The 57671-nt window shown below is 37.9% G+C and carries 48 protein-coding genes and 2 riboswitches; of the genes, 10 read left to right on the top strand and 38 right to left on the bottom strand.

Features of this window, described 5'->3' with window-relative positions; genetic code table 11:
* Positions 1-40: 40 nt before the first annotated feature.
* Positions 41-147: riboswitch (SAM riboswitch) on the bottom strand.
* A gap of 127 nt (positions 148-274) precedes the next feature.
* A riboswitch (SAM riboswitch) is annotated at positions 275-381 on the top strand.
* Between the two features lie 381 nt (positions 382-762).
* Together ssuE and D1B32_RS15955 are read left to right on the top strand one after the other, a co-directional pair.
* Positions 763-1314 (top strand): NADPH-dependent FMN reductase, encoded by a 552-nt coding sequence (gene ssuE / locus D1B32_RS15960; protein ID WP_118889881.1) that lies wholly within the window; start codon positions 763-765, stop codon positions 1312-1314.
* A 34-nt stretch (positions 1315-1348) separates the two neighbouring features.
* Positions 1349-2722: an LLM class flavin-dependent oxidoreductase gene (locus D1B32_RS15955; RefSeq protein WP_118889880.1), complete on the top strand. Its 1374-nt coding sequence runs from the start codon at positions 1349-1351 to the stop codon at positions 2720-2722.
* 66 nt (positions 2723-2788) lie between these two features.
* Here the strand turns inward: D1B32_RS15955 and D1B32_RS15950 are convergent, their stop codons facing one another.
* The 10 genes from D1B32_RS15950 to mbcS all read right to left on the bottom strand — a co-directional run bounded on the left by D1B32_RS15950 (position 2789) and on the right by mbcS (position 16122).
* On the bottom strand, positions 2789-3115 hold the full coding sequence (locus tag D1B32_RS15950; RefSeq protein WP_095310780.1) for a hypothetical protein: 327 nt from the start codon (positions 3113-3115) through the stop codon (positions 2789-2791).
* Positions 3116-3286: 171 nt separating this feature from the next.
* Positions 3287-4804: a PASTA domain-containing protein gene (locus tag D1B32_RS15945; RefSeq protein WP_118889879.1), complete on the bottom strand. Its 1518-nt coding sequence runs from the start codon at positions 4802-4804 to the stop codon at positions 3287-3289.
* Complete coding sequence (locus D1B32_RS15940) at positions 4797-5468, bottom strand: ABC transporter ATP-binding protein (RefSeq protein WP_095310783.1); 672 nt, start codon at positions 5466-5468, stop codon at positions 4797-4799. The genes D1B32_RS15945 and D1B32_RS15940 overlap by 8 nt, the downstream gene beginning before the upstream one ends.
* A gap of 36 nt (positions 5469-5504) precedes the next feature.
* On the bottom strand, positions 5505-6971 hold the full coding sequence (locus D1B32_RS15935) for an ABC transporter permease (RefSeq protein ID WP_095310787.1): 1467 nt from the start codon (positions 6969-6971) through the stop codon (positions 5505-5507).
* 405 nt (positions 6972-7376) lie between these two features.
* Positions 7377-9050, bottom strand: a complete 1674-nt coding sequence (locus D1B32_RS15930; RefSeq protein ID WP_095310789.1) for an SLC13 family permease — start codon at positions 9048-9050, stop codon at positions 7377-7379.
* Between the two features lie 80 nt (positions 9051-9130).
* Positions 9131-9829 carry a response regulator gene (locus D1B32_RS15925; protein ID WP_095310791.1) on the bottom strand — a complete coding sequence of 233 codons (699 nt, stop codon included), beginning with the start codon at positions 9827-9829 and terminating at the stop codon, positions 9131-9133.
* 4 nt (positions 9830-9833) lie between these two features.
* Positions 9834-11429 carry an ATP-binding protein gene (locus D1B32_RS15920; RefSeq protein WP_095310793.1) on the bottom strand — a complete coding sequence of 532 codons (1596 nt, stop codon included), beginning with the start codon at positions 11427-11429 and terminating at the stop codon, positions 9834-9836.
* Between the two features lie 373 nt (positions 11430-11802).
* A complete protein-coding gene (locus D1B32_RS15915) occupies positions 11803-13407 on the bottom strand; it encodes a glutathione ABC transporter substrate-binding protein (RefSeq protein WP_118889878.1) in 1605 nt (534 codons plus the stop codon).
* An 82-nt stretch (positions 13408-13489) separates the two neighbouring features.
* Positions 13490-14455, bottom strand: coding sequence for a dipeptidase (locus tag D1B32_RS15910; protein WP_095310797.1), 966 nt, complete (start codon positions 14453-14455; stop codon positions 13490-13492).
* A gap of 89 nt (positions 14456-14544) precedes the next feature.
* The gene (mbcS, locus tag D1B32_RS15905; protein ID WP_118889877.1) at positions 14545-16122 is read right to left on the bottom strand and encodes an acyl-CoA synthetase MbcS; all 1578 of its coding nucleotides are present in this window, start codon (positions 16120-16122) and stop codon (positions 14545-14547) included.
* A 128-nt stretch (positions 16123-16250) separates the two neighbouring features.
* Here mbcS and D1B32_RS15900 point away from each other — a divergent pair, with 128 nt between their 5' ends.
* Positions 16251-17621 (top strand): tetratricopeptide repeat protein, encoded by a 1371-nt coding sequence (locus D1B32_RS15900; RefSeq protein WP_095310801.1) that lies wholly within the window; start codon positions 16251-16253, stop codon positions 17619-17621.
* An 82-nt stretch (positions 17622-17703) separates the two neighbouring features.
* On the opposite strand, the gene larE is transcribed toward D1B32_RS15900, so the two are convergent.
* A complete protein-coding gene (larE, locus tag D1B32_RS15895) occupies positions 17704-18537 on the bottom strand; it encodes an ATP-dependent sacrificial sulfur transferase LarE (RefSeq protein WP_095310803.1) in 834 nt (277 codons plus the stop codon).
* A gap of 194 nt (positions 18538-18731) precedes the next feature.
* On the opposite strand from larE, the gene D1B32_RS15890 reads away from it, so the two are divergent.
* The 4 genes from D1B32_RS15890 to D1B32_RS15875 all read left to right on the top strand — a co-directional run bounded on the left by D1B32_RS15890 (position 18732) and on the right by D1B32_RS15875 (position 22866).
* The gene (locus D1B32_RS15890) at positions 18732-19574 is read left to right on the top strand and encodes an ABC transporter ATP-binding protein (protein WP_118889876.1); all 843 of its coding nucleotides are present in this window, start codon (positions 18732-18734) and stop codon (positions 19572-19574) included.
* Positions 19507-20262, top strand: coding sequence for an ABC transporter permease (locus D1B32_RS15885; RefSeq protein WP_118889875.1), 756 nt, complete (start codon positions 19507-19509; stop codon positions 20260-20262). Before D1B32_RS15890 ends, D1B32_RS15885 begins: the two co-directional genes overlap by 68 nt.
* 87 nt (positions 20263-20349) lie before the next feature.
* Positions 20350-21306, top strand: coding sequence for an ABC transporter substrate-binding protein (locus tag D1B32_RS15880; RefSeq protein ID WP_095310841.1), 957 nt, complete (start codon positions 20350-20352; stop codon positions 21304-21306).
* A gap of 561 nt (positions 21307-21867) precedes the next feature.
* On the top strand, positions 21868-22866 hold the full coding sequence (locus D1B32_RS15875) for a GTPase (RefSeq protein ID WP_118889873.1): 999 nt from the start codon (positions 21868-21870) through the stop codon (positions 22864-22866).
* 171 nt (positions 22867-23037) lie between these two features.
* Here the strand turns inward: D1B32_RS15875 and D1B32_RS24610 are convergent, their stop codons facing one another.
* Together D1B32_RS24610 and D1B32_RS15865 are read right to left on the bottom strand one after the other, a co-directional pair.
* Complete coding sequence (locus D1B32_RS24610; protein WP_392391114.1) at positions 23038-23490, bottom strand: CBO0543 family protein; 453 nt, start codon at positions 23488-23490, stop codon at positions 23038-23040.
* Positions 23408-24538 (bottom strand): DUF2515 family protein, encoded by a 1131-nt coding sequence (locus D1B32_RS15865; protein WP_240033812.1) that lies wholly within the window; start codon positions 24536-24538, stop codon positions 23408-23410. The genes D1B32_RS24610 and D1B32_RS15865 overlap by 83 nt, the downstream gene beginning before the upstream one ends.
* Positions 24539-24709: 171 nt before the next feature.
* Here D1B32_RS15865 and shc point away from each other — a divergent pair, with 171 nt between their 5' ends.
* On the top strand, positions 24710-26599 hold the full coding sequence (gene shc, locus D1B32_RS15860; protein WP_118889870.1) for a squalene--hopene cyclase: 1890 nt from the start codon (positions 24710-24712) through the stop codon (positions 26597-26599).
* A gap of 405 nt (positions 26600-27004) precedes the next feature.
* Positions 27005-27643, top strand: coding sequence for a 2OG-Fe(II) oxygenase (locus D1B32_RS15855; protein ID WP_240033811.1), 639 nt, complete (start codon positions 27005-27007; stop codon positions 27641-27643).
* Positions 27644-27747: 104 nt separating this feature from the next.
* On the opposite strand, the gene D1B32_RS15850 is transcribed toward D1B32_RS15855, so the two are convergent.
* On the bottom strand, positions 27748-29154 hold the full coding sequence (locus tag D1B32_RS15850; RefSeq protein ID WP_392391113.1) for a SpoVR family protein: 1407 nt from the start codon (positions 29152-29154) through the stop codon (positions 27748-27750).
* A gap of 575 nt (positions 29155-29729) precedes the next feature.
* On the opposite strand from D1B32_RS15850, the gene D1B32_RS15845 reads away from it, so the two are divergent.
* Entirely contained in the window at positions 29730-30929 is a 1200-nt protein-coding gene (locus tag D1B32_RS15845) for an MFS transporter (RefSeq protein WP_240033810.1), read from the top strand.
* Between the two features lie 109 nt (positions 30930-31038).
* Here the strand turns inward: D1B32_RS15845 and yhbH are convergent, their stop codons facing one another.
* From yhbH to D1B32_RS15735, 24 genes are all read right to left on the bottom strand, one after another.
* On the bottom strand, positions 31039-32211 hold the full coding sequence (gene yhbH, locus D1B32_RS15840) for a sporulation protein YhbH (RefSeq protein WP_095310825.1): 1173 nt from the start codon (positions 32209-32211) through the stop codon (positions 31039-31041).
* Positions 32212-32466: 255 nt separating this feature from the next.
* A complete protein-coding gene (locus D1B32_RS15835; protein WP_095310827.1) occupies positions 32467-34362 on the bottom strand; it encodes an ATP-dependent protease PrkA in 1896 nt (631 codons plus the stop codon).
* Positions 34363-35089: 727 nt separating this feature from the next.
* Entirely contained in the window at positions 35090-36130 is a 1041-nt protein-coding gene (locus D1B32_RS15830; RefSeq protein ID WP_118889867.1) for a hypothetical protein, read from the bottom strand.
* A gap of 307 nt (positions 36131-36437) precedes the next feature.
* Positions 36438-36797, bottom strand: a complete 360-nt coding sequence (locus D1B32_RS15825) for a DUF779 domain-containing protein (protein WP_095310846.1) — start codon at positions 36795-36797, stop codon at positions 36438-36440.
* A gap of 28 nt (positions 36798-36825) precedes the next feature.
* Positions 36826-38346, bottom strand: coding sequence for an acetaldehyde dehydrogenase ExaC (gene exaC / locus D1B32_RS15820; protein ID WP_118889866.1), 1521 nt, complete (start codon positions 38344-38346; stop codon positions 36826-36828).
* Between the two features lie 264 nt (positions 38347-38610).
* On the bottom strand, positions 38611-38913 hold the full coding sequence (locus D1B32_RS15815) for a heme biosynthesis protein HemY (RefSeq protein WP_095310851.1): 303 nt from the start codon (positions 38911-38913) through the stop codon (positions 38611-38613).
* 284 nt (positions 38914-39197) lie between these two features.
* A complete protein-coding gene (locus D1B32_RS15810; RefSeq protein ID WP_118889865.1) occupies positions 39198-40388 on the bottom strand; it encodes an iron-containing alcohol dehydrogenase in 1191 nt (396 codons plus the stop codon).
* Positions 40389-40486: 98 nt separating this feature from the next.
* Entirely contained in the window at positions 40487-40885 is a 399-nt protein-coding gene (locus tag D1B32_RS24455) for a TRAP transporter large permease subunit (RefSeq protein ID WP_262366401.1), read from the bottom strand.
* Between the two features lie 35 nt (positions 40886-40920).
* Positions 40921-42396, bottom strand: coding sequence for a TRAP transporter large permease (locus D1B32_RS15805; protein ID WP_262366400.1), 1476 nt, complete (start codon positions 42394-42396; stop codon positions 40921-40923).
* A gap of 52 nt (positions 42397-42448) precedes the next feature.
* A complete protein-coding gene (locus D1B32_RS15800; protein ID WP_095310859.1) occupies positions 42449-43507 on the bottom strand; it encodes a TRAP transporter substrate-binding protein in 1059 nt (352 codons plus the stop codon).
* Between the two features lie 33 nt (positions 43508-43540).
* Positions 43541-44263, bottom strand: a complete 723-nt coding sequence (locus D1B32_RS15795) for a GntR family transcriptional regulator (RefSeq protein WP_118889864.1) — start codon at positions 44261-44263, stop codon at positions 43541-43543.
* A gap of 277 nt (positions 44264-44540) precedes the next feature.
* Complete coding sequence (locus D1B32_RS15790) at positions 44541-44981, bottom strand: hypothetical protein (RefSeq protein ID WP_095310863.1); 441 nt, start codon at positions 44979-44981, stop codon at positions 44541-44543.
* A gap of 218 nt (positions 44982-45199) precedes the next feature.
* Positions 45200-45352 carry a hypothetical protein gene (locus D1B32_RS23830; RefSeq protein ID WP_158586274.1) on the bottom strand — a complete coding sequence of 51 codons (153 nt, stop codon included), beginning with the start codon at positions 45350-45352 and terminating at the stop codon, positions 45200-45202.
* A 118-nt stretch (positions 45353-45470) separates the two neighbouring features.
* Positions 45471-46301, bottom strand: a complete 831-nt coding sequence (locus D1B32_RS15785) for an aldo/keto reductase (RefSeq protein WP_118889863.1) — start codon at positions 46299-46301, stop codon at positions 45471-45473.
* Between the two features lie 133 nt (positions 46302-46434).
* Positions 46435-47373 carry an MBL fold metallo-hydrolase gene (locus tag D1B32_RS15780; protein WP_118889862.1) on the bottom strand — a complete coding sequence of 313 codons (939 nt, stop codon included), beginning with the start codon at positions 47371-47373 and terminating at the stop codon, positions 46435-46437.
* 57 nt (positions 47374-47430) lie between these two features.
* Positions 47431-49023, bottom strand: coding sequence for a long-chain-fatty-acid--CoA ligase (locus tag D1B32_RS15775; protein ID WP_118889861.1), 1593 nt, complete (start codon positions 49021-49023; stop codon positions 47431-47433).
* Positions 49024-49050: 27 nt separating this feature from the next.
* A complete protein-coding gene (locus D1B32_RS15770) occupies positions 49051-50208 on the bottom strand; it encodes an acyl-CoA dehydrogenase family protein (RefSeq protein ID WP_118889860.1) in 1158 nt (385 codons plus the stop codon).
* 29 nt (positions 50209-50237) lie between these two features.
* Positions 50238-51014, bottom strand: coding sequence for an enoyl-CoA hydratase/isomerase family protein (locus D1B32_RS15765; protein WP_118889859.1), 777 nt, complete (start codon positions 51012-51014; stop codon positions 50238-50240).
* A 12-nt stretch (positions 51015-51026) separates the two neighbouring features.
* Positions 51027-52004: an NAD(P)H-dependent flavin oxidoreductase gene (locus D1B32_RS15760; protein ID WP_118889858.1), complete on the bottom strand. Its 978-nt coding sequence runs from the start codon at positions 52002-52004 to the stop codon at positions 51027-51029.
* A 47-nt stretch (positions 52005-52051) separates the two neighbouring features.
* On the bottom strand, positions 52052-53668 hold the full coding sequence (locus D1B32_RS15755; RefSeq protein ID WP_118889857.1) for a long-chain fatty acid--CoA ligase: 1617 nt from the start codon (positions 53666-53668) through the stop codon (positions 52052-52054).
* Between the two features lie 39 nt (positions 53669-53707).
* Positions 53708-54841: a CaiB/BaiF CoA transferase family protein gene (locus D1B32_RS15750; protein ID WP_118889856.1), complete on the bottom strand. Its 1134-nt coding sequence runs from the start codon at positions 54839-54841 to the stop codon at positions 53708-53710.
* Between the two features lie 20 nt (positions 54842-54861).
* Positions 54862-56013, bottom strand: coding sequence for a thiolase family protein (locus D1B32_RS15745; RefSeq protein ID WP_095310883.1), 1152 nt, complete (start codon positions 56011-56013; stop codon positions 54862-54864).
* An 18-nt stretch (positions 56014-56031) separates the two neighbouring features.
* Positions 56032-56799 (bottom strand): 3-hydroxyacyl-CoA dehydrogenase, encoded by a 768-nt coding sequence (locus tag D1B32_RS15740; protein WP_095310885.1) that lies wholly within the window; start codon positions 56797-56799, stop codon positions 56032-56034.
* 21 nt (positions 56800-56820) lie between these two features.
* The gene (locus D1B32_RS15735; protein ID WP_095310888.1) at positions 56821-57414 is read right to left on the bottom strand and encodes a TetR/AcrR family transcriptional regulator; all 594 of its coding nucleotides are present in this window, start codon (positions 57412-57414) and stop codon (positions 56821-56823) included.
* Between the last annotated feature and the right edge of the window lie 257 nt (positions 57415-57671).

The raw sequence follows: 57671 nt of genomic DNA, 5'->3' as shown, positions 1-57671 counted from the left end.
GGATAAGAATAGAGGTTTTACATATTATGTATGTATGCTCTTCTTATCTTCCAAGCAGTCTGCTTGATGGAATTAGCACAGTATTCTTAAATGAACCTGTTGCCGAGGATTCTTTGGGCCATGTCCCTCCACCTCTCGTGATAAGATAAATCAAATAATGAAGTTGTTGGTTGAATAATAATATAAAACTTAAGAAATGTCAATCAATTAATTCTTATAATTCTTAGTTGACTTATATGATTTGATATATTAGAATATATCCAACAATTGAAAATTCTTATCAAGAGAAGCTGAGGGAACTGGCCCTATGACGCTTCAGCAACCACTAATTATTTTAGAAAGGTGCTACTTCCAGCAAGATTTTTTCTTGAGAGATAAGAGCTGATAAATGATGTAGTGTACCCTCTTTTCTCTTTTTAGAAGAAAAGGGGGTTTTTTACTCGTATTAAATATTTAGTACCTGTCAACTAAATTTAAACTGTGAACTAACTGCTGTGGTATGAGGAATTCCGCTAAATATACACAATGATCTAGCACTAGCGGTGGAAACAAACAGTGACTTCTGCCGGGGGACGGAGCCATAGTGAGACTTCAAAAACGACAGTTCAAAAAGGTTCACGGGTCCCCCGAATAAAGCGTAGTGTGTTTCCGTAGCGAGTATACGTACCAATCCATCATTACAGATTAGTGCAGTTTCTCAAAAGTCTAATATTAATCAGTGTTTCGTAGAGTACAAATAAAAAGCTAAAGGAGAATGTTTACATGAGCGAGATTGTAATTCTATCCGGAAGTCCTTCTGAGTTTTCAAGATCTGAGCAGGTGCTTAAATATTTGGGTACTTTATTAGAAGGTGAGCAATTCTCAGTAACGCATATTTCTGTAAAAGATGTACCATATGAAGATTTATTTCAAGGAAATTTCAATAGTACTGCTGTTAAAGAAATTGCAGTCAAAATCCAACATGCCAAAGGACTAATCGTCGGATCACCAGTATATAAAGGAGCATATTCCGGTGTGCTAAAAGCTTTGATTGATATATTGCCACAGGATATTTTGAAACATAAGCCAGTACTACCGCTTATGACAGGTGGAAGTCCCTCCCATTTACTTGCTGTCGAATATACGTTAAAGCCGGTTCTTGCTACATTAAAAGCACATAATTTAAAAGGTCTTTACCTATTGGATAGACAGATTGATAAGCAAAATTCCCTTCCAATTATTGATGAAGATATTTTACAACGAACAAAAAAACAACTCTTTTACTTTGTTCAGCTTATAAATAATCCAGTTGCTAGAGAAGTTGTTACGTACTAAAGATGCTATTCAATAATAAAAAGGGAGAAATAATATGACAAAAAAGCGTATTTTTTTAAATGCTTTCGATATGAATACTCCGGGACATCAATCACCTGGACTATGGACACATCCAGATGATCAGTCGCATCGATACAAAGATAGTGCCTATTGGACTGAGCTTGCAAAAACATTAGAAAATGGAAGATTCGATGCAGTCTTTATTGCAGATGTATTAGGGACCTATGATGTATATGGTGAATCCCGTGATGCAGCAGTAAGAAATGGTGTGCAATCACCAGTTAATGATCCATTTCTAATTGTTCCATACATGGCAGCAGTGACAAAGCATCTCGGTTTTGGAATTACTGCTTCTGTGACACATGAGCATCCATACACATTTGCTCGTAAAATCAGTACGTTAGATCATTTAACAAATGGACGTATTGGCTGGAACATCGTTACCTCTTATTTAAAAAGCGCAGCTGTTAATATGGGATTAGAAGATCAGATTAATCATGATGAACGCTATAATATTGCGGAGGAATATTTGGAAGTTTGCTATAAGCTTTGGGAAGAAAGCTGGGAAGATGATGCGGTAAAGCTTGACAAAGAAAATCGCGTTTTTACAGATCCAAGTAAAGTTCATGATATTAACCATCAAGGAAAATATTACCGGGTCCCTGGTGCTCATCTATGTGAGCCTTCTCCCCAACGGACCCCTGTTCTTTATCAGGCGGGCGCATCCAAAAAGGGGCGTGCTTTTGCTGCTAATAATGCGGAGCTTGTTTTCATTGGCGCACCAACGATTGCAACAGCAAAAGCAACCGTGGATAAACTGCAAGAAGATATCGAACGGGCAGGAAGATCCAAAGAAGAAATAAAAATTCTTACGATGTTTGTACCGATTGTTGGCAAAACAGAAGCAGAGGCTAAAGAAAAATATAAAGACTATCAACAATATATAAGTGCAGAAGGTGCACTAGCACTATTCGGTGGGTGGACTGGAGTCGATTTATCCCAGTACGCAAAGGATCAAGAAATCAGTTATATCGAAAATGATTCGATTCGGTCCGCACTTGAAAATTTCACAAAAATCCATCCTGATCGACCATCAACAGTAGAGGATGTTATCCAAACAATTGGTATTGGTGGAATGGGAGCAACGGCAATTGGCGCTCCCGAACAGATTGCAGATGAGATGGAGCGATGGGTCAACGAAGCTGGTATAGACGGATTTAACATCGCATATGCCATTACTCCAGGGTCTTTTAAAGATTTCGTTGAGCTCGTTATACCTGTTTTACAAGAAAGAGGACTTGTTCAAACCGAATATGAAGGAAGTACTTTAAGAGATAACTTATTTGGAAAAGGCGATAAGCTCCTTGACACGCATCCTGGAAGGAAAAAACACTTGCTTGTAAAGTAGTAATAACTAAAAAGGAAAGCATGCCATTTCATTATAGGCATGCTTTTTTACTGGTGAGTTTACCATTCAATGTCTGTGCTCCTCACTATGTATTACTTCTTCCAAAAATGTTTCAGATTTCGTATGATCATGTTCATCACAGTAATAAACAACTGTTTTTATTTTATGAGAAATATCACATACATATGAATATCTAAGGAGGTTTTTCATATACGAACCCTCATGAGAACCTACTTCCAATACAGTTGTATCCGTACTATATTCTACCCAATTATGATGTGATGATTCCTTATCATTACTCTCATGCTCTATTACTTCTGCATTCACTGTATTATATGACACTGCTAGGACAATTACTTGGAGAAGAACCACTGCAAAAATCAATTTTTTCATCAATTCACCCACTAATTTAAAGTCATTAAATAATTTCTGCCGTTTTTTATGAAAATATACATTTAGATTCAATTCTCTTGTATGGAAATTAAAAACAGGAGCACTATCCCTATAAATGATAGTACTCCCATTATAACTTTAAAGGCTTCTCAGTCTAAAATAATATTGCTTTTATTTCTCATAAACCTCATCGCTCTCATCACTTTCCACAGATTGTTCCGGTCCGCCACCGACTACATAATCTTCCGGTGCATCCTCAAAGTAATCGGACGGATTCGGTGCTGCCGAAGCATTATTGCTTATACGGATTTCAACCGTATAAGTCATCCGAACAAATTCATTAAATACACCCATGTCCACGACGGTACCTTTCACTTCAGGGGAATCAACATATTTCACAATATAGTTAATATCGGCACCTTTCGAGTGATATTCTTCATAAAACAATCTTGGCAGATCGCCTTCTAACTGACCTCGAAAATCACGTAAATAAGGACTTCCTTCTGAATAAGTAACGGTAATATTCTTATTATCTTTATCTGTCAGCTTTGTTCCTGCCTCAACGGACTGTGAAATAAGTGTTCCGTATGAAACATCTGTGCTAAATTTATGTTTTACTGTCACGAGTAGATCAGGATAATTTGCCACAGCTTCTTCTGGAGTCAGCTCCCCAAAGTTCGGAACTTCAGTAGCTTCTCCCAATGAGACAACAACTTTCATTTTATCCCTTTTAGCAATTTTTTCATCTGGTGCTTCACTCTGACTAATAATATTCCCGGCTTCAATCGTGTCGGAATCCGATTCTTCATATGTCATTTCAATTTCATTGGTTTCTGCCCATTTTTCTACTTCTTCTTTGGCTACCCCAGCAAAATCAGGTATGTTGATATTCTTCTCGAAAACTTCTTTTCCTTTTGAATAATAGACAGCAGCACTATCTTTACGCTTGTATTCTGATTCATCAATGTTGCTATCCCTGATGGAAAACTGAATAAAGCCACCTTCTTCGATATCATCGCTATATTCTGTGACCATCTGCAAATTTTCTGCTTTATTTTCATCAATCCAGGTTTGCGCTTCCTCATGTGTCATCTCCGAAAAATCAACAAGCGGAATAACCTCTTCTGGGTCAGCTCCTAAGCTGCTAGTTAATTGAAGCGTTTTTCCTTTTCTAATCTTTTCTCCAGGAGATACACTTTGCGAAATAATCTGGTTTGCATCATACTCCATACTATATTCCTGCGCTAATTCAACCTCTACATCATTTTCACTTGCCCAAGAACGTGCTTCTGAAACAGGCTTGTCCACAAAATTTTCAACTTTCACATGAACAAGCATATAGTAAATGAAGAATATCAAAACACAAGCTAAGACAGTTCCAGAAATAATCAGCCACATCCGGCGTCTTTTTTTCTTTCGATAATCCTGATCAATTTCTACTTCTTCTTCTGCGTCTTGACGGCGACTGCTTCTGGAAGAATTAGACTCTGACTTAAGCGGGGTATCACGCTCAGGTACTGTTTCTTCACTTTCCGCAGCAGAAGCTTGTTCTTCCTGCTTCCGCTGCGTTTCTATTTTTTCCTGCTTAACACTTTTCTCTTCTTTCTTATCTTTTATTTCTTTGTCTTCTTTTTCATTTACCAGATCATCATACTTGTCTTTATTAAACTTTGATAAAAAATCACTCATAGGAAGACAGTGCACCCTTCCTCAAATGGAAAGCCTGATCAGACTGTAAAGCAATTTCATTGGAGTGCGTTACCACAATGACACATTTCCCGTGTTCATGTGCCAATTTTTTAAAAATATCAATAATTTCCTGTTCCATCTCTTCATCAAGGTTTCCTGTAGGCTCATCAGCAAGAATTAATTCCACATTGGTCGCGAGAGCTCGGGCAATAGCCACACGTTGCTGCTCCCCCCCAGAAAGCTTATTAACGAAACGATCTGCTTTACTTTTTACAATACCAATATAATCTAGTAAATTATAAGCTACTGTCTTTGCATCTTCTGGAATTTCATTTTCCGTAATCGTCATAGGAACCAGTACATTTTCCACAGCTGTAAAGGTCGGTATTAAATTATAGCTTTGAAAAATAATCCCGACATTATTACGACGGTACTTTTCATAGCCAATTTTCTTAATGTCTTCTTCATTAAATAATACTTCTCCGCTATGGGGCGAATCCAAGGCACTGAGTAATGATAACAAGGTGGTTTTCCCTGAACCGGACTGCCCTAAAATCGTATAAAACTTCCCTTTTTCAAAAGAGACAGATGTATCCTTTAAGATATAACGACGCTGTTCGCCATCTTGATAATAATAATTTAAATCTTTCGCTTCTAATATCATATTCTCACCTCTCTATTAATGAGCGTAACCCCTCTATTACATCAGTATTTTCTTCGGATTTAGCCTTACAATATAAATTAGCGGGATAACCGTTGAAATTAAAATAGTTAACAGACCAATTCCATAGAAGCCCAGAACATAGCTTGAGTTAAGATTTACCTCATAAGAGTCTATGACATCCTCTGTTGTCAAATCTATTTGTGTATCACCAAAATAAATATACTCTTCATAATACTCATCTTGATTCTCATTAGCTTTCATCATCATATCAGATACCTGTCCAGCTAAGAGATTCCCGCTAAACAAGGATAATGTGATACCAATTACTGCAACCACCATCACTTCAATTAGAATTTGCCCTACCACACGGATCCGTCGTTCTCCTAAGGATAAGTAAATGCCCAGTTCGCGTTTCCGGTCCCGGAGGAATAGTAAAACTACTAATCCAGTTATCAGCACCGTTGCAATTACTGCAACAAGCAAAACATATTTTGCTAGTTTGGACATCGACTCCATTGGTCCTGCGATGCTATCGTATTGATCCGTAGCATTGATTACAGTATAAAATTCGGGCAGCAATGGAGCTACCTCTTCTTCAAATGCTTCACTATCTTCAGGGCTGTTTAAATAAAACATCGGTGTGTAATATTCGAAAGAGTCCCCTTCTTCTTCCATCATTTTTGCAAATTCTTCATCCTCTTTCATATATTCTTCCATATGATATCTATTTTCGCTGGCGACAATCTCATTTGGAACATATACTGTATTTTGATACTCTATGTCCATCCAATCTATCATACCGGTATCTGAGTCTACTTCTATATCTTCTTTAATTGACTGCGGTTCAAATAAGCCAATTACTTCCAATACGACATCTCGAGAAGTGACTACATCCTCTTCACCTGTTTCTTCATCATACGTATAGACTGCATTCTCTAATGTAAAAGTATCACCTATATTTAGATCATTTTTTTCTGCCAATTTAGTTGAGATGATAGCTACAGAAGTGCCATTGTCCACTTCATCTTGGGTAAAAACGCGACCATCAACTAATTTACCCTTCTGTTCTTCAAAATCAATCACGGGAGCATAGTTAATTCCATTCAGCTTAAAGTCCATGCTGGGGCCCATCATAACTACTTCATCTTCCGTCTCTTCACCCTGATAGCTCTCAATGCTCTCTGACCCTAGATAGGTAGACGTATTATAATCAAAGTATTTCACATAGGAAAGCGCACCAATTTGTTTTATCAAATCAATGTCTATGTTTTCAATCTCTAGCCACTCTTCCTCGCTTAGATCTTCCACTGCTTCATGATCGAGCTCGAGCGTTGCGGCAGTTCCCAGTCTATCTTTAATATTCGTTTCTACATTACCAGTTGCCTGTTGAATAGAAATTGCTCCTGATATTAAATTCCCTAAAATAAAAATAACTGCTAATAAAATTAATGATTTCCCTTTTTTTCTTGTAATACCTAAAAACCCACGTTTAATAAAATTCATTCCAAACCCCCTCACTAAAATAATTCCACTTTTGCCAATAAATCCACTTAATAAATATATGTATGATAGATGTTATTCAAGGCTCCCTTGGAAGCTAACTCTCACCTCATTCTATTTAATTGTATTATTTTTGTAATATAAATGTATTATATTCGTAATACACCAGAAAAACAACTAATATTTTAAAAAAAATCCAAAATTTGTATTTACTTATTGATTGGATAAAATTACCATTTCCATCATAATCAATTTTACAGAAACCTCCCCTAGAAACTAGCAAACTCTGTATTTGATAATATATTGTCCTAAGACAAATGAATGCATAAAAAATCCTTCTAAGATTTCTACTATCTTAGAAGGATTTTCTTAAGTTACACCATGCTTGTATTACTTCTTTGAATACTATTATTTTAATAACCCCTCTGGGAAGGTTGTTAAATCAATATTAAATATAAGCGGCAGCATAAAATAAGCAAATAAAACAATGAGTATCGTTGAGAACACATTTAAAGCAAATCCTGTTTTTACCATTTCGATAATTTTTAGTTTTCCAGTCCCGAATATAATCGCATTTGGCGGCGTTCCAACCGGCAGCATAAATGCACAGTTAGCCGCAATGGCACATGGAGCCATTAAAGCAAGCGGGTGGACATCAATCGCAACTGCTAAAGCACCTAAAATTGGCATAATCATAGTCGCTGTAGCTGTATTAGACGTGATTTCTGTTAACATCATAATTAATAAAGTTGCACCAGCAATAATGATAAAGATATGGAGACCATCGAGTATTGTAAGCTGTTCTCCTAGCCAACTAGATAAGCCACTTGATTGGAAACCTGCTGCAATTGCAAGTCCTCCACCAAATAATAACAACACACCCCAAGGAATGTCTTTCGAATCAGCCCACTCGAGTACACGCGGACTCGCTTTTGCGGGGATTAAAAATAATAGAACAGTTGCCATCATGGCAATCATCCCATCTGAAATTCCTGGTAATTGGTAAATCAGTGCACTTTCTCCACTCCAGAAAAAGTCTTTTGAAATCCACATAAAAGCGGCAAAAACAAAGACGGCTGAAACAACGCCTTCTTCATAGGAAATTTTCCCAAGCTTTTTTCTCTCATCTTGGATCAATTCTTTTCCACCCGGTATGTGTTTAAGATTAATCTTAAAAGCAATTTTTGCTAAATAATACCAAGTACTAAGCAGGACTATGATCATGAGTGGTGTTGCAAACAACATCCATGATGCAAAGGAAATTTCGATGCCAAATAGTTCTCTAACCTGTCCGGCAAGTATTATAGTTGGAGGTGTTCCGATTAAGGTCGCAAAACCGCCAATCGTCCCAGCATAACCAACTCCAAAAAGCATTGACTTTTCAAATTTTGGCAAATCTGATCCATCTTTTTGACCTTTAAGTGTAGCAGCTACTTGTGCAGTTATTGCAAGAGCCATTGGAATCATCATCATTACCGCCGCTGTATTAGAAACCCACATCGATAAAAAGGCAGTAGCCGACATGAATCCGAGTAAAATCCGTTGTGTACTCGTTCCAATAACAGCTATAATGAACAGGGCGATTCTTCTATGTAAATCCCATTTTTCCATCGCCGTCGCAATAAAGAAACCACCTAAAAACAAGAAAATAATATCATTTCCGTAAGCAGAAGCAACCGCTGAACCTTCCATACTTCCTGTCAGTGGCAGTAAAATAAGGGGCATTAAGGACGTCACCGGAATCGGAATCGCTTCTGTAATCCACCACGTAGCAATCCATAGAGTAGAAGCTAATACAAACCTTCCTTCTGTTGATAGACCTTCTGGAAAGAAGAAAATTAGTGTTAGCACAAATAACATCGGTCCTAATATTAATCCAACCTGTTGACCTTTTGAGTAAGGTTTTTTCTCATTTGGTTTATTTGGCTTAGCATCTTTTTGATTCAGTTGTTCATAATCACCTGACTCCTTTTTTAAGGCTTGACTGTCTTTTTTAGCATAAGCAAACACGTTAAGTGCATCTTTTGTTTTCTTATGCTGCTGCCACATTTTGTTCCAAACAAGGGCAAAGTCTTGTTTCATCATATCCACCTCTTTTTCAAATATTTGAAAGCGTTTACTACATTATTCATGAAACCAGAAGCTACGTCTAGTTTATTTAATTAAATGAAACCAGCTTCTAAAAAAAGAGGTGCGTCAATTGTAGCTTTATATTTTTGTAAAGGCCGACCTAAAACTTGGTAAATTAATTGTGTTTCGATTAATTTTTCTTCCTCAAAAAAACGCAGGTATTTACGTAAAGATACGTGTGATATGGAACATTTTTCAGCAAGCTCCGTTGCAGTAAGCCAGTCATCGATTTCAATCAAACATTGCATGATACGAAAGGCAGTTTCTTTCGTAATTCCTTTAGGCAGCGTATAGACTTTATTTTGTCCGCCCTTATGAAATAATCGGTCAACTTCTTGCTGCGAAAAAACTTCACTTTTATCTAGCTTGTTCAAACGGTATCGATTTAAAGCTTTTTGAAAACGTTTAAAAGAAAATGGTTTGATTAAATAATCGACAACACCAAAGCGGTGTCCCGTTTGAACCGTTTTCGCATCATTAGCTGAAGTAATTAGGATCACATCCAAATCTATTCCTTCTGCTCGAATTTTTTTCAGTAGGTCGAGACCATTCGTCGTGCCGATATAAACATCAAGCAGAAGTAGATCAGGTTGATGTTGCTTAAGTTTTTTCAATCCATCTTCGAGCGTATGTGTATCAAATATAAGTTCAAAACCGTCTATTTTATTTAAAAATAGACGGTGAAATCTACTAACATCTACATCATCTTCAATCATTGCAACCTTAATCATTTGCTTAGCTCCTTTCTGTATAAGGAATGTGAACCGTAATAATAGTCCCTTTATCTTTTTCAGATAAAATGTCTAATGTTCCATTAAGCAGCTGAATTTTCTTTTTGATATTGGCTATTCCATATCCATGATCACCTTTTTTTGAACTTATTAAAACTTGTTGCTCGCTTGCCGAAAACCCAATGCCATTATCTTCAATCACATAACGCAGCACTCCACCGACTTGTTTTAATGTGAGTGTCAGGTTTTTATGCTCCTTATGCTTCATCGCTTCCCATGCATTATCACAAGTATTACCGATCACCGTAACCCAAGTATCAATGAACTCCGTATTCATGCTTGGCCAAGGTATTCCACTTTGGACATGAACGTTAACCCCCATTTGTTCCATCCAGCCAATTCTTTTAGCTAGATAATGAGCAATACTCACATCTTCAACTAGCTGGCCGACTTGGCTTGCAGCACTTGCTGTTTTCAGATGGTAACGCTCAGATATATCTGCAATATAATCTTTTAATTCTTCATAGGATTCTGTTTCAACCATCGCCTGAATGATATGAAGTTTATTCATAAATTCATGTGTTTCACTTCTTAAGCTATGTGCATACACTTCTGCTCCAATAAGTTGTCTCATTAAGTCATTGAGTTGGCTTCGTTCATTAAAGGTTGCCAGTGCACCGACACATTGATTATTGACATAGATAGGAACTCGAGTGACGATTGTTTCAACATCGCCTCTTTTGATTAGCTCATGGAGGGCAGTAGATTTTGTCTTTATCGCCTCTTGAAGTTTTAACTCTGGCCAAATAAGATCAATAGGAGTATGTTCGAATTGTCCTTGGTAGCCAGTCCGCCTTAAAAATTGCTGGGCTGTATCGTTGGCTAAAAGAACTTCTCCCGTATTATTTATCGCTAACATCCCATCATTAACAGCCTCAAGCATGGAATTTCTTTCTTGAACAGCTAAAGCGATTTCTTTTGGCTCCATGCCATTCAATGTTTTCTTCATTCGGTTAGCGAGATACCAAGCACCAATAAGACCAAGGATTAAACTTATCGCAGTAATCATAATTAAGATAATTTGATTTTCTAAGACAGCTTCTTGAATCGATTTCGTTGCAATCCCGACAGAAACAGCTCCAATTTGATTGCCTTGTTGATCCCAAACAGGATGAAAAGCCCTCATGGACGGGCCTAATGTGCCTATATCTTCTGATGTATACTTTTCGCCCTCCAAGACTTCTTCAGCATCTGACCCAACAAAGGTTTGTCCAATTTTTTCACGGTCAGGATGGGTAAAACGAATTTTTTGGTTATCCATTACGACAATATATAGAAAGTCATTTTCTTCACGAACCAGCTCAACGTAATCAATTAATTCTTGATTGGTTTCTCCAACAAGTAGTGAATCTTGAATAAGTGTATTATAAGCAATGTGGCTTGCGCTAATTTGAACCTTTTCGGCTAGATTATCCTTTGTATTTTTGGATTGGTTATAAGCCACAAACAAACTCAATATTAGGAGCGATAGTATAACTATAAGACTAGTAAATAACATCACTTGGCCTTTTAATGAAACTTTTCCCCATAGTTGCTTCATCTGTCACGCACTCCTTTAAATACTGTATACAAATTATATGAAATGGTGTTTAAGCTAGAGATAGTGACCCAATTTTGATGTATGTCATAACAAAAAAGCATTCTTCTATGATTTATCAATTTTATTATAATTGGGAAGCTATGCGTATAGGTGCTCTATACGTTTTGTATCTCAAATCAATTGAATTTCTTTTCAGAATAAAGAGCATACGTTTATTAGTATTATACTTTTCAGTATTTGTGTCAACGTTAAGAAAGATTAATGAATCAGGGAATTAAATACCATTTGTTTTGCGTTATTTTTGTTCCATAATAGTACTTTCTCGTAAATAAAAAACTTCCTTCTAAGATATATCACCTTAGAAGGAGTTATGTTATTGTTTCATATATACATCTTTCAGGTTTAAAAGCTGTGTCGGCATTTGCGTTAGACCATTCACGTCTTCATTTACGCCCATTAAATATTCCTGATGATGGATGTAAACCATTGGTGCAATTTCAACTAATAGTTCCTGTACTTGACGATAGAGTTCCAACCGCTCATTGGGATCAACAGTTTGGCGGGCTTGTTCTAATAGTTCATCAAGCTCTTCATCTTCGGTAAACGTACGATTCCCAGCATTACCCAGGTTATCTGAATGGAGTAACGGATATAGTCCATTATCTGCATCACCAGTAACCGTTGTCCAGCCGAAGACAAACATATCGTGTTCGCCATTAGCTGTTTGCTCAAGCATTGCTCCCCACTCCAGGATTTCCACTTCAGCAGTAATTCCAATTTCCCTAAGCTGAGCCTGAATATTTGTTGCAGTATCTATCCGCTGGCGATCATCGTTCGTCCAGATAGTTGTTGAGAAGCCGTCTTCGAACCCAGCTTCAGTTAGCAAATCCCTCGCAGCTTCCACATTATAATCAAGACCCGTAACCTCTTCACTATAACCAAATACATTCGGAGCGATTGGACCTTTTGCAGGTATTCCTATACCATCATAAATCCCCTCAATAATTTGCTCTTTATCAATTGCCATTGAGATTGCTTTTCTTACACGTGCATCATCAAATGGTTCCTTTGCCATATTAAATCCCAAATAAGATAATGCAGAGCTTTCTTGGCGTTGAACGGATAAGCCATCTGTTGCTTCGATTTGGCTAACATCTGATGGACTCAGTGGATTTGTAATATCCGCATCACCAGTTTCAAGTTCTGCGATACGAGTTAAATCTTCCGCAACAACTTTAAATGTTACCGAATCTAGTACTGCAGGCTCACCCCAATAATCTTCATTTTTTAACAAGCGTACAAATTGGCCTGGCTGCCACTCATCATAGACAAATGGCCCTGTTCCTTGTGGGTTTGCACTAATGACAGTTCCAGGATTTTCGCCATTTTCCATCGCAGCATAATCTTCTTCAATTTGTTCTTTTGAAATCATCACTCCACCAGGATGTGCAAGATGTGCTGGAAGTGGTGCGAATGGATACGCTGTTTTAAATTGAACGATATAATTATCGATTACTTCTACTTCCGTAATCATGTTGTACATAATCGCTCTTGGTGATCCAACTTCCGGGTCAAGTGTACGATCGATATTTGCTTTCACTGCCTCCGCGTTAAAATCAGAACCATCATGGAATGTGATTCCCTCGCGAAGCTTAAATACCCATGTTGTATCATCAATTTGCTCCCAGCTTTCGGCAAGCAATGGCTGGTTCTCCATATTTTCATCTTGTGTTACGAGTGTTTCAAAGATATTGCGCTGTACATCACTAGATGGCGTATCATTTGATGCAGCTGGATCAAGTGACACCACATCAGATTGCTTGGCAATAATTAAATCGCCACCTTGTGTTGTTTGTCCATCTGGGTTTCCTTCATCTGCATCATCTACATCATTAGGTTCGCTTGCACAAGCAACAAGCGCGATGCTTAGAAAGCCAATTAAAAAGATTAAAATATAAGATTTCTTCCGCATTCTCATGTGCTGTTTTCTCCTTATTCGTTTATGTAGTTTAACTCATTTAATATATCGAAATTAATCTTTAATTTCAAACTTTTGTCACTTATTGAACTGATTCTTTAACCATATGATGTTCTAAAAAGTTTTGATAACTAAAACCCTTAACCTCATCCTCTGAATAATAATGTAGAAGTTTTTCAATAAGAGTTGGATATGACGAAGCATCCTCTAATCCTGTAACAAAGTTTGATATCCCATCGAAGTCCGATCCAAACCCAATATTCTGTACACCACCAAGTGCGCAAATATGCTCAATATGTTTCAATAAATCATCTATTTGAGCTTCCTCTTTATCTTTATGAATAAAGGGAGGATAAAAGACAACATGAATAAGTCCATTATTGGTAATCAATGCTTTGATTTGTTCATCATCCAAATTCCTAGGGTGATTGCAAATCGCTCTTGCATTGCAATGACTGGCAATTGGATAATCAGCATGCTCAATAATATCCCAAAATCCGTTCACTGTTGAATGTGCAACGTCTGTAAACACCTTTTGAGCATTGTTCAATTGAACGACCTCTTTACCGAACAATGTTAATCCACCGCCACGAGGCTCTTCTGCACCATCCGCGCAAAGATTGGCATTATTCCACGTTAACCCAATAGATAGAACACCAAAGCGATATAGCTGCCGAAGCTTCATTAAATCATTGCCAAATGCATCGGCTCCTTCTAATGTCAAGACTGCACCAATTTCCCCTGGCTTCAGGGAAGCTAGTTCGTTCCATTTTTTAATATGCTTCATCTTCGGGTTTTTATTGATAATCTCCGTATGAAATAGATCAATTTGTTCTAAAGCATGCTGCCACTTTTCATCTGATGGTACATGCGGTGGAATAAAGACAGCAAAAAATTGAAGCATGACATTTCCCTTAGTTAAACGGAATAAATTCGTTTGTAATTCAGGGGCTGTACGAAAATCCAGAGATAACTGGTTTCCATATTGCCCTCTTTTCGAAAGCTGCAACTTTAAAAGCGCGTCACAATGTGTATCAACTATTTTCATTTTTTCACACTCCTTTTTCTATTTTATCATGACTAATTCAATGAAATGAACAAAACGAAGAGATTGATCATCTCTTCGTCTTATTGTTTTTATGCATTATTTTTTTCATATTGTCTCAATTCCACCCGGCGAATTTTTCCGGAAGAAGTTTTGGGAAGTTCCTCAATAAATTCAATTTTCCTTGGATATTTATATGGTGCAGTTGACTGCTTCACATGGTTTTGTAATTCTTTTATTAGATTTGGGTTATTCGCATCTTCACGATCTTGCAAAACAATAAATGCTTTTACTACATTCCCCCGAATTTCATCTGGGCTTGCAACTACTGCACATTCCTTTACCGCTGGATGCTTTGTCAATGCATCTTCTACCTCAAACGGTCCAATTGTATAACCAGAGCTCACGATAATATCGTCGTTTCTACCCTCAAACCAGAAATAGCCTTCCTCATCTATTTTGGCTTGGTCTCCTGTAATGTAAAAATTACCTCGTTGCGATTTTTTGGTACGCTCTGGATCCTTATAATATGATTTAAATAATGCTGGTGTATCTAGCGGAATTGCAATATCTCCAACTTTTCCAACAGAAACTGGATTACAGTCCTCATCAATTAGCTGCACACCATTTCCCGGTGTTGGTTTTCCCATCGATCCAGGCTTTACTTTCATTCCTTTTAAAAATCCAAGGAGCAGTGTATTCTCCGTTTGACCGTAGCCATCACGAACGGTAACGCCAAAATATTTTTCGAACTTGTCAATCACTTCACGATTCAATGGTTCTCCAGCAGAAACTGCACTATGTAATGCTGAAAGGCTGTATTCAGAAAGGTTATCCAACTTCGCCATTAGTCTATATTCTGTCGGTGTACAGCAGAATACGTTGACTTGATTATCCTCTAATAAGGTTAGGTATTTTTTTGGACTAAATTTCCCGTTATAGACAAAGCCTGTCGCACCAGAACCGAGTACAGATAAAAACGGACTCCATACCCATTTTTGCCAACCTGGAGCTGCAGTTGCCCAAACAGTATCACCGTTTTGTATACTCAACCAGTTTGCTGGAGCTGTTTGCATATGTGCATACCCCCAACCATGAGAATGCATAACTGCCTTAGGATTACCTGTTGTTCCAGAAGTGTAAGGTAAAAATGCGATATCATCTCTTGTAGTTGCTACCATTTCTAGCTCATCTGATGCATTTTCTTTTATTTCATCAAGCAGACTCCAATCTTCAGCTTTTTCACCAACAGAAAACTTCATAAGTGTTGGATACTCTTCTATAGCTTTGAATTGATCTACATAATCAGCATAACTTACAATAGCCCGTACTTCTCCGTGCGTAATCCGGTATTGCAAATCTTTTGTCCGCAGCATTTCTGAAGAAGGGATAATTATAATTCCTGCCTTTAATGCAGCAAGATACACTTCATAGGTCTCGATAATCCGGGGCATCATGACCAATAATTTATCACCTTTCTTAAGCCCATGTTCAAGAAAAGTATTTCCAATCCGGTTTGCATTTCGCATAAGTACTTGATATGTAATTTCTTTTCTGTTCCCCTGTTCATCTTCCCATATAATTGCCTTTCGATCTGATTCATTGGCGTATTTTTCTATTTCCATCACAATATTATACATTTCCGGTGCAATTAAATGTTCCTTTTTCATTTTATAACCTCCATTTAGAACCTGATACTAACTCCTAATCATTATATCAGAATAGGATTAGAAATATCAAAATTCGAGGATATCGATTAAGTATGGTAAGATAGAATTAACTAGGAGGAGGTTCTACGATGACGAAAATGCAATTTCAAGTCCAGTTGAACAAGAAAAAAATACACCTAACAGCAACCCAGCTTGTTTTCTACAAACAGAGCAAAGTGTTAGAAGCCACCGATAAAAATAGCAACTATTATTATTTGATTTTTTATAAAAATAATTTTATTAACGGGGCAAAACGTAATCAAATTAAAATTAACTCTCATGTTCATCAAGCATTTAAGAATGGTATTCGCTACCTGGGTGAGCATCCAATTACTAGGACTCTAATCAAAAAACAGAAATCCTTCCACCTCATTTCATTTAATCAGCTTTATAAAAGCATTCAAAAAAAATACACAACGCTTGAAACTGCGCTTATCTTTTCCTATTTCGATTCATTTATAAAATTGGAATCCACCCATAAATTATTTAGACAAACATTTTATGAATATCGCAGAAATGGCCAACATTTCGCTGCCTATAAACTGTTGAATTGCTACAGCCTTGCATATCCAAATAATAAATTTGCTCATGATATGCTGCACAACTTGCAATTTCAAACTTATAAACCAATCTATCAAAACATGACAACCCTTTACGAAAAGGACCCAATTTATTTCGAAGCTTCTTTCGAAAGTTTTAAAGGTAATCAAACCTTCCTAAAATTACTCTTTCAATTATATCGTGAGCAAAACCGCCTTCTTGATGAACTTGCAGTAAGAAGTGAATTGCTCCAATTACATGATTCAGAAGAAAACAACTCCACCGTCATATTTCTATTAGAAAACTTCTCTTTAGACGATCAGCTTTTAATTTTACAACAACTAAAGCAGCACGCTGCCATTCGAGAAAAGAGTATGCAACTGCTTTTATCCACTGGAAAGGCAAATGACTTCGTTCACTTCCTATTTAAGACTGATTTCCAACCAACCCCTGAACAAATGGACGCTATTATCACCCGATTTGAGCAAGCTGATTCCGATGTGCTCTCTTCTCACTATCAATTGTCTAAAACAAGATTGCTTACATTATGCAGCTTCGATGCCCGTATATTAGATAAGTTAGTCACACCATTCGTTACTGCATTTTTTAACCATTATTCTCTTCATGATATTTTAGACTGGACCGAGGCTTTTCGTAAAGCCAATTTCCATTTACCTATCGAACAAAAGCTAAGAAAGATGCAAACAATGACAGAAGACCCCGATCAGCAATTTGCGCTGGGCGAACTCTATGTTCATTTTCAGCAATTAGAAAAATCGATCGACTGCTTCAAATGGGAAATGGAAATGCATCCAAATAATCCAAAGCCAGTGTCGTACTTATCAAAAATTTATAATCAGCTCGGGCAACAAGAAGAAGCTACCGCATACCAACAGTTATTTCTACAGATGAATCGATAATCAGAAACTGGAAATACTCGTATTTGATTAAAAAGAAGAGAACCGTCCGCACCTATTAGGTAACGAACGGCTCTCTTCTTTTTTAACCTACCTCAGTTTCTAATTGCTCTTTCGGCAATACTTCATTCATGCTTCCTGTTCGATAGCCTTTTAAATCAACAGATACATAATCAAAACCTAATGATACAAGTTTTAATTGGATTTGCTCGCGTTGGTTGAGTAAATCTACTATTGAATCTTCTGTAACTTCAATTCTTGCAACATTTTCATGATAACGTACACGTACCATATCAAATCCAAGCTTAATCAGGAAAAGCTCCGCCTCATTAACTTGGTTAATTTTTTGACGATTAATTTCTGTTCCATATGGGAATCGAGATGCTAGACTGCAAGACGCAGGCTTATTCCAAACAGGTACTTCCAATTGCTTTGATAGCTCTCGAATTTCGTTTTTATAAAGGCCAACTTCTTGTAAGACACTGCGTGCGCCTTCTTCCGTTCTCGCTTTCAGGCCTGGCCGAAAATCATCCATATCATCCATTATCATGCCATCCAATACATACGGGTAACCTAGCTCTTCAGCTAATTCATTCAGCCGCACGTAAAGCATTTTTTTACTATGGTACCAGCTGTCTGGTGTATTTGCTACAATTGCTGGATTATCTAATTCTTTCATTTCTGTTTTTAGGACACGTACACCCATTTTTTCAGCAAGCTCTACTGCTCCATCGAATTCCTCTTGTCGGAAAAGCTCAGATGCTACTACTACTGCTAGCACATCGTCACCTAATTCCTGCTGGGCACGCTTTAATAGAAATGAACTGTCCACTCCACCTGAAAACGCAACCATTACACGGCCCATATCAGTAAGGATTTGACCAAGCTGACTGTTTTTTTGATCCATTGAATTACTCATTTGCTTCGCCTCACTTTGTATATAGTTAAAACCATTATAACATAAACAATTCTTTCACTATTAGTTTATCGTCCAAACAAAACACTGTCAATGAAATCGCTTAATAATATTTAGTTGACAAATTTAAGCGTTGGCTACATATTATAAATAAAACCTATAATATTACTATGAATTATATAAAGGCGGTGAATATAGTGTATCTCACTTTAAAGGGTGTTGAAAAAAGTTTTCAACATAATACAAACGATAAATTGAAGGTTTTGGATGATATAAGCTTTGATATTGAAAAAGGCCAGTTTGTTTCGATTGTCGGTCCTTCTGGTTGTGGAAAGTCTACATTACTTTATTTAATTTCCGGTCTGGATAAAGCGACAAAGGGCAAAATTGAAGTGGCTGGAGAACCTGTAAATAATCCAGGTCCAGATCGTGTTGTTGTGTTTCAAGAGGATGGGCTTTTTCCTTGGGCAACCGTGCTGGACAATGTAATGTATGGATTACTTTTGAAAAAAACACCGAAAAAAGAGGCGGAACAAAAGGCAAAAGAAATGCTGAAGCTTGTTCATTTAAGCAACTATGCTGGTGCCTATCCGCATCAACTATCTGGCGGAATGAAGCATCGTGTGTCAATTGCAAGAGCTCTTGTTATGGATCCTGATATTTTATTAATGGATGAACCATTCGCTGCATTGGATGAACAAACAAGAATGACGCTTCATCACGAATTACTTGAGATATGGAGAAGAACGAAAGTGACTGTTTTATTTGTTACGCATAATATACGTGAAGCAGTGCTTTTATCTCAAAAAGTTATTGTAATGGGGACGCGACCGGGAAAAATTAAAACAGCGTTTACTGTTCAAACCACGCAAGACGGAGTAACCCCAGATAGTATTACACTTGATTTGGAACAAAAGATTCTTGCTGCATTAGAAGAAGAAATGGAAAAAGTGCTAAGGGAGGAGCTTGGAGATGATTACAGCTTTAAGACGGGTTCTGTTCATCGGGATTCTAGCGGTGATATGGGAAGTGGCATCTAGACTTTCATCCGTTCCGGACTTTATGTTTCCCGGAGTACTCCAGGTGCTCGAAACACTTTTCACAGGAATTACTGGTGGACAAATCACAGAAGCCATGTTTCGCAGTATTGGGCGACTGCTCTTTGGATTTATTATCGCATCAACGCTTGGACTATTCCTTGGTTATTTAATATGGCGTTTTAAAATTGTTGATGAGACACTAGGATTTCTAGTCGTTGCATTACAGTCCATTCCTAGTATTGTGTGGCTGCCACTTGCAATTGTCTGGTTCGGTCTTGGAGAAACAGCGATCCTGTTTGTTGTCACAATTGGTGCAACGTGGACGATGACCATGAATACGACGAGCGGATTTAAAAATGTACCTACCCTCTATCAACGGGTTGCGAAAACGTTTGGTTCTAGTGGATTTCATTTATTGCGAACTGTGATTATCCCTGCATCCGTCCCACAAATTATTTCTGGCATGCGGTTAGCTTGGGCGTTTTCCTGGCGTGCGTTAATGGCCGGGGAATTACTTGGTGCTGGTGGTGGACTTGGTCATTTACTTGAAACAGGACGTTCGTTAGGTCAAATGGATTTAGTTATATCTGTGATGATTATCATCGCAATTATTGGAACAATTATTGACAATGTTGTTTTCACAAAGCTTGATCGAAGTATTCAGAAAAAATGGGGATTGTCTTCCTAAAACTTCTGAATCTATGAAACTGTGTATTTCATTTGGAGGGGTAAAAAATTGAGTAGATATTCGATTCTGGGCATGGCTTTTACAGCTATGTTGGTATTCTTATCAGCGTGTGGCGGATCTTCAGAAGAAAATGAGACGAATGAAGTAACCATTGGCTACTTCCCGAATTTGACACATATTGCAACAATTGTTGGTTTAGAGAACGGTTATTTTGAAGAAGAATTTGGTGAGGATATTACGTTAAAAACGAAGACAGTAACAAATGGCGGGTTATTTATGGAAGCAATGGCTACAGAAACAATTGATGTTGGTACCGTTGGTCCTGGCCCACTATTAAACATCTATGTAAAGGATCCAAGCTATCACATTATATCTGGTGCTGTAAATGGCGGTGCTGTCTTAGTTGCCGATAACGACAGCGGTGTTACTGAACTTGCTGATTTAGACGGAAAACGCGTTGCAATTCCTGTTATTGGAAGCACACAGGATGTGATGCTCCGTAAAGCACTGCAAGAGGTTGATTTATCACCGACTACAAGTGGTGGAACTGTTGAGTTATATGCAGCTGCCCCCGCAGACACAACCACCCTTTTTTCACAGGATTCCGTACACGCTGCAGCAACACAGGAACCATGGGGGTATGTGCTGGAAACACAAGCGAATGGACAAAAACTGCTTGACTGGGATGAATTCGCATGGGGGAAAGAATCTACGAATACAGTAGTTGCTGCTTCGGAGAATTTTATGGAAAATGACGCATTGACCGAGTCTTATTTAAAAGCTCACCTTCGCGCAGTAGAATTTATCCAGAAAAACCCAGAGGAAAGCCAAGCATTAGTTATTGAGCATTTGAAAGAACTCACAGGACAAGAGCTTAATGCCGATGAAGTAGAAGCAGCATTTAATAACTTGGAAGTTACAACCTCTGTTAATGAGCAAGTGATTCAAGAAATGGCAGACATCAGCTTAGAAGCTGAATATGTTTCAAGCAATAACATTGATGGGATGATTAACCTTTCGATATTAGAAGGACTAAAAGAATAGAGATTTAACATGAAGCTGTTGTGAAGACTTACTATTTACGACAGCTTTTTGTGTTTATTGGAAAGAGAAAGCGAAGTAGCGTGCAATTATGGTTGGAGCTCTGCTAATTGAATTTCCGTAGCTGGGGTTGCCAACTTGACTTTCATCTCTGCCTAAAATGTTTTACTAAGTAGATTTTTCACCGTTTTGGTTTCTAATCAGCCGTGATAAGCCTTATCTCGGTCGATTCTTCTTATTTTTTTATTCTCAAATCGGCCGTGACAGCCTTTCTATCATTGAATTTTTCCTATTTTTTACCCGTTTGCCAGATTGAAACTCCGAAGAACGAGTTCAAGGTGCCTCACTGGTCGCGGAAAGCGACTGCTCGGAACAATCCCGGACGGCGGAAACTGCTCAAACTTAAAAAAACAGAAGTTAGTTCGCATTTTATCTTATCTGCAGCAAACAAAAAATCGCATCGTCAATACAAGAAACTGTTTGAGCCTAATATATTAGCAAGTTTAATTTTTACGTGTCTACACTTCACTAATCTGGTAAAATAATGATTAAGGATGTGATATCTTGACACAATTTAACGATGAAGAATTTGAGAATGCATATAAACAAGAAACAGATCGAATCAATGCCCAGTTGGATAAAGAGATATTATTTGCCATGATTGGGGATGTAAACACTGGAAAATCATCAACGATTAATCAGATAATCGGTGAAGAGGTTGCCTTGGTTGGAGCGAAGCCAGGCGAGACCACAGGAATCGATCGCTATATATATCGTGACAAAATCATTTTCGCAGATACACCTGGTCTGGATGATATTAATCGTCATAACTCGGAAGAAACAATGAAATTTTATAAAAATGCAGATGTCATCCTATTCTTTCTAAATGCAGCCGGAACGGTTTTTTCTGAAGGTGAAAAGAGATCATTTGATATGATTTCAAAGGAAAATAAAAACATCCTTTTTGTTTTAAATAAAATCGATGCAGCAGATGACATACCAAGCCTTATCCAATATGTAAAACAGCACACGAAAAATAAATATAATGTCGTTCCTATTTCTTCTCGAACAGGAGAAAACATTGATAAGCTTCGAAATGAAATAATGGCTATTTTGAAAAAAAAACATAAAGAAATACAATTTGCGAGGCTTGTAAAAGAAAAATCTTCTACGGCTAACAGGTGGATTGTAGCTGCTTCAGGCTCCGCAACTGCTGTTGGGGCTGCTCCAATACCAGGTTCAGACTTTATTCCATTAACCGGAATTCAGGTTGCACTATTGGTTAAGCTAGCAACGCTTTATGAAAAACCACTATCTAAAGAGCGCGCTAAAGAGCTAACGATAGCAACCATCACGGGGAATATCGGAAAAACGCTATTCCGTCAAGTCATTAAATTCATTCCTGGAGCTGGATCTGTGGCAGGCGGAAGCATTGCCGGAGGAATGACGCTCGCTCTCGGATATGCTGTTAAATATGCATATGAGAATGATATTGAATTAGATGCGAATAGCTTAAAATCGTTATACGAGTATTTCCGGAAAAAGGACAAGATTAATTCATAACAAAAGGGCAGCCAGAAAGCTGCCTTTCGTTATGGATGTTTTCCTAATATCCTTTATAATAACTTTGTGCGGTTCGTGGTAGACTTGGTGTCTAAACAATTTTTAATAATTACTCATACCCTTGTATCCTCATTTACCTTTAAAATCAATTAGAAGGACCGGCCCCCTCTGTCAATTTTCTAACCATCTATAAAACCTCCAAATAACGATAAGGAAGAGAAAGTAACCCAAAAGAGAAAATTCATGTTTCCAATATACAGAATGAATAAATAAACCATATTGCTCTGCTGTTTGTTCTGCGATGTATACAAATAAACTGCAAAGGAAAAGAAAAATGTACCTGGGTAATTTATGTAACCTCTTCAATACAAAAATAATGGTAAGGGAAAATAACGGAAGAATACAAAGCGTGAATAAGATATTTATTGTAAATATCTCGGAAAACGGACGCCTTGGAAAAGAATACAGACCTGCCCCCACCAGCATAAGATCTAAATACGTTCCAATAAGTGATGCAAAAATAATAGCAGATAAATAGGCTTTAATTCTGTGATTTCTTCGGTAATAATGCTTCTTTCGCAAGGATTGAAAATTCGATTTTCTCAAGTGTTTTACAATATTCATGATAAATAGCTCCATTTCCTTTAAACATATCCATTTTTAAATAATGAACTACTTTCCAATTCAAATACCAGTCCCCTTTCTCAGCTTCTTTCTGTTCTATATTATTCCATGCGAACTTTAATATGGGACTATACAATTTTGGGGCGTTTGGTTTGATGCAGCAGCTTTTTATTCTTCGCTGGTAAGATCCCCCAGGTACGGATTCATCAAGATCATTAAATAAATGAGGCCAAAAATCTTTTCTTGATCCAGTGTGGGGGTGTTGAATCGCCCACTTATAAATAGATAGATAGTTTTCTTTATCAAAAAGTAATTGATACAAACGTTTTCCCAACAAAATTCGGTTATGTAAAGAGGCAAATTGGTGAATGGTTTGACCAATAATTCTTATCTCCTTTTCATCGATTGATGGAAAAATGATTTGGTTTAAATCCAATAACTCATGCAGTTTATATTCCAGTGTTTCCAGTACAGTGGATTGATAATAAGGATTTTGGATGACTCTTTTCTCCAAATAGCTTTGTTCATTGACAATAAGTGCGGCGGTCAAAAGATATCGATCTTTGATTTGGTAGAAATAATCCCAAACTACTCTCATGAAAAAGGAGACATGAAACAATGGTAAAAGGTAAAAAAGATTGGTGTTTCTTTTTACACTTTCTTCATAGAGCAGTAATTGCGGATAAATGTCCTGAAAGATTAACCAATTGCCTCGCTCTAAAAAAGTAAAAAAATCCTCCTTTTCCTCCTCAGATAATAGCCTGGATAATAGACTTCCTTTTAAATCGGTCATGTTCCATCCACCATTTCGAGAAACCATATGTCCTAGAAAGGCCCAGTGGATTTCAGGGAACCTCATATAAAATTCTAAGTAGGCATTCGTTCTGGTCACATTATTTACATTTCGTTTTTTCGTTTCACGATGAATGTATTCGAATAATTCATGTTCCACAGCATTTAATTTATTTTCATGAATCGTGGGTCTCGACTTCTTCGTTAATTCCTTTTTTATTGCTGCTAGTTCAGGAGTAATTGGTTGACTGGCCAATTTCTTTGTTAAAAATCCAATGATGGAGCATCACTCCTTTACTAACTATGTTATGGATGTGGATAAGAATAAATGATGAAAAGTTAAAAAAGCAACAAGCTGTGTTCTAGGATTTTGGAATTTTTACAATAGGGATGGAATAAAATGATATAGCTGTTTGGAGGTGTCATTGTGAAAAGCCAAATAACAGATGAAATCAATCGAATCATCGAGGTATTAAAAAATGATCAATCCTCTGATGGATCCTGGGATTATCCTTTTGAAACAGGCGTCTCTACGGATGCCTATATGATTATTTTGCTGCGCACCTTGGAAATAAATGATGAAAAGCTCATCCAGGCTTTAGTCGAAAGAATACTTAGCAGACAGGAGAAAAACGGATCCTGGAAACTTTTTTATGATGAAAAAAACGGAAATTTAACTGCTACCGTTGAAGCCTATTATGCACTTTTATATTCTGGTTACCGAAATAAGAATGATAAAGAATTGGAAGATGCAAGAAGGTGTATTTTGGCATGGGGCGGTATTGAAAAAAGTCATATGCTTGCCAAAATCATGCTCGCTCTAACCGGCCAATATAAATGGCCTAGTTTCTTTCCCATGCCGGTTGAATTTATTCTTTTGCCATTGTCATTCCCTATTAACTTTTTCGATTTTTCCGTTTATGGAAGAACCAACATTGCTCCGATATTAATCTTAGCCGATCAAAAATTTGTGATGAAAACGAATAGAAGCCCCGATCTTTCTGACTTATTCCTTTCAAGGGGAAATGCAGAAAATGATGAATTCTTCCTAAATCGATCTGGGGATTGGCGCTCCTTTTATTCCTTTATTGAACAAGGTATTAAAAATATCCTTGGGTTCCCCGAATACATCCATAACATGGCCATACAACAGACGAAAAAATATATGCTAGACCGAATCGAATCGGATGGGACCTTTTACAATTATTTTAGTTCTACCTTTCTGATGATCTTTTCGTTATTAGCTCTCAGATTTCCCAAAAACGACCCAATCATAAAAAAAGCAGTAGAAGGATTGAAAGGCATGGCCTGTCAAATTGACGGCAAAACGCATATGCAATACACAACGGCAAACGTCTGGAACACATCCTTAATCAGTTATGCATTACAAGGCGCTGGTATTGCCTGGGACGATCCAATGATCGGGCAAGCAAATAACTACTTACTTTCCCATCAACAGTATCGTTACGGTGACTGGGCGATTCATAATCCAACGAAAACCCCGGGCGGATGGGGATTTTCTGATAAGAACACCTTGAACCCAGATATAGACGATACAACGGCTTCATTACGATCTATCACTGATTTAGTACAACATGAAGTCGTTTACCGACAGGCTTGGGACAGAGGAATCAACTGGATTTTTTCCATGCAGAATTATGATGGCGGCTGGGCTGCTTTCGAAAAAAATGTGGATAAAAAGATTGTAAAGCTTATTCCAATTGAAGGGGCTGAATATTTATTAACAGATCCCTCTTCCGCAGATTTAACAGGTAGGACCCTGGAGTTTTTCGGCAACTTCACCAATTTGTCTAAAAATCATAACGCGATAAAAAATGGAGTGAATTGGCTAAGGAACAATCAAGAAAAAAATGGTTCTTGGTATGGAAGATGGGGAATTTGTTATATTTATGGAACATGGGCAGCCATAACCGGGTTGATTTCAACTGGAGTTGATACCGAGAATTCTTCCGTTCAAAGATCGTTAAAATGGCTGATAAGCATTCAAAATCAAGATGGAGGATGGGGAGAATCTTGTTATAGTGATATCAATCAATCCTATACACCACTTGGGGTCAGCACATTAATACATACTGCCTGGGCATTAGATACGCTTATTGCGGCATCTGATAATGTCACACCAGAAATATTGGCGGGAGTAAAGTTTTTGCTGGACACTTCAAATAAAAAGGGTTGGACCTTATCCTATCCAGCAGGGCAAGGAATGGCAGGAGGATTTTACATTCATTATCATAGTTACCAATATATTTTTCCTTTGTTAGCATTGAGTCATTACAGAAATAAATTTTTAGAATGACGGGGACAGAGGGTTAGGCCCTTTGATCTCTCCGTCCCGTTTTCTCAATTGCGCTAGCTGCTAGAGATTACTATATAGATTTAGATTTTAGAGGCCAATGTAAAACAAGTAGTAAGAGAAAAACCTCTTATCAGGAATTACGATTATATTTTTGTCATAGTTCTAAACTATCCCTCAATTACCCTCATGTTTTAAAAAAACTCCTAGCTCAATAAATTCATTACCGTTATTTTCCCTATTAAATTTCCTCTTATAATCAATTTACTTTCTTCTTGAACTGACCATTACCGATAATTAGAGAAGGTAATTTACAAAAGAAACAGATATTTATAGTATAATAATATTGGAGCACTAATCTAGAAAACTCTGTTCCGAAATTAAGCTCATTTGAGGAGTCGATGCACGTTGACAAAGGTACACGAACAAACTATTTTTCATCATATTGGAAATCGGTTTCAAACAGAAGATCGAGAGATTCATATCGTAGCTCGTCTAGAAGAACCGCTCGTGGTAGTACTAGGGAATGTTTTGAGCGATGAAGAGTGCGACGAACTCATTCGATTATCAAAAGATAACATGCATCGTTCAAAAATCGGCTATTCACGGGAAGTAAATGACATTCGGACAAGCAGCGGTATGTTTTTCGAAGGCACTGAACACAGCATTCTGTCTACTATTGAAAAAAGAGTATCCAATATTATGAACGTCCCCGTAGAACATGCTGAAGGGCTTCAAATTCTAAATTATACGCCTGGACAAGAGTATAAAGCTCATTTTGATTACTTTTCAGCTACAAGCAAAGCATCCGAAAACAACCGAATCAGTACAATGGTCATGTATTTAAATGAGGTCGAACAAGGTGGAGAAACCTACTTTCCGGAGTTGAATTTTACTGTTTCTCCAAAAAAGGGAATGGCAGTGTACTTTGAATATTTCTATACCAATCACACCTTAAATGAACAGACCTTACATGGTGGAGCGCCCGTAATTGCAGGGGAAAAATGGATAGCCACACAATGGATGAGAAGACAAAGAGTGAGATAATCAATAATGAAATATACAGTAAAAGAGACTTAAACAGTCAAGTCTCTTTTACCTTGCATTAGCTCGCCCAACCTTTAATAATTTTTTAAGCCAATCTATCAATTCTATTTCCCTCGTTTTGATACTTCTCTTCCGTCATAGGTAAACACCGTTTCCCTTCCTTCAATTACTGTCTCCATATGAACTGGTCTTCCCCATAGCTGATAAACATATGGCATTACATGCTCTAAATAACGAATATCTAATTCTGTTCCTTCATACCCATGAACGAGATATAATTCACCGTTACGCAGATAATCTCCATCCTCCACGACGATATATGGAAAACCACCATTTACCCGAATCGATATGAGCTGATCCCTTACCTGTTCATAATCCTTCTGCGTTATTCGGTAATCTCTTCCCTTTTTCTCAAATAAATACATATCCTCCCGTTCGACAAGTTCCTTCGTTAAATAATTGCGGATAAATGAAATATCTGATTCAATCTCCCGAACCTCAAAAATTTTCTCCCTGCCGGCATTCGGCTTGTAACCTCGGTATTGCATTTCCTCAGTCGGATTATTATAACGTTCTTCAATATCTTCGAATATTTTTATTCCTAGATAATAGGGATTAATCGAAGTACGTGATGGCTGAACGACCCCAGCATTTAACTTGGAAAATTCAATCGTCTCATCGGTTGTTAAATCCATTTCTCTTAAAATTCTCTGATGCCAATAGGATGCCCAACCTTCGTTCATGATTTTCGTTTCGAGCTGTGGCCAGAAATAGAGCATTTCTTCACGCATCATTGTTAAAATATCACGTTGCCAATCCTCCAATTCACGACTGTGCTCTTCAATAAATAGTAATAGGTCCTTTTCAGGCTTAGGCGGCAGTTTTTTTAGTCGTTTTCTAACTTTCGGTTTTGTGTCGATTCGTTTCTCGTCTAAACTCCATAAATCGTCATATGGACTTTTTGTTCGTTGCTCTTCTTCCACTTCATCCTCGTCTACTATAGGTAGTTTCGAACGAATAATCGATGGATCGATGTGTTCTTGAATCGACAGAATTGCATCTAAGAAACTCTCCACCTCATCTTTCCCATACAGCATCTCGTAATCAGCAATTCGTTCTGCAGTAGCTGTCATGCTCTCAACCATATCTCTCCTCGTATTTGAGAAGCGCACATTGTTTTTGAAAAAATCACAATGAGCTAGTACGTGTGCGATAATTAGTTTATTTTGTATCAAGCTGTTTGTATCGAGCAGAAAGGCATAACATGGGTCAGAATTGATTACTAGCTCATATATTTGACTTAGCCCAAGATCGTATTGAAGCTTCATTTTATGAAATTGCTTTCCAAAGCTCCAATGCGTAAACCGTGTTGGCATTCCATATGCACCAAATGTATAAATAATATCTGCTGGACAAATTTCATAACGCATCGGGTAAAAATCAAGCCCAAAACCAGTTGCAATTTCTGTAATTTCTTCAATTGCAAACTTTAGCTCTTTTGATTGTGTCAACTTCATCCCTCCACAAGTGCTTTATATAGTTTATGATATGTCAGAAGAAAAATGTCCAACAAATCGTAAGCCCCGATAAACAGTTTATACGATTAAGCAAGAATCTAAAGAAGTTTTATATGTGACAGCATATACATTTATCACTTTCAATCGAAAAAATAGTAATAAATTTTAAAGGATCAATCATTTGATTTTTGTTCCTTTAATAATTCTTTTTTTATTCGGTCAATTATAGTAAAATAACTCTATATTAAAAGGCAATGAAGAGAAGAGTAAATGTGTTCAAGCATAACAGAGAACTCCAGTAGCTGGAAATGGAGGATGTAATAGCACATTGAACCAAAACTTAGAGCTGCACATAGGATTATTCTTATCGATTATGATGATGTGTCGGGTTCTCCCGTTATAGAGATAGAGTATATTTCGTACTCGAAAAGGTTTCTGTGGAGATACAGAAATAAACTGGGGTGGCACCACGAACTTCTAAATTCAAAGAGTCTCACCCCCAAGGTTATTAACCTTGGGGGTGAGACTTTTTTGTTCGCAAAATAATTCTAGATTTAGGAGTTGATCTCGTGAAGTGGAAATACCCTCTTTTACTTTTGTTAGGAATCGGTGTTTCAAATTTAGGTGCATGGGTTTATTTAATCTCATTGAACTTAATTGTATTGGACATGACAAGATCTCCCTTAGCCATATCATTTCTTTATATCCTCATTCCAGTTGCAACTTTATGTACTAATTTTTGGGCTGGAAGTTTTATTGATCGAATAAACCAAAGAAGTTTAATGATATTCTTAGATTTAATTCGAGCAATATTTATATTTACATTAGCTTATATCGATTCACTAGTTCTCATTTATACTTTTGCTTTTGCCATTAATATAGCAAGCTCCATGTTTGCGCCAGCTTCTATGATTTATATGACAAGGGTGATCCCCAAAGACGATAGGCAAAGGTTTAATGCACTGAGAAACTTTATAAATTCTTGTGGTTTTATACTAGGCCCTTCCATTGCAGGGTTCCTCTTTATACTTGGGACTCCAAATTTAGCCATTCAATTAAATGCTATAGCATTATGTTTATCTGCAATCATTATTCTTTTACTTCCAAATCTAGAACGAAGAAAACAGGATGACCTTTCAGAAAAAGTTACCATTACTTTAATTGTAAATGACTGGAAAAAAGTTCTTCGTTTTAGCAAATCAAATAGTTATGTGACTTTGATTTATGTTTTCTTTAGTGGAATTACAGTACTTATGACTGCTTTAGATTCTTTAGAAGCCGCATTCGCAACCGAAATACTTTCTTTATCTGAAAGCTCCTATGGATTCCTTGTAACTGTTGCAGGAATGGGAATTATTGTAGGATCATTCATAAACACTTTATTCACTAAACAATTAAAGCTAAATATTCTAATTGGTTTTGGTTCCCTTTTTACACCAGCTGGTTATTTAATCTTTGATTTTTCACATAATTTCATCTGGGCCGCTATAGGATTTTTTACTTTAACATTTGCACTGTCATTTGCAAACACTGGCTTTTTAACTTTTTATCAAAATAATGTATCAGTAGATATTATGGGAAGATTTTCAAGTGTGTTAGGAATTTTAGAGGCTTTCTTAATCATTCTGTTTACAGCAACTATTGGGATAGCTGCTGAACTATTTGAAATCCGACTAATTTATATTATAGGTTGTTTTGCATTTTTAGTGCTAGGGTTTGTAATTTATTTGGTTGTATTCAATAAATCAAACAGCAACTACTATCATTAAGTGTTTCGTAATGATAATAGTTAGAAACAGAGGAATTCACACATTGGCTGTGTGAATTCCTCTGTTTGTATATTTTGCAATCGATATAAACAACGAATTTCTTACTTTGTTAAACTGTGGCTGCACCTTTTAGGAAAAAGCTTTTCATCGCATGATAAACATCGCCTTTTTCCTTTAACACGTAATATCGAAATTTTGGATCATCAATATTTTTATATGCATTCATTAATGTGGAGTAACGGTTATACCCATTTACTTCTCCATAGCCAAACATATTGGAAACATCCATAATTTCTTTTACGAGCTTGATGCATGTTGCATTGTCTGAGCTAATATTTTCTCCATCTGAAAAATGAAATGGATAGATATTATAACGGGATGGACTAAATTTGTCTTCTATCAGCTCTAACGCTTTTTTATAAGCAGACGAGCAGATTGTTCCACCGCTCTCTCCCTTCGAAAAGAATGCTTCCTCTGAAACTACTTTTGCTTCCGTATGATGTGCAATAAAAGCAAATTCCACTGTTTCATACTTTGTTCGCAAAAAGCGATTCATCCAAAAGAAAAAGCTTCGCGCCATATACTTTTCGAAATTTCCCATCGATGCACTCGTATCCATCATGGCAATGACAACTGCTTTTGATTCTCGATTAATCACTTCGTTCCATGTCTTAAAACGTAAATCTTCATTATAAATTGGTGTGATTTTCGCTTCTCCATCTCTTGCATTGCGTTTCAGTGCTGTTAAAATGGTTCGTTTTTTATCCACATTTCCCATTAACCCTTTTTTTCGAACATCATTAAATTCAATTTTCTCTGTTGTGATTTCTGCCGATTCCTTCTGCTTTAGGTTTGGAAGTTCTAAATCTGGAAATAGCGCATTTTCTATTTCTGCAATTGAAACCTCTGTTTCGTAATAATCGGTTCCTGGATTTTCTCCTGCCTTCTTTCCATTTCCTGCACCTTTTTGCCCGTTCGCATCCGCATTCGGATCACGAGCAATTACATCTCCTACTTCGGAATCGCCATTTCCTTGCCCTACATGTTTCGATTTTTCATAGTTATAACGTATCTTATATTCATCTAAAGATCGAATCGGAATTTTAATGACGTCTTTCCCATTGGACATAATAATATTCTCTTCACTAATAAGGTCTGGCAAGTTATTTTTGATCGCATCTTTCACTTTATCAATATGACGTTGCTGATCCTGATAACCTTTCCGATGGAGAGACCAGTTTTCCTGGGAGACAACAAAGTTATGCTCATTTTCTTCAGTCATTTGTATCCTCTCCTATTTGAATTTTCAATCTCTTATTATGAAAATATACTTTCTTTATACTATGCAGAGAGAAACAAGTTATTGCCACTAATTCAAGAAATCTAGTATAAAAACAAAAGAATAATCAATATTTCATTTATAGATATGCAGTTTTCATAAAGTTTATCTAAGTGCGGCCTCTCTCATATCAACCCTCCAAAAAGTGAAAACAGGACTAACATTAAGTCAGCCCTGTTCGCATTTTTTCTTCACACATTATCGATTTAGCAAACTACCAACATAGCGTAATAAATCGTTAGCAGACACAGAGTTATAGCCATGTTCATCGATGAGACGTGCAATGACTTCATTTATCTTTTTCAATTGTGACTCATCTGGTGTTTTCGATGATGTCGTAATTTTTACAACATCCTTCAAGTCTGCAAATAGTTTCTTCTGAATTGCTTCACGCAAACGTTCATGTGAATTATAATCAAATCGTTTTCCTTTTCTTGCATAAGCAGAAAGTCGAATAAGAATTTCCTCACGAAATGCTTTTTTCGCATTTTCTGAGATCCCAATTTGTTCCTCAATCGATCGCATCAGCTTTTCGTCTGGACTCATTTCCTCTCCAGTAAGTGGATCACGTAATTTATTTTTATTGCAGTACGCTTCCACGTTATCCAAATAGTTATCCATCAACGTTTTAGCTGATTCTTCATACGAGTAAACAAACGCTTTTTGTACTTCTTTCTTCGCAATCTCATCATATTCTCTTCTTGCTACCGCAATGTAATTCATATATTTTTCCAAGTCATCCTTTGAAATAGACGGATGTTGATCAAGTCCATCCTTTAACGATCGCAATACATCTAATGCATTAATCGATGGCACTTCCTTACGAATTATCGTTGAGGATATCCGGTTAATGACATAACGAGGGTCAATTCCAGACATTCCTTCATCCTGAAATTCCTTCTTTAACTCTTCTGTATCCACTTGATTAAACCCTTCAACACTTTCGCCATCATAAAGCCTCATCTTCTTCACAAGGTCAATTCCTTGTTTCTTCGATTCCTTCAATCTTGTCAGGATTGAAAATATCGCAGCAGCTCGAAGTGCATGTGGTGCCACATGAACATCCGCAATATCACTTTCTTTAATCATTTTCTCGTAGATTCGTTCTTCCTGACTAACTCTTAAATTATATGGAATCGGCATTACAATAATTCGAGAATGCAATGCTTCATTTTTCTTATTTGCTATAAAGGAACGATATTCCGATTCGTTGGTATGCGCCACAATAAGCTCATCAGCGGAAATTAACGCAAATCTCCCAGCCTTGAAATTTCCTTCTTGAGTCAAAGATAATAAATGCCAAAGGAACTTTTCATCACTTTTCAAAATCTCTTGGAACTCCATCATGCCTCGATTTGCCTTGTTTAATTCTCCATCAAAACGATATGCCCGTGGATCGGATTCAGATCCATATTCTGCAATCGTAGAGAAATCAATACTCCCGGTTAAATCAGCGATATCCTGCGACTTCGGATCAGATGGACTGAACGTTCCAATCCCAACACGTTTATCCTCTGAGAAGAATATTCGCTCCACCTTCACATCTTCAATACGGCCACCATACTCCTGATCAAGTCGCATTGTATTTAATGGTGATAAACTCCCTTCAATTCGGATACCATACTCTTCATAAAAATCTTCTCGCAAATGCTGTGGAATTAAATGAAGCGGATCCTCATGCATTGGGCAGCCTTTTATCGCATATACTGCCCCTTCTTCAGTACGTGAATATTGCTCAAGTCCTCGCTTTAACATACTGACGATGGTCGATTTCCCACCACTTACTGGACCCATTAATAATAATATCCGCTTTCTTACATCTAACCTTTTAGCCGCTGGATGAAAATACTCTTCTACTAATCGTTCAATGGCCGTCTCTAATCCAAAAATTCCTTCCCCAAAGAAGTGGAACATCTTCTTATCGTCTTTTTCAGTAACTCCTGAGCTTTTAATCATATGATATACACGAGAATGTGCTGTCTGTGCGACTTCTGGTCTCTCTTTAACAATCTCTAAATATTCTTCAAATGTACCTTCCCATTTTAAACGATTTTCTTCTTCCCTATAGTCTCTCGCCTTATTTAATATATTCATCAGCTACTCCCTCCATCTATGCAGCGGTTTATATATCCTATGCACGGACACATCTTTTCATGCTTTGTATTCAAAAGCGGAAGCGCCCGGGTAGCGACGTACGGACTGCGCCCCGAACTCTGGGGTGGTTCGACGAGTCGAACATTCCTACGCAGGAGATAAAGGAAACATGCCCCTTTAGGGGTATGCCGATGTTAGGCGTAGCCTGATTTTAATCGGCCATCCTTTTACCTAGAGTCGGTGTTGACTTTCACCGCCAGGGTATAAGTGCGACTAAGCCTCTGGCACAGCCAATCGGCAAGTCTTCTTTATCGTGTCATGAGGTGAGGGAAGTCTCGCTAGTCGTTGGGCGCTGGAGCTGGACTTGGCTATTCTACTTTGAAAAATAAATCAAGCTAATTATTATATTTGTTTTCCCTTAAAAAGGCGGGGAATTGTAATTTTCTCTTTAAAAGCAAGTTAATCTATAGGAATCCAGGGTATGATATAATGCAAATAATCTAATAAAGGCTGGTGCACTAGCAGGATAAGAAGTTACTATGCAATCATTAATATCTGTTCCAATACAATGCGTCTCGTTATCTATTCACAAGATAAATCAGGCAGACTGCATGAGGTCGAAAATGTCAAATCAGTTGCCCGTCTTCTTTTTATAACTGACTAAATCCCATTTACATTGAACAAAAAACAACCCAGAGCTGATTGTATCTGGATTGTTTTTCATTTACTATTTAATTATGTCTTGTATAGACTCGACCGCTTTTTCGATAACTCGATCTGTAATGATATAATGTTGTTCCAATTCTTCAAAAGCTTTACCTGCCTCCACTAAATCCTGAATCCCTTTTTTCATATACGATTTGTAATTACGATTCACCGTATCAATTTTCGTTGCAAACCTTTCATCAGTACCTGGAGTAACAGCTTCCACATACAAATCCACTACCTTTTCACCATCACGAGCTGGAAAAAATTCATGTGGATCCGTGCTATCAAATATACAAAATCCAAGCTCAAGGACGAGAACCATATCTAAGCTTTTGGGGTCAAAGCTACAATGATACAACTCCACATCATACCCACGCTCTTCACATGCTTTTGCAATTTTTTTCATAAAGGTTGATTTTCCAGTACCTGCTCTTCCTTTAATATAATAAACATTAGAAAGGTTTTCGATTAAATGCGGGACCTCATTAACAACTCCATTCGGTGTATTCGTACCAAATAAGCGGTGGTATACCTGCGCATCTCTATTCAAGGTTGTGGCTGAAGACAATAAACCTTGAATAAAAGTTTCGGCTAACTTATCCGCTCGTTCGAAGTTCATTTCATTAATATAAATGGCTTCTAAATCATCATGAATTTTTAGACCTGTTGCAAAGTTTTCATAAGCTTTCTCTGTAAAATGATTCACCTTATCTTGTAGTTCCCTCTTTTCAGCTGTTGGTTGATGCTTCCCAGTTATTTGCTCTAAATCAAGTTCTATCCCCTTTGTCTCATTTAATGCAATGCGGTCGGTAACGATTGCTACAGATTTTTCTCGAATGATTATACCATCTAAATAGTTTCTGCCCAGAGGGCTTTTTAAAGCTTCTAGCTTATCCGTTGAATTATAGATGTCAATGAGCTTTTTTAAAATATTTGTTTTATACGTTTCAGAGGGATGCTTTAAATAAATAATTGTCTCTAATTGTTCTATGTTTGTCTGTAAGTAATTCACTAATCCCACTGCAGTATTCCCACTCACATAATAGTTATGAATAGACAAGTTAACACATCCTTTTGGTCGTTTTTCCTAGTTTATGTATTGCCCAAATGAATGTGAATCATGTTCTACGACCATACATTTGCGAGCAGGTAATTTTTGGAGTTTATTGATACAAGAAGAAGCTGAGACAAAAGTATTTTTATGAAATAAAAACCGAACATGATTGGTACAAATAACTCGCTCCGGAAATATACTTCGCGCACCCAGAGACGGCTGGAGTCTACGTATATTTCCTAAGCTAAGCTTATGCATCGTTCGTCTTTAACATTAAACACTTTTGTTATGTCCCAGCTTCTTCCCGTTCTTATTAACTGTTTGCTAACTGACGCATTTCATCTTCTGTAAATACACGAGATCTCGTAATAAATCGTTTCCCTTCCGGACCTTCTAATGAAAACATTCCACCTCTACCATCGATTGCATCAATAATGAGCTGGGTATGCTTCCAGTATTCGTATTGATCTTTTGACATGTAGAAAGGTGTATCGCCTATCTCTCCTAGTAAAACATCTGATTCTCCAGTTCGAAATTCTCCGAGTTGATAGCACATTGGTGAACTGCCATCACAGCACCCTCCTGATTGATGAAACATTAAAGATCCGTGAATGTTGATCAAGGTATTAATCAGACGTAATGCGTCCTCTGTAGCCGTTACACGTTCGACCATGTAAACGCCTCCCTTTATCAGACCCTATTTAGAATAATCCTGCTGGACCTTCACTATAGCTTATTAATAAGTTTTTCGTTTGCTGATAGTGGCCAAGCATCATTAAATGATTTTCCCGTCCGATACCTGATTTCTTATAGCCGCCAAATGCTGCATGTGCTGGGTATTGGTGGTAGCAGTTTGTCCATACACGGCCAGCCTGAATTTCACGGCCAAATCGGTAAGCTATGTTAATATTACGTGTCCAAACACCTGCACCTAATCCATATAATGTGTCATTAGCGATTTCCATAGCTTCCTCTTTATCTTTAAACGTTGTCACGGAAAGAACAGGTCCAAAAATTTCCTCTTGAAAAATACGCATTTTATTATTCCCTTTAAAAATCGTTGGCTCGACATAATAACCATTTTCAAGCTCATCTTCAAGCCTGTTTACATTGCCACCAATCAGGACCTCTGCACCTTCCTGTTTTCCGATATCCAGATAAGATGCGATTTTTTCCAATTGCTCGTGTGAAGCTTGTGCCCCCATCATTGTTTCCGTATCTAGCGGATGACCAATTTTAATTTGTTTTACGCGATCGATCACACGTTCCATAAATTGATCATAGATCGATTCATGGACCAGAGCACGAGACGGACATGTACAAACCTCACCTTGGTTGAGTGCAAACATAACGAAGCCCTCCACCGCTTTATCCAAGAAACCATCATTTGCATCCAGTACATCCTCAAAGAAAATATTTGGTGATTTGCCACCAAGTTCCAGTGTAACAGGGATAATATTTTCAGATGCATATTGCATAATCAATCTTCCGGTAGTTGTTTCCCCTGTAAATGCTACTTTGGAAATACCAGGGTTCGTAGCAAGTGGTTTTCCTGCTTCAACACCAAATCCATTTACAATATTAACAACACCTGGTGGTAACAGATCTTGAATAAGCTCCATGAACACATGGATGGAAGCCGGTGTTTGTTCAGCTGGCTTCAGTACGACACAGTTCCCAGCAGCAAGTGCCGGCGCTAGCTTCCATGTTGCCATCAGCAATGGAAAGTTCCAAGGAATAATTTGTCCGACGACACCAAGTGGCTCATGAAAGTGGTATGCTACTGTATCATCGTCAATCTGACTGATCCCACCTTCTTGTGCTCGGATAACACCTGCAAAATATCGAAAATGATCAATAGCAAGCGGTATGTCTGCAGCTAACGGCTCTCGGACCGCTTTTCCATTATCCCAGGTTTCAGCGACTGCCAGCTTTTCTATATTTTCTTCCATGCGATTGGCAATCTTATTTAATATATTTGAACGTTCTGTAACAGAAGTCTTTCCCCAAGCGTCTTTTGCTGCATTAGCCGCATCAACTGCAGCCTGAACGTCTTCTTTTGTAGAGCGAGCAATCTCACAAAATACCTTGCCCGTTACGGGACTGACGTTTTCAAAATACTTTCCATTCATCGGTGGCCGGTATTCCCCTCCAATAAAATTATCATAACGCTCCTTGAATGTGACGATTGAACCCTCTGTATTTGGGTTTGCATACCTCATACTCCATTCCTCCTCTTATATTGTAATGATTTACAAATACATGCTGAAGAATCATGTTGTATTCCCTATTTTCAATTATATCGGTATTATCAGAATCATTCAAATAAATCTGGTGGATTCGCCTAAAAAACCTTAATAAACTCAACATTGCCAAGCCTTTAGGCGAATGTCTTAGTTGCACTTATGCAAGATAAGAAAGTTTATACTTTCTTATCTGCTAAAAAAAAGCTGTGACCAATCTTCCCGTCACAGCTTTTCCTAATTTTAATGATGATGGCTATGCCCTTTTGATGGGTTGGTAATCACAAATCCTTCGTTGTTCACAAAGAAGTATTGAATCCAAATTCCATCTAAAAATTCCTCACGTGTATCAAGCAATATATCAACATCTTTATCTGTTTTCACAATTTCATCATGCTCTGTTGGTGTATCTAAAGAAATACCATAATGTGCATGATCACCGTGCATATGAGAAATATTTACTCGGATCATTTTGCCTTCTGCTTCTTCTTTTGCCAGCATTTCCTTTAGCATTTTTGCTGCATTACGATTTATTTTACATTTCATGTTCTAGTCTCCAATCTATTATGCATCTGTTGTACAAGTATATATTATCCCATGAAATCGATGAAAATCCTAATATTTCAGACTGGCTTTAGGGAGAATTAAAAAAATCCCCATTCATTCGGAGATTTTTCTAATTATTTCTTCCATGACTTATAATCGCCTTGTAAAAGCTTTAATATCTGAATAAATAATCCTTCACTTTCATAATCCATACATGTTACTTATTCCATTACATATTGAACCCACTTGTTAGGACGTCACTACCAGCCAGAATAAGTAAATATTTAAGCTGTCTGGATTTGTGCTATTTGCGTTAATTTTTTTAGCAGGGAATGAAATATATGCTCCACATCGCAAGCTTCTGGAACTTTAGGATTAGTCACAATTCCATTACCGCTAAAGGAATCTTCTACAAGCAGCGGAATGCTATCTTTAAATTCCTCTAAGTCAATATATCGTAACGCATCCTCCCAAATGGCAAATTTATCATTATATGATTTAATTAGCTTATGAGCCTGTTTAGCTAATTGATCTCTTTCTCCAGTATCTTCTTCTCCTAAATTTACTGCAATAGCTGCATATTTCTCTGCTGCTGCTTCTAGGCCAAATTCGACTACAAACGGTAATAACAGCGCAACACTTAATCCATGTGGAATATTAAACCTTGCACCTAATGGTCTCCCTGCAGCATGTGCCAAATTTGTAGATGCATTGGAGAAAGCAATTCCGGCATAACAGCTTGCGAGCAGCATTTTTTCACGAGCCTCCACATTTGCTCCGTTTTCATAAACCTTAGGTAACGACCTGCCAATCATACGAATTGCGTTTAGCGCATAATTATCTGTTGTTGCGCTGGCAAGCGTTGATACATATGCTTCCATTGCATGGGCCAGTGCGTCAAGACCAGTGTAAGCTGTGAATTGACTTGGTAGACTTTTTGTCAGTAACGGATCTAGAATAGCAACATCTGGTACCAAGTCTTTATGTCCTGGATTCATTTTAATCTCTGTCTTCATATTTTTTACGACCATTACTTTTGTCGCCTCAGAACCTGTACCCGCTGTAGTAGGCACAGCCAGCAGCGGAAGCCTTTTCAACCGGTTTTGAGCAGCTATATCCTCCCACGCTAAAGTTGGATTAACCGCAAACACAGAAGCTGCTTTGGCAATGTCTATAGCGCTTCCTCCCCCGATTGCGACAACACAATCTGCATTAGATTTGAGCAGACTATCCAATGCGGCAAGAAGGTGATCAGTTGTAGGCTCTCCCCTGTAATCAGAAAAAATCGTAACTGCAAGATTTTGTTTTTGTACGATAGATTTGATTTTCACATCATAATTTAGACCTTCAGAAGCTAGAAACGCATCCATTACGACAAATAACTTCGTTGCTCCATTTTCAACTGCTATTTTCCCTAAGTGTTCTAAGCTATTTGATCCCAGTTCAATTTGACGTGGTAAATATGTTGAAGCCATTATTAAACCTCCTTCAGTAATTTTCCATCTGATAATTTTTTCAGTATTTGCAGTTACTCACTCCCTTCAAAGCACTATTATTAAATGAACGAAACCCATTACCTCATATATTCAACCAGCCATAAGCTGATATCTGGTATATAGGTGACAAGTAGCAGAACAACGACCATCGTAATTAACAATACTCCAATTCCTTTAACCACTTCCTCTATTTTCAATTTGGCTACTCCAGCTGCAACAAATAAATTCACTCCTACTGGTGGTGTAATGAATCCAATTGCTAAATTGAAAATCATAATCAAACCGAAATGAACTGGGTCTACCCCAATTGCTAGTGCCATTGGCAGCAAAATCGGTGTTAAAATAACGATTGCCGCTAATGACTCCATTATTAAACCAACGAGTAATAAGAAAGCATTTAGTAACAGCAGAATGACCCATTTATTTTCACTAATACCCAGTACAAAGTTAGCTACTACTTCTGCAACTCTTTCCAATGTGATTAATCTCCCGAATATACTTGCCATCACAATTAGTAAATAATGACCGAGGATGTAATGCCTGCTTTTGCTAGATTTCTATATAAACCTTTAAAATCCATATCCTTATAGATAAACATTCCTATAATAATTCCATAGCCAGCTGCAACTGCTGCCGCTTCCGTAGGGGTCATGAATCCACCATAGATACCGCCTAAAATAAATATGGGAACGAGTAAAGCTAGTTTGGCATCCCACGCAGCAGACAATGTATTTTTTAAACTGAAAGCAGTTTTATCTCCTCGCCAATCATTCTTTTTTGCAATAAAGTAGGTCACCACTATTAAGGCAATGCCTGTCAGAATTCCAGGAATTATTCCTGCAATGAACAATTGTGAAATCGACTGTTGGGAAACAACTCCATAAATCACCAGAGGATTACTAGGGGGAATAATAACTCCAATTGTTCCTGCAGCAGCTACGACCGCAGTTGCAAACCCTGGTGAGTATCCTTGCTTGATCATAGCTGGTATTAATAATGTTCCAATAGCTGCAACCGTTGCAGGACCCGACCCACTAATCGCTGAGAAAAACATACTTGTCACAATTGCTACGAGTGCAAGACCACCTGGCAAGTAACCAAGTAACTCATCTGATAAATTCAATAGCTTTCTGATGATGTTTCCACCACCCATAATAATTCCAGCAGCAATAAAAAACGGAACAGCCATGATTGGGAAATTATCAATACTTGTAAATGCGGTCTGCGGAAAAAAATCTATAGGAATTGCATTGGTAGCTAATACCGTTGCTAATGTACTAACACCGAGTGCAAAAGCAATCGGCATACCAAGAACAATAAACAATATAAAATAGCCAAATAGCAACAAGGATATGCTTGATTCACCTAAGGTCAAGACAGGAAGGATCATTATAAATGCAAGGATTGTTCCAATTAGTCCAGCCTTTACATCCATATGTTTTGTATCCTGCATTAGATTTTGAATTAAGCGGATTGCCATAAGCAAGAAGCCAAGTGGTACAGCGCTATAAGGGATTGCCATCGGCAGAGATAATGCTGGTGTAGTCTGACCTGTTTCAAACTGGAACATAATTAACGTGTATCCATATTTAACAATCATGTAGCTGAAGTAAAGCATAAAAATTGTGTTGGCAATATGAATCGATTTTTGTAATCCTGAAGGCAACCTGTCTACTAAAGCAGTAACCTGGATTGAATCTCTCTTTTTAATAGCTAGACTAGCACCTAGAAATGAAACAAAAATAAAAATGTAGCGGGAAACTTCTTCTGTCCATGTGGTAATATTAGCAAACTCAATAAATGGTAAAATATATCGATTGATCACTTGAAGATTAATTAAGATGATAAACGTCAGAAAGCCCAGTACAATTAGCACTTCCTCAAATCGCTGATCCATAAATTTCAATGTTTTTAGTAATCCGCTGTTTTTTTTCATTAGTGGTGAATTATGATGCCTATTTTCCATTGCAGATAAATCTCGCCCCATATTTTCTCAGCTCCTCCCACCCAGTTGAGGGATTTTTTAAAACTGAAATAGATTATTTAAAGATGTCTTCCCTTGTCTTCCCAAGTGTTTCAAGAATGATGTCGACATACTCAGGCTCTGCCACTCCCTCTTTCACAAACTGATCCCAAACTGGCTCTGCAGTTTGCTTCCATATCTTCATTTCTTCTTCTGTTGGTTCATAGATTTCAATTCCATAATCAATAAACTGCTGCTTTGCTTCGTCTTCTCTTTCATTCGCAAGATCACGTTGCCATTCTGTTGCCTCTAGGCCAGCCTCCATAATGATATCTTGATATTCCTTTGATAGTGCATCAAATTTATCTTTATTCATAACAACGATGTCCGAACTGTAATTATAATTCACCTCAGTAGCATAATTTAACACCTCTTGATGTTTGGAATCCCAAAGCAAAGAATAGCTATTTCCTTCTCCTTCTACTGTACCTTGCTGCAATGCAGTAAAGACCTCTGACCAAGCTACAGGTGTCGGACTTGCACCAAATTCACTAAAATCAGCTTGTTCAATTCTAGAATTTGTTGTTCTAATTTTAAGCCCGGCCATATCTTTTGGAAGTTTAACTGGTCTTACGTTATTCACAACCTGACGAAATCCATAGTCAGGAAAGAATATAACTTTGAATCCTGACTTTTCCATTTCCTTTCGAATGATTTCTCCTGGCTTCCCATCCACGGCTTTATACACTTCTTCTTTATTCTCAAAAATATAAGGAAGATCCCAAGCGGTAAAATAATTTGTGAAGCTAGTCATATTTGGAGTAGAGGAGCTGGCCAATTCCAGACTTCCTCTCTGAGCACTTTCGATTACTTCTCTATCACTTCCGAGCAGAGAATCGTGAAATGTATCCACGGTTATTTTTCCATTTGACTTCTCCTCAACTAGTTCCGCAAATTTGTTAATTCCGATTGAAACTGGGTGACTACCAGCTTTTGATTGACCAAGTCGCAGTGTTATTTCCTCAGATTGACCAGCAATAGCATTTTGATTGAGTACATTATTTCCAATCAACGTAAAACTTAAGAAGGCTAAAATAACTAGGAGGATAATAACAGTGGATTTCACTTTTTTCATCAAATAACTCCTCTCATTTGATAACGCTTACATTTATGTTAGTTTTCTTTTTATTTTGATACGGAAAACATACATATCCGGACGATATAAGCCTTGGTAAGACTCAACAGCTTTTCCAAACTGATCATAAATAACTCTTTCTGTACAAAGTACAGTTGAGGATTCAGGTATTTCTAAATGTGCAGCTTCTTGTTTATTAGCTTGATGGGTTGTAATTGATTGCTCTGCTTCACTTAAATTGATAGATAGTTCATTTTCTAACAGATCGTAAATTGTTGCTGTATTTAAGTCAAATGCTGAAAGCTTTATTCCTATTTCGGATGGATAAAAGTGCTTTTCAATTGCTACTGGAATGTTATCTGCAAAACGCAACCGCTCGATTAAATAAGCATCCTTGTTGAATTCAAATATCTTCACTCCATCTTGCTGTAATAGTTTTCCAGAATATAATAGCCTGCTGCTCGGATTCATTCCCGTTCTTATTACCGTATCGGTAAAGCTATTTAATGAGGTTAACCACTCTTGTATTGGGGGATGTTCAGAAATAAATGTACCTTTTCCATGAACCTTTTGAAGTTTTCCTTCATTTACTAATTTGGAAACAGCTTCTCTGACTGTCGTTCTGCTAACAGCATACATATCCATTAATTCTCGCTCACTGGGTATCTTTTCTTGATATGCCCCAACTCGAATTTGCTTTTCCAGCAAATTACTAATTTGTGCGTGTAATGGAATCGGTAAATCAGCATTAATCATCTACATCCTCCTTTGCATGTATACTAGTAGTGATGTCATGTCGTACGTACCAGAAATCTCATCTTGACGATTAAGCTATTATTTTCTTTTATTAAAACAGTTGCTTTTTTATAAGTCAATAGATTCTGTAAATTCGGATTATCAGAAATTATAATATACCTTATTATAATTTCTAATATTGAACATACATGCCAATCTCTATACTGTTGATAGAATCGCATAAAAACAAGAAAGGATGAACCTTTCTTATTTCTTAAACCTATATAATGGCTTCTAGCTATTTCAATACTTCACGATTATACGTCTTAACATCCATCACCTGACCATCTACAATGTAATATTGTGTTTCACCTCTTAAAACTACCCATGTTTTAATGGTGTTTTCACCTGTTTGAACCACGATAAAACGCCAGTCCTCATCATACACATTATTCAGATCCTGGGAGATATCTTTCTGGAGATTTCTTTCTTGAAGCTCTTTCATATTTAGTAAATTTATCCCACCACGATTGTGAACGTCTTCCGCTAACTCGTCCGATAACTCTTCTAGCGGGTGCCTCGCTAGATAATCCTCGGAAAAATATGTTTCTACTAATTCATCATCTTCCAATAAAGCTGCTTCATACATATCTGATACTACAGATACAGCTACTGCATTAAAACATCCGCTCAATAACAGCATTGGTATACATATCATTACGGCTATCAGTCGTTTCATAAAATAACCTCTCTTAGCAATTTCATCAATTAAATTCTAAGCTATTACTAGAAAAATTTAAACTCTAAACATTAGAAAACAGAGCATTCGGCTATAGGCGAATGCTCTAGTTGCACTTATGGAAGTAGAAAAGTTATTTTACTTTCCTACTTCCATAAATGATGCAGATTCATTTGAACCTTGCATCATTGATATGATAGATGTAAGATTTTTCTTTTTTAGTGAAAAAGGTTTTCATGCATAAGGGAGTGAATGTTCCACTGATCATCCACCGCACCTTCAGTGCTATTTAACGCTGAAACAATGATTAAAACAGAAATAATGAGAAGTGATAGTACGGTGACGATCCAAATCAGTTTGCGACCGGTCATACGTACACCTCCTGTTTGAATTGGTCAAATTGGCAATTGCTTTTTACTCTTTTTCTGACCTAATTCATTCTATGTACACTGTTTCATAGTTAGAATTCAAATGTAGCATGTTGCATTTCTAAAGATCATAGCTATCTGGATTTGTCCCTGCCCGATCATTGTTATTCATCGCATCCAACTTTTCCATATCCTCTTTTGTGAGTGAGAAATCAAATATGTCCGCATTCGCTTTAATCCTTTCATCTGTAATCGATTTAGGAATGGTAATAACTTCATGCTGAATATCCCAGCGCAAAATGATCTGCGCTGTTGTTTTCCCATGTTTTTTTGCAATTTCTATAAGTATTGGATCATCAAACAATTGGCCACGTTTTAATGGTGACCATGCCTCAAACTTAATATTTTCATTTGCGCAAAATTCCCGCAGCTCCATTTGGCTTAAATGCGGGTGAAATTCTACTTGATTAATGACAGGTTGAACATGACTATCCTTTAATAATTTCTGTAAATGATGTACATGAAAATTGCTAACACCAATTGCCCGAACCCTGCCCTCATTATATAATTTTTCCATAGCTCGCCACGTTTCCTTATACTTTCCTTTTACTGGCCAATGAATGAGATAAAGATCTAAATACTCAAGCCCTAATTTCTGTAAACTTCTTTCATAGGCTTCCAACGTGCTCTCGTAGCCTTGTTCATCATTCCAAACTTTCGATGTAATAAAAAGCTCTTCTCTAGGGATACCAGACTCACTGATTGCCTGCCCAACCCCGACCTCATTATCGTAAAAAGATGCAGTATCAATACTGCGATACCCATACTTTAATGCCGCTTTAACAGCATTGACCACCGTTTCTCCATCTTCAACCTTATAAACTCCAAGTCCAAACCCTGGCATTTTCACATCATTATTTAATGTAACGGTATCCTGCAAATGTGTAATCATATCGAACCCCTCCTATTCCATTCTCCATCTATCTTATCTTAGCTTTTTTAATGGACATTGTTAATCTATATGTATATTAGTAGGCATAAATAAATCCCAGGTAAACAATTAAATCGTTTATCTGGGACCCAATTTACAGTGTATACCAATACTTCCCATCTCTAATTTCCCGCTGACACTCCCCGTTATACCGTAGATATTCCAAGTGGGCGAGTGTTTCACCAACCGCAAACCTTGTTTCATGAATGGTCAGCTGCCTTTTGAAAAGCTTTTCGGTAGCCTCATAAATCGTACGTCCATTTTTTAATATACCTATAAGTACACCTAATCGTTCATCATGATGTGCTCTAATTTCATCAATCCGTTTACTTGCACCGTTAAATGGGTTTCCATGTGATGGTACGACTAAATCAGCATCCAATTTTCTTATTTTAGCTAATGAGGTAAAATACGTTCTTAAAGGATTTGGATCACCATGAAACCAGTAGGAAATGTTCGGTGTGATGCTTGGTAAAATATGATCGGTTGAAAGCAGCATATTTTTTTCTTTGTTATAAAAGCTTACTAGTCCATCTGAATGTCCAGGTGTAAAAATCACCTCATATTCATATTTTCCAATCGGAATCGATTCACCTTCCTCAAAATAATGGTAAACATTTGGATATGGTGTTACCAGCGGTACAAATTCCCTTGTATTCGAGCTCATTTTAGTTGCAACATCTGCAGGAATTCCCGACAGCTGATAGTTTTCATGCAGACCATTTAAAAAATGTTCCTGCCATGCTACCAGACCTGCCTCAGCATCAATACGTGACATCGAAACTTTTGCAGCCGTCTTTTTCTGCAACCCTCCAGCATAACCAAAATGATCTGGATGGTAATGTGTAATGATAATATTTGTTACTGTCTTACCATCCAATTCTTTCTCCCATCGCTCTGCAGTTGATTTATTATGCAGCCCTGTATCAATTACTTGAAAACCATTTTCCCCCTCTGCCAGAAAACAATTTACATGGTTTAGGCGAAAGGGAAGGTCAATTTTCACTAATTGGATTCCGTATTCTTCTAACACAACAATTCACTTCCTTCTCTAAAAACACACTTAAGCATAGCTTATTTCTACTTCTTATTAGTTAACTTTCCTTTCTCCTTCCCAGAACATTTCACGTAACAGGTACTTTTGTAATTTACCCGTTGCAGTTTTGGGTAACGCTTCCACAAATTTCACAGCCTTTGGTGCTTTAAAATGTGCCATATTATCACGACAATAGCGAATTACCTCATCTTCTGTCAACGTCGCATCGGGTTGAAGCACGATGATGGCAAGCGGCACCTCTCCCCATTTTTCATCTGGAATCGCAATCACAGCCACCTCAAGGACATCTGAATGCTTGTACAACATACCTTCAACCTCCGTAGAAGATATATTTTCGCCACCGGAGATAATCAAATCCTTGGCGCGGTCACGAATTTCTATAAATCCATCCGGGTGGGTTACAGCAAGATCTCCCGTGTGGAACCAGCCATCTTTAATTGCTGCACTCGTTTTTTCCTCATCTTTATAATAGCCCTTCATAACTACATTTCCTTTTGTAATGATTTCACCTAATTCTTCCCCATTCCAGCGTACTTCCTCGCCATCCTGATGGACAACCTTTGTTTCGCCATTAAAGGCAAGCTCAATTCCTTGCCTCGCTTTTATCGTTGCTTGTTCATCCATTGATTTGCCATCAAACGCTTTTTTCCACTCACAGTAGAGGATAAATGGAGATGTCTCTGTTAAACCATAGACATGAATCATATTTAAACCGAGAATCTCCTGGGCTTTATGGATAAGTGCCGCTGCAGGTGGTGAACCAGCTGTTGCCATCCGTGGACTGGTCGTTATCGTTACATCCTTTGCCTTTGGTTCGTTCACTAGCATATTAATCACTGTCGGCGCACCGCATAACAATGAAATCTTTCTATTTTCAAACAGTTCTAAAATAAGTGGAGGGTCTACTTTTCGCAAACATACATGGGTAGCACCTGCTGCGGTAATTGCCCAAACGCCTCCCCAGCCATTTGCATGAAACATTGGCAATGTATGTAGATAGACATCATCATGCTCCACACGCAAATGATGTAAAAAATTAGCCGCATTCATATAATTGCCCCTGTGCGTTAGCATCACACCTTTTGGATGTGAAGTCGTTCCACTTGTATAATTAAGTGTTAAAAGCTGATTCTCATCAAAATTCACCGAAGGAAGCATAAGGTCTGCTTGTACGCCACTTAGATAATTCTCGTAATCGATTCCAGTTAAAGAAGTCTTTTGATCATCAACAGCAACAACAATAATCGTTTCCAACGATAGCTTCTCTTGAATTTCCTCAATTGGTTTAGCAAATTCCTCATCAACGATCAGCATTTTAGCATCACTATGGTTAATAATATACGCTAAATCGTTTGCAGTGAGGCGGTAGTTTAATGGCACCATCACAGCACCTAACTGACAAATTCCATAGAAGCACTCTAGCATGTAATGCGTATTCGGGAGCATCACTGCAACATGATCTCCTTCCCCGATCCCAGTTTCGATTAAAGCTTGGGAGAGCCTATCCACCCGATTGCCAAATTCTTTATACGTAAATTCCTTTTCTCCATCAATAACAGCAACTTTTTCTGGATAGTATTTGATTGCACGTCTTTTCCAATCTAGTGGTGTAAGTGGTGATAACATCGTAACAACTCCTTCGTCTTTAATCGTTTATAAGAGTAGATTTTTACCAATAATTAATTTCATTACTTCCGAGGATCCGCCATAAATTCGTTGTACCCGTGCATCTGCATATGCTCGGGCGATGGGATATTCTGTCATATACCCATAACCTCCAAAAAGCTGTAAACAATGATCCATCACTTCTCCCTGAACCTCGGTACAGCTTAACTTAGCCATGCTTGCTGTTACTGTATCTAATTCTCCCTTAATTAATAGATTTGTACATTCATTAGCAAAGGAGCGTTGAACCCTTGCCTTCGTTGCCACTTCTGCTAAAACAAATTGGGTATTTTGAAAGGAGGCGAGCGTTGTTCCAAAAAGTTCACGCTCTTTCACGTATTGAACCGTTTGCTCAATTATTCCTTCCATCGATGCTACAGCATTGTTTGCAACAATTAATCGTTCCCTCGGTAACTCGCTCATTAAAATCTTAAAGCCTTGATCCTTTTCTCCCAAGATAGCAGCTTCCGTTACAAGAACATCTTCAAAGTATAATTCTGATGTATCACAGGAATGCAGACCAATTTTATCCAGATTCGTTCCTCGTTCAAAACCAGCTACAGGAACATCCACGATGAACAACGTTATTCCTCGAGATGGCTTTACATCCAAATTTGTTTTTGCAACAACGACAACAAAATCACAATGCTGTCCATTTGTAATAAATGTTTTAGAACCATTTAATTGATAAGCTGCTTGTTTTCTATCATACTTAGCGATCGTTTTAATCCCTTGCAAATCGCTTCCTGCTGCTGGTTCGGTCATAGCAATTGCACCAATCAATTCTCCGGTCGCCATTTTCGGAAGGTAGTGTTTCTTTTGTTTTTCTGTGCCGTAGTTTAATAGATATTGTGCAATGATTGTATCATGGACCGATAAATTAGCGGCAATCGAGTTATATCCTAATCTACTAAACGTTTCAATAATCGTTGTCGAATATAAAAATGTCGTTCCAAGCCCACCGTATTCTTCAGGTACCTCTGGTAAAAGAAACCCTTGATTTCCAAGCTTATTCCATAAATCTCTTGGAATATTTCCTTGCTTTTCCCAAGTAGCATAGTGATCAGCAATTTCCTTTCTGCAAAATTCTGTTGCGCTTTTACTAAGCAGATTAATTTCCTCTTTCTCTTCAGATGTCTGATGCATTTTCTCCTCCCCTTTGTGATGCATGATAACTACTTACCTTTGAAGCTAGGTTTCCTTTTTTCAAAAAAAGCACGAATTCCCTCTTCATTATCCTCTGTCTGAAGTAGCAGCGTTTGTACAGCTGTTTCTTGCATATCATTCGTATCGTAAGTCAGCTCCTGTGAATGATTAACCAATTGTTTAACAAACTGATTGGCAAGTGGCGGACCATCGACGATAAACTGAGCAAATTCTGCTGCTCCTTTTAATAAATCATCTTCTAAAACACGATTAATAATGCCATTTTCATGGGCAACAGTTGCTGAAATTGGAGTAGCAGAAGAAATCCACTCCTTTGCAAGATTAGACGGTAGCTTTTCTGCTAATGCCTTGATGAGGCCAAGATCTGGAATAATCCCGACATTCGTAAAACTGCATACGAATTTTGCTTCTTTTTGTGCAACAACAAAGTCTGCTGCAACTGCAATACTAAATCCAGCACCAGCAGCAAAACCATGAACCGCACTTACAACATATTTATCTAATTTCCTTATCGTTTGGATGATTGCTAAAGCACGCTTCATGTACTTCATAATTTCTACTGAGTTATTTAGGCTATTTATTGTTTCGAGGTCGCCACCAGCGGAAAACGCCTTCCCTTCTCCGTAAAGAATTATTGCCTTCACATCATCATCTTGATTTGCTTCCTCTAAAGCAGCTACTAGCTCATCTGCCATTTCAATCGATAACGCATTTCGTTTATCTGGTCGATTCATTGAAATATAAGCAATCTTGTTTTCTTTTTTTACTCGTACCACTTCCGACATGTTGAGCCCCCCTTATTGTTTAACAATAGAATTATATTCCCGACTTACTTTTTCCTGTGCGGCTTGATATTGCTTGTTCAGTTCTTCGGTAATTTCTGCAATGGACTGTACCTTCTCAATTCCACCAACACCTTGTCCAGCTCCCCAAATATCTTTCCATGCACGTATAGTTGGATCCCCTAGCTCGGAAAAATCCATTTTTTTGTTTTCAGGTAGATTTTTCGGGTCCAGACCGGAATTTATAATACTAGGAATCAAGTAATTTGCTGGAATCCCACTAAATGCAGGGGTATAAACAATATCATCGATTGTTGATGCAATTGCCATACTCTGGTAACCCTCACTAGCCCCGCTCTCTTTTGCAGAAATAAAATGAGTTCCAAAATAAGCAAAATCTACTCCCAAAACCTGTGCTGCCAGTATATCCTCGCCCTTAGACATCGCCCCAGCAAGTATGAGCGGTCCGTCAAAAAAGCTACGTACTTCATGGACGAAGGCAATTGGATTTAATATCCCAGCATGACCTCCGGCACCACTGGAAACTAGAATGAGACCATCACTTCCCTTTTCCAGCGCCTTTTTTGCGAATTTGATGTTAATAACATCGGAGAGTACGATCCCACCATAATTGTGAACGATGTTTACTACCGGACTCGGATCTCCAAGTGATGTAATGACAATTGGTGGCTGGTGCTTTTCAATTAGTTGAAGGTCTTCCAAAAAACGTTTATTAGAATTATGGCTAATAAAATTAATAGCCCATGGCGCAATTTTACGGCCTGGATTTTGCTCTTTCCGTTGTGTGAGTTCCGACTTTATTTCTCCCATCCACGCATCCAGCTTTTCCGTAGTTCTGGCATTCAAGGCTGGAAAAGAACCAACGATTCCAGCGTTACAAGCTTCGATGACCATGGTTGGATTAGAAATTAAAAACATTGGAGCCATAATGACTGGTAGTGTCATTTGCTGCTTTAACTCGTTTAATTCCATTTTCTTCAATCTCCTTTACTTTTTTGTTTCCATAAAATAATCATGTATTACTCATTGGAAATTGCTAATTGTTTCTTGACTTGATCACGCAATGCCATTTTCAGGAATTTACCGACAGACGTCTTTGGAATTTCTTCTAAAAATAAAACCTCATCCGGTAACCACCATTTCGCAAACTGTGTCTTTAAAAACGCAAGTATTTCCTCTTTTGTGACATTCGCGTTTTCTTTAAGTACAACACAAGCTATCGGTCGTTCCTGCCATTTTGGATCTGGAATCGCAACAACAGCCGCTTCATAAATTGCTTCATGTGCCATTAATGCATTCTCTAAATCAACAGACGAAATCCATTCGCCACCACTCTTAATAAGATCCTTTGTACGATCGACGATTTTTACCGCACCTTCCTCATCTATCGTGACAACATCTCCAGTGTGTAACCAACCATCACGAAAAGCATCCGCCGTTCGTTCATCCTTGTAATATTGATCCGCTATCCACGGGCCACGAATCAACATTTCCCCCATTTCCTCTCCATCTGCTGCAACCTCACCATTTTCATTTACAACCTTAAGCTCAAGACCTGGAACAATCATTCCTTGTCTTGATCGGAATTCTAATCGATCTGCCTCCGATAAATCTGATTGATAACTTTTCAACCTGGAGACCGTTGCAAGTGGTGACGTTTCTGTCATACCATATGCATGGATAAAAGGAATACCATACGTTGATTCAAACGCCTTTATCATTCCTTTTGGCGCTGCCGATCCCCCACATAAAACAGCTCGTAAGCTTTTCATGTTGTAGCTTCCCTGCTCAAGTGCTTTTAATAAACCGAGCCAAATTGTAGGAACTCCGGCCGTTATTGACACTTGGTTTTCTTCGATTAGAGACGCTAATATTTGCGGTGTAGGCGAAGGTCCGGGCAGCACTTGATCTGCACCAAGCCAAGCTGCTGCAAAAGGTATCCCCCAAGCATTCACATGAAACATAGGTACAACTGGCATAGCTATGTCAGCTTCCGACAAGCCAACTGTATTCGCCATTCCAAGTGCCATACTATGCAAGTAGATTCCCCGGTGCGTATATAGCACACCCTTTGGCTTTCCAGTTGTGGCAGATGTATAACACAATCCTGCTGGATCATTCTCATCTAAATCTTCCCGAAATTCATATGTTGGATCAGCATCTTGTACGAGCGCTTCATATGAATATAAAGATGTTAACTTTGACTCTGGTAAAAATGCTTCATCTGTCATTACAACAAAAGCCTCTACTGTTTGGAGCCTGTCCTGTATTCTTTCAATTAGTGGCAGTAAATCGGGGTCAATTAAAAGAATCTTATCCGCTGCATGATTAATAATGTAAATGAGATGCTCTTCTGAAAGCCGGATATTAATTGTATGCAAAACTGCTCCCATACTTGGAACAGCAAAATATGCTTCCAGATGACGATGGTGGTTCCAAGCGAACGTTCCAACTCGATCTCCCTTTTCTATCCCAAGAGATTCAAGCGCACTAGCAAGCGATCGCATTCTTTTCACGATTTTCTTATACGTAAACGAATGGGTTCCAGATAGTGTTCGTGAAATAACCTTTTTCTTCGCATAATACTTTTCCGTATGATTGATCATAAAAGGCAGTGTCAATTGCGTGTTCATCATTGGGCATTTCCCCTTCTCTATTAATTAAAATATAGATAACTAATTTAATACGCCTATTTCTCGAAGAATTAATTCCGTGTGTTCACCACGTTTTGGTGCCGGCAAGAAAGTTTCTTTAGGGCTTTCCGACAATTTTATCGGGTTGCCAATTTGCTTCATATTACCTAATTCAGGGTGAGCTATTGTTTGTATCATTTCTCTTGCCTGCAGCTGCGAATCTTCCAGTGTTTCTTCCATTATCTTCACTGGTGTAACACATGCTTCCTTTTCAGAAAAGATATCCAACCATTCCTCCAAGGTTTTCCCGGCAATATTCGTTTGGATTTCGTGTATCATCTGCTCTTGTTTCTCCTTTGGAGCATCTAAACAGTCAATGAAATCCTGTCTTTCGATTCCTTCGCAAAAAACCTTCCAAAACTTTTGTTCAATGCCACCCATCGATAGAAACCGATTATCTTTCGTTTCATATACTTGGTAACAAGCAAACCCTCCGTTCAAAAGCTCTTCCCCCCGAGTTACTTCTCGTTCAGCAAAAACATTTGGCAATAGCATGTGCATCCAAGATACGACCCCGTCCAGCATCGATACATCGACAAGCTGTCCTTTTCCTGTTTTCTCCCGTTCAAATAATGCTAGCAAAATCCCTGCAATTGCCGGATATGCTCCACCACCAATATCAGCAATTTGTGTAGCTGGGATAACTGGTTTGCGATCCTTTTCCCCCATCACATGTAATAAGCCCGCATAGCTAAGATAGTTTATATCATGTCCAGGTTTGTTTTTATATGGACCGGTCTGTCCATAGCCAGTAATAGCACAATAAATCAGTCTCGGATTTATTTGTTTCAATGTTTCATAGTCAAGTCCAAGCCTCTTCATTACTCCTGGACGAAACGATTCCATAACAACATCCGCAGTTTCTACTAGCTTTAAAAAATGGCTTCGTTCTTTTTCAGTTTTTAAATCGAGACAGATACTTTTTTTATTGCGATTTAGAGAATGAAAGACTGCGCTATCCGCATCAAGCTTTGGTTCAAAGTCTCTTAAATAATCTCCAGCCACTGGATCCTCTACTTTAATTACCTCTGCACCAAAATCAGCAAGCATTAATGTACAATATGGGCCTGGCAGCAGTCTTGTGAGATCAAGTACACGTATCGCTTGTAAAACCATACCTCTCACCCTTTCAAAGCTTAATCGAGTCTTTCAATAATGGTTGCATTTGCCATGCCATGTCCTTCACACATCGTCTGTAACCCGAAACGTCCTCCGGTACGCTCAAGCTCGTGTATCATCGTCGTCATCAACCTTGCCCCGCTTGCACCTAACGGATGACCGAGTGCGATAGCACCACCATTTGGATTTAACTTCGAAGTGTCTGCTCCAGTTTCTTTCAGCCAGGCAATTGGAACAGAAGCAAATGCCTCATTCACTTCAAAAACATCGATATCTTCAATCGTCAGTCCTGCTTTTTTTAATACTTTCTCTGTTGCAGGTATTGGTCCAGTTAACATCAATGTCGGATCAGAACCAACTACCGTTCTTGCTAAAACTCGGAATCTTGGCTTTAGCCCAAGCTCTTCCGCTTTCTCTCGTGACATTAAAAGGATTGCTGCTGCACCATCACTAATTTGGCTCGCATTCCCTGCCGTTATCGTTCCGTCCTCTTTAAAAGCTGGAGCCAGACTTGCTAGCTTCTCGATAGATGAGTTAGCACGTGGACCTTCATCTTCCTTTAACATTGTTTTTGTTCCATCCGAATGTGTAACCTCAAGTGGCATGATCTCTTTTTCAAAATGACCTTTCTTTCTAGCTGCCACCGCTTTTTCATGACTGTTTAATGAAAATTCATCCATCTCTCGTCTTGTGATTCCCCATTTTTCCGCGATACGTCCTGCTGATAAACCTTGATTAATAATTTCATAGTTTCCTGTTAATGCATTACTCAGTTTAACCCCTTGCATATTGGAGCCCATCGGTACCCGTGACATATTTTCAATCCCTGCTGCAACAACTACATCCATATCTCCGCTAATAATTGCTTGCGCTGCAAAATGAACTGCCTGCTGACTTGAACCGCACTGTCTGTCAATGGTCGTACCTGGTACTTCGATTGGATAACCAGCAATTAAAGCTGCTTGTCTTGCAATATCAAAAGCCTGTTCCCCCACCTGGGTAACACAGCCCATGATGACATCCTCAACCAAGCCCGGTGAAATTCCTGCTCGCTTCACTACTTCTGCCAGTGGTTTTGCGGCTAACTCTTCGGCTCGAATACCACTCAATGATCCGTTCCGTTTTCCAACTGGAGTTCTGACTGCCGCGACGATTACTGCTTCTCTCATAGTTAACTTCTCTCCTTGTTATTTCGGCTGCATCCGGATCGCACCATCTAGCCGAATTGTTTCTCCATTCAACATTGGATTTTCGATAATACTCTGCACTAATAGCGCATACTCACTAGGTTTACCCAATCGTGATGGGAATGGTGTCATTTTACCGAGTTCCTCTCTTGCTTTTTCAGGTAAAGTTTCAAACATTGGAGTTAGAAAAAGACCTGGCGCTATTGACATCACTCTGATTCCATATGGAGCAAGATCACGAGCAATCGGAAGTGTCATCCCAGCAACGCCACCTTTAGAAGCACTATATGCAGCCTGTCCAATCTGTCCTTCAAATGCAGCAACAGAAGCTGTGTTGATAATTACACCACGTTCATCAAGCTCATTCGGTTCATTGGAACCCATCCGCTCTGCTGCTAAACGAATAACATTAAACGTTCCAATCAAATTGATCTGAATAATCTTAGAAAAGGCTGCTAAATCATGCACGCCCCTTCTTCCATAAGTTTTTTCAGCAATTGCAATCCCAGCACAATTGACAACTACATTAACTTTTCCAAAATGATTTTCCGTTTCATTCAGTGCTCGCTCTACACTTTTTTCATCTGTAACATCCGTCTCAACAAATAAACTACTTGTCCCTAGCTCTTCTGCAAGAATCTTCCCTCTCTCTTCGTTTAAATCAAGAATGGCTGCTTTTCCGCCATTTTTAATTATATTTCTAGTTGTCGCCTCACCTAGTCCTGATGCTCCTCCTGTAATCACAGCTACAGTACTTACTAGTTTCATCGAGTCCACCCACCCTTACTTTTATTTATTTTTTAGCAGCATGAGCATTACGTAATCTGCAATAACTGCAGCGATTTCTTTTTTATCTTTTTTTCCATCAGCTGTATACCACTGTGTCACCCAATTCATCGCGCCAAAAAGAATATTTCGAGCAATTTTCTTATCTAAGTTGCGAAATACTTGCGTGTGGATTCCTTGTTGAATTATTTCGTCAAAACAATGACTATACTTTGCCTGAAGCTCGCGTAACTTTTCCTGCTGTTCTTCTGAAAAGAATTGTTCCAGCTTCAACATGAGTTCAAACCCAGATTGTTCATGAATAACATGCTCAATATGAACAACCATGGATTGTTTCAACTTCTCTTCTATAGATATGTCTTGTTGTTGGATATATTTCACATTTTCAATACTGCGTTCCAGCAGCATTTGGTGACTTTGATAGAGTAGGTCCTGCTTATCTTTAAAATAATAATAAACAGCACCTTTCGTCATGAGGAGGTTTGCGGCGATATCTTCCATTGTCGTTCCTTGGTAGCCTTTTTCTGCAAAAATATGAACCGCAGAACGTAAAATCTCTTCCTTTTTCTTTGCTATCTTTCTTTCACGTAAAGACATTCATCACACATCCTGACAAACCATTTGTAATCGCTTTCATTTTTATTCTAGTTAGTTAGTTTTTGAATGTCAAGTATGTAGTCAGAAAATTTATATTAAATTTATAAATTAAGATTATTCTTATCGAAAAGAGGCTGAGACATAACTAGCCTAAATTACTGAAAAATGGTTCCGATCATCGGTTTTTGATGATCGGAACCATTTTGCTTTGGATTATTTTTATTATCTACTGTTTGATTTCTGTTCATGGCGGTGTA

This window comes from Oceanobacillus profundus (genome assembly GCF_003515705.1).
Taxonomy (GTDB): Bacteria; Bacillota; Bacilli; order Bacillales; family Amphibacillaceae; genus Oceanobacillus; species Oceanobacillus profundus.
This window is presented reverse-complemented; position numbering and strand designations above follow the sequence as displayed.

Coding starts and splice junctions, on each gene's coding strand:
- ssuE (WP_118889881.1), top strand. CDS start 763: ATGAGCGAGATTGTAATTCTATCCGGAAGTCCTTCTGAGTTTTCAAGA.
- D1B32_RS15955 (WP_118889880.1), top strand. CDS start 1,349: ATGACAAAAAAGCGTATTTTTTTAAATGCTTTCGATATGAATACTCCG.
- D1B32_RS15950 (WP_095310780.1), bottom strand. CDS start 3,115: ATGAAAAAATTGATTTTTGCAGTGGTTCTTCTCCAAGTAATTGTCCTA.
- D1B32_RS15945 (WP_118889879.1), bottom strand. CDS start 4,804: ATGAGTGATTTTTTATCAAAGTTTAATAAAGACAAGTATGATGATCTG.
- D1B32_RS15940 (WP_095310783.1), bottom strand. CDS start 5,468: ATGATATTAGAAGCGAAAGATTTAAATTATTATTATCAAGATGGCGAA.
- D1B32_RS15935 (WP_095310787.1), bottom strand. CDS start 6,971: ATGAATTTTATTAAACGTGGGTTTTTAGGTATTACAAGAAAAAAAGGG.
- D1B32_RS15930 (WP_095310789.1), bottom strand. CDS start 9,050: ATGAAACAAGACTTTGCCCTTGTTTGGAACAAAATGTGGCAGCAGCAT.
- D1B32_RS15925 (WP_095310791.1), bottom strand. CDS start 9,829: ATGATTAAGGTTGCAATGATTGAAGATGATGTAGATGTTAGTAGATTT.
- D1B32_RS15920 (WP_095310793.1), bottom strand. CDS start 11,429: ATGAAGCAACTATGGGGAAAAGTTTCATTAAAAGGCCAAGTGATGTTA.
- D1B32_RS15915 (WP_118889878.1), bottom strand. CDS start 13,407: ATGAGAATGCGGAAGAAATCTTATATTTTAATCTTTTTAATTGGCTTT.
- D1B32_RS15910 (WP_095310797.1), bottom strand. CDS start 14,455: ATGAAAATAGTTGATACACATTGTGACGCGCTTTTAAAGTTGCAGCTT.
- mbcS (WP_118889877.1), bottom strand. CDS start 16,122: ATGAAAAAGGAACATTTAATTGCACCGGAAATGTATAATATTGTGATG.
- D1B32_RS15900 (WP_095310801.1), top strand. CDS start 16,251: ATGACGAAAATGCAATTTCAAGTCCAGTTGAACAAGAAAAAAATACAC.
- larE (WP_095310803.1), bottom strand. CDS start 18,537: ATGAGTAATTCAATGGATCAAAAAAACAGTCAGCTTGGTCAAATCCTT.
- D1B32_RS15885 (WP_118889875.1), top strand. CDS start 19,507: ATGATTACAGCTTTAAGACGGGTTCTGTTCATCGGGATTCTAGCGGTG.
- D1B32_RS15880 (WP_095310841.1), top strand. CDS start 20,350: ATGTTGGTATTCTTATCAGCGTGTGGCGGATCTTCAGAAGAAAATGAG.
- D1B32_RS24610 (WP_392391114.1), bottom strand. CDS start 23,490: ATGAATATTGTAAAACACTTGAGAAAATCGAATTTTCAATCCTTGCGA.
- yhbH (WP_095310825.1), bottom strand. CDS start 32,211: ATGACTGAAGAAAATGAGCATAACTTTGTTGTCTCCCAGGAAAACTGG.
- D1B32_RS15835 (WP_095310827.1), bottom strand. CDS start 34,362: ATGAATATATTAAATAAGGCGAGAGACTATAGGGAAGAAGAAAATCGT.
- D1B32_RS15825 (WP_095310846.1), bottom strand. CDS start 36,797: ATGGTCGAACGTGTAACGGCTACAGAGGACGCATTACGTCTGATTAAT.
- exaC (WP_118889866.1), bottom strand. CDS start 38,346: ATGAGGTATGCAAACCCAAATACAGAGGGTTCAATCGTCACATTCAAG.
- D1B32_RS15815 (WP_095310851.1), bottom strand. CDS start 38,913: ATGAAATGTAAAATAAATCGTAATGCAGCAAAAATGCTAAAGGAAATG.
- D1B32_RS15810 (WP_118889865.1), bottom strand. CDS start 40,388: ATGGCTTCAACATATTTACCACGTCAAATTGAACTGGGATCAAATAGC.
- D1B32_RS15805 (WP_262366400.1), bottom strand. CDS start 42,396: ATGGGGCGAGATTTATCTGCAATGGAAAATAGGCATCATAATTCACCA.
- D1B32_RS15800 (WP_095310859.1), bottom strand. CDS start 43,507: ATGAAAAAAGTGAAATCCACTGTTATTATCCTCCTAGTTATTTTAGCC.
- D1B32_RS15795 (WP_118889864.1), bottom strand. CDS start 44,263: ATGATTAATGCTGATTTACCGATTCCATTACACGCACAAATTAGTAAT.
- D1B32_RS15790 (WP_095310863.1), bottom strand. CDS start 44,981: ATGAAACGACTGATAGCCGTAATGATATGTATACCAATGCTGTTATTG.
- D1B32_RS23830 (WP_158586274.1), bottom strand. CDS start 45,352: ATGACCGGTCGCAAACTGATTTGGATCGTCACCGTACTATCACTTCTC.
- D1B32_RS15785 (WP_118889863.1), bottom strand. CDS start 46,301: ATGATTACACATTTGCAGGATACCGTTACATTAAATAATGATGTGAAA.
- D1B32_RS15775 (WP_118889861.1), bottom strand. CDS start 49,023: ATGTTATCACCACTTACACCACTAGATTGGAAAAGACGTGCAATCAAA.
- D1B32_RS15770 (WP_118889860.1), bottom strand. CDS start 50,208: ATGCATCAGACATCTGAAGAGAAAGAGGAAATTAATCTGCTTAGTAAA.
- D1B32_RS15765 (WP_118889859.1), bottom strand. CDS start 51,014: ATGTCGGAAGTGGTACGAGTAAAAAAAGAAAACAAGATTGCTTATATT.
- D1B32_RS15760 (WP_118889858.1), bottom strand. CDS start 52,004: ATGGAATTAAACGAGTTAAAGCAGCAAATGACACTACCAGTCATTATG.
- D1B32_RS15755 (WP_118889857.1), bottom strand. CDS start 53,668: ATGATGAACACGCAATTGACACTGCCTTTTATGATCAATCATACGGAA.
- D1B32_RS15750 (WP_118889856.1), bottom strand. CDS start 54,841: ATGGTTTTACAAGCGATACGTGTACTTGATCTCACAAGACTGCTGCCA.
- D1B32_RS15745 (WP_095310883.1), bottom strand. CDS start 56,013: ATGAGAGAAGCAGTAATCGTCGCGGCAGTCAGAACTCCAGTTGGAAAA.
- D1B32_RS15740 (WP_095310885.1), bottom strand. CDS start 56,799: ATGAAACTAGTAAGTACTGTAGCTGTGATTACAGGAGGAGCATCAGGA.
- D1B32_RS15735 (WP_095310888.1), bottom strand. CDS start 57,414: ATGTCTTTACGTGAAAGAAAGATAGCAAAGAAAAAGGAAGAGATTTTA.